We start from the raw sequence: 51,300 nt of genomic DNA, 5'->3' as shown, positions 1-51,300 counted from the left end.
TCAATAACGTGCAAGCCTCCTACGACGCGACTGCTTACCTGATTTCCCAGGGCCATCGTCGTATCGCATGCGTCTCTGGCCCCTTGTGGGATCCACCATGTGGATTGGATCGGATGGGAGGGTACCGCAAGGCGATGAGAGCTCATGGGCTGCCTATTCCGGAAGGGTTTGTGGCGGAAGGGGATTTCACACCCAAAAGCGGCTATGAGGCGGTAAAGCGGATATTTGAGGAAAAGGAGCGTCCGACCGCTATTTTCGTCGCGACTGATTTGATGGCAGTGGGGGTTTTGAACTACTTGCACGACGAGGGAATTCGCGTGCCTGATGATGTTTCCGTCATGGGATTTGACAATTTGGAAATTGCTTCACTAACCAGACCCATGCTCAGTACCGTTCACAACGACCCGTACATGTATGGGCGAGCAGCAGGAGAGCAGCTCCTCAAACAGCTGCGAAATGAGCCGATAGAAAGAATGAGCACAGTCCCGCATGATCTCGTCATTCGGCAGTCCGTAAAGGCAGTACTCTAAAGGGCATCAAGAATCCTGACATAGATAGCGCTCACTTATAAAAGGGGTGAAGAAGTGTGAAACTTGGCGTGTTTACGGTGTTATTCGGGGAAAAGTCATTCGAGGAAATGCTGGATCATGTGCAGGCTGCAGGCTTGGAGGCCGTAGAAATTGGCACAGGAGGTTATCCCGGGAATGCCCATTGCAATCCGGATGAGCTGCTGGCAAACCCAGAAAAACGGCGTGCTTATAAAAAGGCGGTGGACGATCGCGGCTTGGTGATCAGCGCGCTCAGCTGCCATGGGAACCCGTTGACGCCTGACAAAGCATTTGCCCGCGAGTCACATGAGACCTTTCTCAAAACCGTGCAGCTGGCAGAGAAGCTGGAAGTACCCATTGTCAATTGCTTTTCAGGAACGGCAGGAGACCATGAAGGCGCTCTTTTCCCGAACTGGCCGGTGGCCCCTTGGCCCAATGAATACCGGGACGTTCTGACGTGGCAATGGGAGAACAAGCTGATTCCTTACTGGAAGGAGTCCGCAGCCTATGCGGTTTCCCATCACGTGAAAGTGGCGTTGGAATTACATGGAGGCTTTTTGGTTCACACGCCAGGAACATTGCTCAAGCTTCGTGAACAGGTCGGAGAAGGTATCGGCGCCAACTTTGACCCGAGCCATATGTGGTGGCAAGGAATCGATCCGGTAGCTGCGATCAAGATCCTGGGCAAAGAAAAAGCCATCTACCATTTCCATGCGAAGGACACGTACATCGATCAGGATAAGGTCAACATGTACGGACTGACCGATATGAATTCCTACGCCAATCTCAATGAGCGTGCCTGGTATTTCCGCACGGTGGGCTACGGACACGATCAGCAGACGTGGGCGAATATGATGAGTGCCTTGCGCATGAACGGTTATGACTACGTCGTCAGCATTGAACACGAGGATGCCATCATGTCCATTGAAGAAGGATTCCAACGGGCCGTACACAATCTGCAACAGGTCATTTTGCGAGAACCCGTAAATAATCTGTGGTGGGTATAGGAGGGGGAGCATGGCTACCAAACAAAAGTGGAAGATCGGGATCATCGGAGCGGGTGGCATTTCCGAAGCACATCTAGAGGCAATCAAGGACGAACCGCGAGCAGAGGTGGTCGCCATTGCAGACGTAGCGAGGGAAGTAGCATCAAATCGCGCGGCTAGACATACGATTCCACTAGTCTATTCGGACTTCCGAGAGCTGCTAGAGGTTCCAGAGATCGATGCAGTAGTCATATGTGTACCTAATTATTTACATGCAGAGACGGCTATGCAGGCACTCGCAGCAGGTAAGCATACGTTGTGTGAAAAGCCGATGGCTATGAATGTACAGCAGGCTGAAGAAATGATCGAGGCTGCAAAGCAGGCGGACAAAATTCTCATGGTGGCGCAAAATAATCGTTTTCGCAGTGATGCCCAATACGTAAAAAAACTATTGGATGAAGGGAAGCTAGGGCAGATCTACCATGCCAAGACAGGGTGGGTCAGGAGGAACGGCATACCCGGCTGGGGGAGCTGGTTTACGCAAAAGGAACTGGCAGGCGGTGGTCCGCTGATCGACATCGGGGTACATATGCTCGACCTGACGTTGTGGCTGATGGACCATCCGAAGCCCGTGTCTGTTCTGGGACAAACGTACGCGCAATTTGGTCCGCACAAAAAGGGATTGTCTGAGTGGGGACGACGGGATGAAAACGGGCACTTTGATGTGGAAGACATGGCAGTAGCGATGATTACTTTTGAAAACGGCTTGACGCTCACGTTGGATGCAAGTTGGGCTTCTCATATCGAAAAGGAAAACGTTTTCCTAAACTTGTACGGAAAAGAAGGTGGGACATCGCTCAATCTGATGGAAGATCGGCTCACGCTGTATCAGGATTGGAACGGCTCACCTGCCACCACGGAAATTGTACCGAGACGTGACAAAGAAAGAGTACAGCTCTTCCACAATTTCATTGACTCCCTAGAAGGAACGACAGCTCCACTTTGCACGCCGGAACAAGCCCTGTACATCAATCGTCTGATCGAGGCGATCTATGCCTCCGCGCAGGCGGGTGAGGCGGTCAGGTTGTAACGTTGTGAGGGGGATGTCTCCACAAGAGACGGCCACATTCTCAAATCAAAAAAGGGGGTAAATTGAATGAAAGTTTTGAAAGGGCTTACATCAGTTGGACTGACCTTGTCCATGCTACTCTCCTTGGCGGCGTGTTCCAGCGCCCCACAGCAATCGACACCTACACCGGCACCGCAACAGCCTGCAGCTCCAGCTAGCACAGAAGCACCGAAATCAGAACCGACCCCTCCCGCCGCAGAAAAAGTCAAATTGGTATACGCACGTGGGAAGGATTCGACGGATTCGACGAAAAAGCTGGTGGAGGCTTTTACAGCGGCAAATCCAAACATAGAGATTGAAGTACGAGAAATGCCCTCCGACACCGGACAAAGCCATGATCAATACGTGACCATGTTTAGCGCCCAATCTTCTGAAATAGATGTATTCGATCTCGATGTAATCTGGCCAGCCGAATTTGCGCAAGCAGGCTATCTCCTGCCACTGGATCGGTTGATGGAGCAAGACAGTATCGACACTGGCAAGTACATCAAAGGGGCGATGGACGCTGGGAACTTCGGTGGACAGCAATGGACCATGCCGAAATTCATCGACGCAGGGCTTCTCTTTTATCGAAAAGACATGGTAAAAGAAGCGCCGAAAACATGGGATGATCTGATCAGCCAGGCAAAAGCCCTGAACGGCAAAGAAGGCACGAAGTTTGGTTACCTGATGCAAGCCAAGCAGTACGAGGGGCTAGTGTGCAACTTCGTGGAGTTCAGCGCTGCCTATGGAGGAAAAATCCTCGATGAGCAAGGGAACGTAGCAGTTAACAATCCCGGAACCATCAAGGGTTTGAATAAAATGATTGAGATCGTCAAATCTGACTTCGTTCCTAAAAACATCACCACCTTCACCGAGACAGAGTCTCATACTACATTCCTCGAAGGCCAATCCCCTTTTGTTCGTAACTGGCCGTATCAATTCGCCATGGCACAGGATCAGACACAATCCAAAATCGTAGACAAAGTAGCCATCGCTCCACTGCCCGCAGGTGATGCAGGTTCTGCAGCAGCGCTCGGCGGCTGGATGGGTGGAATCAACAAGTTCACCAAGCATCCAAAAGAAGCATGGGAGTTTCTGAAGTTCATGACAGGTCCTGAAGGCCAAAAAATTTCTGCTGTACACGGAGGTTTGGCACCTACTTACCTGCCTGCTTACGATGAGGCTGACGTGCAAAAGGCAAGCCCGCTGTTTGCTAACAAAGACTTTGTCGATGGTGTGAGCGCTGCCGTATCCCGACCTACCACTCCGATCTATCCAAAAATTTCCGAAGTCATCCAGATTGAAGTATCCAAAGCACTGGCGGGTCAGCAAACAGCTGAGCAAGCTGCGAAAAACATGGAGACCCAAATGAATGCGTTGATGAAAAAGTAAGGGGAAGTCAGGTACTAGGATGGGTGGCAAATCCATCCTAGTACAACCCTTCTGGTTACTGAATCATTGACGAGAAGAAGGTTGAAGGTGGTGAATGGATGAAGCGAACGTCTATGTCGGAAAAGCAGATGGGCTATTTGCTGATTTTACCTGCCATTGTCATCATTCTCGTAATTGCCATTTGGCCTGTCATGCGTTCTTTTTGGATCAGTCTGCATGACATTCGTCTCAACGATCCAACGAAAACAGAGGTCCACAACTCCTATGGTCTAGATATGGAAAGGTATGTAAGCACACTCCCCAACCTTCTCCGGTATTTGAAAAAAGAGGCTGACAGTGCCCAAGGGAGCGTAAAGGATCAGCTGCTGACGCTCAGACAGCAGGCGGAACATATGAACGCTATGCTCAGGCAGACCGGCGAAATCGCCTCGAGATATCAAAAGATCGACCAGCTTTTGCTCGAATTCAAGCCCGTTCCAAATGAACTGAAATACGTAGAACTCTCCAATGAACAGATTGATTCCATCCGGTCGACTCTAAATACGATCGGAACGACCCTCAATGATCTGGGAAAGCAAAAACAGCTGAGTAAACCAGAGGGGGCTCTCGGGGTGGTGCAAGGGATAACGGCGTCGGTCATCGAGCCGAACTACGTTGGCTTTGCCTACTATAAGCAATTTCTTACAGACAGTAGAATGTGGGGGGCTCTATACAACACGCTGTTCTTTACTGTGGTCTCGGTAGCGATCGAGCTAGTGCTCGGATTGTGGATCGCTATGTTGATAAATAAGCAGTTTATTGGAAGGGGGCTCGTGCGGGCGACAGTACTGATTCCTTGGGCGATCCCTACGGTCATCTCTGCTATGATGTGGAAATATTTATACGATGGACAAAACGGGATGGTCGCTCACTTGTTTGAAGTGACCGGGCTGGTTTCCGATATGGGGGTTCTCTTGACGACGAAAGCGGGAGCGATGTTTTCCGTCATTTTGGCGGACGTCTGGAAAACGACACCCTTCATGGCCTTGCTGCTGTTTGCTGGTCTCCAGACGATCCCCCACAGCTTGTATGAAGCGGCACAGGTGGATGGAGCGAGCCGGACTCAGCAGTTTTTCCGAATAACCCTGCCCATGCTCAAATCGACTTTGTTGGTTTCCCTTTTGTTTCGTACGCTCGATGCGTTCCGTGTATTCGACCTGATATACGCATTGACCGGAGGGGGGCCAGCGAATTCCACAGAGACTATTTCCATTTTGGCGTACAAGACGATGTTCGCTCAGATGAGCTTTGGTGAAGGCTCTGCACTCGCTGTTATTGTCTTTCTGTGTGTGGCGTTGATCTCGATTGGCTATATCAAAATCTTGGGCGCAGACCTGCTGGGTGAAAGCGGCGGAAGGTAAGGAGGGAGAATGACATGCAGAAAAAGGCTGGACCGTTGTTTTACGTCTTTTTAGTCCTTTTTATCTTTATTGTGATGTTTCCGTTTCTATGGATTCTCATCGCCGCTTTGAAGCCACCCAGTGAACTGTTCGGGGAAAGGGCATTTGATTTTATCATCCAGAACCCCAGCTTCGATAATTTTGTACGAGTATTCACAGAGCGTCCCTTTGCCAGATACTTGTGGAATTCAACGGTTGTGGCAGCGCTAACCACCTTATATTCGATAACAATCGCTTCGTTTGCTGCGTATGCCATCGCGTGGTTATCGTTTCGGGGGAAGGCGATCATTTTGGGAATCGTGCTGGCTGTCTCCATGTTTCCGCAGATTGCCACGATCTCACCCATTTTCATGTTCATGCAGTCCATGGGTCTGACGAACAGCTATCTGGGTCTGATCATTCCGTACACGACCTTTGCATTGCCGCTCGCGATCTGGAATTTGACCATCTTCTTTCGCAAGATTCCCATTGATCTGGGGGAGGCTGCCAAGGTAGACGGCGCAACCATCTGGCAGACGATGACGAGAGTGTTCTTTCCGCTGGCGATGCCTGGTGTATTTACTACGGCGATCCTCGTCTTTATCGCTGCTTGGAACGAGTTTTTGTTCGCCCTCACGCTCAATACACAGGAAACGATGAAGACAGTCCCAGTGGGAATCGTTATGTTTCAGGGCATGTTCACCGTTCCTTGGGGAGAAATATCGGCAGCTTCGATTATCGTCACAGTGCCGTTGGTTATCATGGTGCTCATTTTCCAACGCCGAATTATTTCTGGCCTGACTTCTGGTGCGGTCAAGGAATAAGCCTTACTTCGCTTTGAATCCTTCCAGCATCAAGGTGAGTGAGGAGGTCGCCTCAACAAGAGCTTGCTGCTGGTCTGGCATCTGGCAAACCCAGAGTACGGCCTCGTTCATTGCGCCAGAGAGCAGGTGGGTCAGACTGGTAATAGACACAGGCTTGAGATAGCCATGTTCCTTCATGAGCTGCAGCTGATCGTGCAATAATCGCATGGAATTTTGTTGATCCATTTTGCGCCATGTCTCCCAGCCCAAGACGGAGGGCCCGTCGATGAGCATGATTCGCCTGTTTGGGCTTTCGACGGCAGCGGATACAAAAGCATGGCACCCCAGGAGCAACTGCTCCCACATATCTTCGCTTTTTGCCGCTTCTGTTTCTACGCGCTCTGCGATTTCTGTTTGGACCATTTCCATCACCGCATGGAACAAGCCTTCCTTGCTACCAAAGTGATGGTAGAGTGCTCCCCGCGTCAATCCAGCCTCCTTGACCATATCCTCCATGGAGGCATCGGCATACCCTTGATCGGAAAAATATACTCTTGCTACTTCCGTTAGCTTGCGGATGGTCGCCTTTTTTTGTTCTTCTTTTGATTGTTTCATGTTGATAGCTCCTCTTCTGCTTCATTCGGATAAGTTAATTCTCCACGTATTGGCTACTGAATGCGTCTGATGGTGGAATAACGGTGATAACATCGATTAAGACGCCGTTAGGATCGGATGTGATAAAATGTCTCTGCCCAAAAGCTTCGTCACGGATATCCAGATGCAAGGGGAGCCCTGATTGAACGATGAGTCTGTCGTATTCCTCATCCACATGATCGACCTCAAAATTGAGGATCAGGCCGTGTGTGGCATTTCGGTACCCAGCTGGGATCGTTTCGTGTGACGAGTCTAGGATGGCTAGCTCAAAGGAATGGTTTTTTAAACTTACATACCAGTCAGATTCAAATACGGGCGTAAAGCCAAAGTAATCAACGTAAAATCTGAGGCTGTCAGCAACCTGGTTGGTCAAAATCACCGGATAGAAACTGGACATTTTCATCGTTCAATCACTCCTCATATGGGATGTATTGTTAATTTAACATACATACAGTATGTATGTAAATGTGGTGATTAACATATAGAAGGTTTGTCTTATCAGAGGAAAGAGCACCCAAAAAGAAAAAAGAGTAGAAGCAGCAAGAGCTGGATCCACCCTTTTGCGAGATTACGATTGGTTTACAGACCCAGCCAGCGCGAGATTCCCGACTAGTGCACGTCCCTCGACAATATCCGGATGAAACTGGATGGTAGCCCGTTGCCGTACGGAGCTCACTTGCTGGATGGCATTCTCCAGTAATTCACGATCCGACAACGCACCGCGTGAATAGGACATGGAGAGTCCTGCCACTGTACCTTGGGCCATTGCTACCTTTGCGCTTTCGACTCCTGTGATATTCCCTGCAACAAAAAGACCTGGCAGGGAGGTTTGCATCTGGTCATTATGGATCGGTACGTGACCGCCCAAAGATGGGACGTAGGCAAACGGGCATCCAGCGATGGCAGCTAGTTCTGCCAATGGGCTCAGACCGCCAGCGATACAGACAAAATCGGCTGGGATGATCTGTTCCGTTCCGGCGACTGGTTGGCCATCCGGAGTGATTCGTGCGATTCGGACCCCTTCGACTTGGCTGGTCCCCACAATTTCGAGCGCAGCTGTCCGCAGCTGAATAGGGATATTCCACATGGAAAAGCCTTGAGGGGGATAAAGGCTCACTCCCAGTCGCTGCATCCACGTGCTTTTCATCAGTTGACTGCCCCAGCGAATGATGGGGGAAGGTGCGAGATGAGCCACTCGTAGCAGCGAACGCATGACTTCCTCTGGCACGCCAGCATTTCCTGTCACGGTGGAGACAGGAGGGAGGATCATCCGGTCGATCTTGATGCCAGCTAGCTGAAGCTCACGGGCAATAGCGACGGAGAGAATGTTTACCCCGATGACCACGCCACGTTCTCCTACGCGCACACGCTGCACATTGGTCATGACTTGCGCAGCACCGATGGACATCGTGCCAGGCAGTGTCCAGCCGGGAACGGGAACTGCTGTTTCAGAAGCACCAGTGGCAATCAGCAGCTGTGGAGTCTCGATTTCTCCTGTTGTGGTAGAGACAATCCAACCAGTAGGAGACGGGACCACGTTGTAGACCGAGACTCCGCATTCAATTTCCACGCCAACTGCTCTTGCTTCCCGATCCAGGCGTGTTGCTTCGTCAATCCCATTCCACCAGGTGCCATCGGGTTCCTGATGCAGCTGTCCGAGCAAACGTCCACCTGCGCGGTAAAATTCATCCACGACGCGTACGGATAATCCCTGCTTCGCACAAGCAATCGCTGCAGACAGGCCAGCTGGTCCAGCCCCGATAATCAAAGCATCGATCATTGAGAGTGCCCTCCTTTTTTCAAAGGCGTAGGCAGAACAGTCCCGGCGGTGACTTGCATCCCGTCCTGAACCAAAGTCATGCAGGCACGTACGGTAGGAACCCCATCCACGTTTACACGGCATTCATAGCAATGACCGATATTGCAGTAAATGCCGCGTGGTGTACCTTTTTCCTCGTGCACCCGCAAGGTACGGACACCAGAGGCGAGGAGAGCGGCGGCTATCGTTTCTCCTTCATAGGCGCTGTATGGAGTCCCGTTAAAGGTAAACCTCAATTGGTTGCGAGCAGCCAAAGAGCCGAGTACTGGGTGATCAACAATTCGTTGGCTCATTTATTATCGACCTCCGAGTGTTTGAAACGAAATGGGACGTACAGGTGGCTGGTACCCGAGCGGTATCGTATGAGAAGGCGCATGGCCCGTTACTTGTTCGATTACCTGATCAACCAACATTCGGCAGGTGCGACCCCCACAGCAGCCCATTCCTGCCCGTGTTCTCAGCTTCAATTCCCGAGCACTGCACTGATAAGCCTCGGCTGTTTCCAATAGCTCAGCCAAGGATACTTCTTCACAACGACAGACAATCAGTTGATGTGCGTCCATGATGAAGTCCTCCTTTCGATCTTGTGCGAATGGGAAATGCAAGTGTCATGCCACTACGGAGAAAGTGCTTGCGGGAGGAAAATAAAATTGTAGAGAGAAATGGTAGAAGAATGGGGCAACTGGCATAAAGATTGCTAGATGGAAAGTCTGTTTGAAAAACAGGCGTGAGAGGATGACAGAGATGGAGAAAGTATATAAGCTGCGATGTCAGTTTGCTGCAGCTGGAATTGATGGCATGCTGATAACCAGTGGGCAAAACCGACGTTATTTGACTAATTTTACGGGCACGTATGGCGTTGTTCTCATTTCCCATGATCAGGCGAAGCTGTTGACTGATTTTCGCTATACGGCTCAGGCGGCAGAACAAGCTACTGATTTCGAGATCGTTTTTCTGCCTGTAAAGGAGTCTGTGTATAGCGAAGTAGCCCGTCTAGCTGAAGAAATGGGAATCACAAAGCTGGGCTTTGAAGAGGACAATCTGACCTACGCCTTGCACCGCAAGTATGTAGAGACGGCAAAAACGGAGATGGTCCCTACCACGGGTGTTATCGAAAGCCTGCGGATGATCAAGACAGCAGAGGAGCTGTCCAAGATCCAAACGGCCGCTGATATCGCAGATGCAGCGTTCGCCCACATCACGACCTACCTGCGTCCCGGGATTACCGAGCTGGATGTGTCCAATGAATTGGAAATGTTCATGCGCAAGCAAGGTGCGGCAGGGTCAGCTTTTGACATCATCATTGCTTCTGGTCATCGCTCTGCCTTGCCTCATGGGGTGGCGAGCAACAAGCAGATCGAATCGGGTGACATGGTGACGATGGACTTTGGCGCCATCTATCAAGGGTATCGCTCCGATATTACCCGTACGGTTGCTGTAGGAGAGCCTTCCGCCCAATTAAAAGAGATCTACGACATTGTACTGGAGGCACGCAATCGAGCTGTGGCGGGAATTCGACCTGGTATTACAGGAAAAGTAGCGGATGCTTTCGCGCGTGACTACATCACCGAAAAAGGGTACGGAGAGCGCTTTGGTCATGGTATGGGGCATGGTGTTGGCTTGGACATTCACGAGGAGCCATTCATGTCAACGCGTTGCTCCGCTATCATCCAGCCAGGTATGGTGCTGACGGTTGAGCCTGGGATCTACCTTCCAGACATCGGTGGAGTACGAATCGAAGACGATCTCGTCGTGACGGAAAACGGGAACGATGTGCTTACCCATTCCCCACGAGATTTGATCATTTTGTAACAGAGGGAGAACCCTTGACTGCGAACGGTGCGGTCGAGGGTTTTCTTTTATCCATGTACAAAGTACTGTATAAAATCTTAAACACTAGACACAGATGTGTAAAAGAACTGATACACAAGGCGCCGTAAATGGCTAATCCCCTCCTTTTACCAGACTGGCACACCTCTTGCATTTTCAGTAAATTGCGAAAGTTATAAGCAAATGAGAAAATGAGGGGTTGATCGCTTGAAAAGAAGTATTTTTTCTCTCATCAGCAGTGTAGCCGTTTTAGGAGCAGCACTGGCAGGATGTGGGGGAGGACAACCAGCAGCCAAGCCTGCTGATCCTTCACAGAGTCAAAATCAAACGCAGACACAGCCAGCAACTGCTGAAAAGCCAAAAGCAGAGCAAGTATTGCGCTGGAATCTTCACTCAGAGCCACCAACTGGAGATCCTGGTTTGGCGGAGGATACGACTTCAGCAGCAATTACCAAAGCGCTCTTTGACGGTCTGACGAGAATCGGTCCAGAAGGCAAGCCAGTAGAGGCAGTTGCCGAAAAAATCGACGTTTCTCCTGATTTGAAAACGTACACCTTCACACTGCGTGATTCGAAGTGGAGTAATGGAGAAGCAGTCACTGCTCACGATTTTGAGTACGCATGGAAACGGGCACTGGACCCCAAGACAGCCTCCAATTACGCCTACCAGCTCTATTACATCAAGAATGCGGAGAAGGCAAACAAGGGAGAAGGCAAGCTAGATGACGTCGGAGTGAAAGCAGTCGACAACAAGACGCTCAAAGTGGAGCTAGAGAATCCAACTCCATTCTTTTTGGAGCTCACCGCCTTCCAAACATATTTCCCGGTAAATAAAAAGCTGATCGAGTCCAATCCAAACTGGGCAGGAGATGCAAAAACACACTTGGGCAATGGACCGTTTAAGATGGAAGTGTGGGATCACAAGAGCAAGCTGGTGCTCGTCAAGAACGACCAGTACTGGGACAAGGACAGTGTCAAGCTGGACAAAATCAATTTCTCCATGGTAGAGGATGAAAACACAGAGCTGTCTATGTACGAGAATGGAGAAATTGACTGGGCAGGTTCACCACTAAGCTCCCTCCCTACAGATGCAATGCCAGCTTTGAAAGACAGTGGCAAGCTCCAGGTAAAACCGGTAGGAGCGACTTATTGGTATAAGTTTAATACGGAGAAACCTCCTTTCAATAACGTTAAAATTCGTAAAGCATTTGCCTATTCGATTAATCGTCAAATCTTGATCGACAATGTCCTGCAAGCGAATCAACAGCCTGCTATGGCAGCGGTACCACCAACGATGGCGCTAAATCAGGGCGGTTACTTCAAGGACAATGATCAGGAGACAGCTAAAAAGCTGTTGGACGAAGGTCTCAAAGAGCTGGGAATGTCCAAGCTGCCACCGATCACGCTCGTGTATAACACCTCGGATGGCCACAAGAAAATCGCTGAAGCGATCCAGGATCAGTGGCGCAAAAATCTGGGGGCAGAAGTGAAGCTGGAAAATCAGGAGTGGAAAGTCTACCTCGAGACCATGCACGAAGGAAACTATCAGGTGGGACGTCTTGGTTGGTCTGGCGATTTCAACGATCCGATCAACTTCCTAGAGCTGTTCAAAGATAAAAATGGCGGGAACAATGACACCCGATGGGAGAATCCGAAATTCAAGGAGCTCCTGAACCAATCAGCGACAGAAGGGGATCCGGAAAAGCGTAAGGCGATCCTCGGTGAAGCTGAGAAGATCATGATGGACGAGATGCCGATCATGCCGATTTACTTTTACACGCACACATGGGTGAAAAACGACAAGGTCAAAGGAGTCTTCCAGGATGGTTTGGGCGCAATTGACTGGAAATGGGCGTCCATCGAATAATATTCAATTGGGGGAATGGGTATGAAAAAATGGGGAAGCGTGATAACGGCTGCGCTGTTGACTCTTTCGCTGGTCGTAGCAGGGTGTGCAAATCAAGGGCAGTCATCAGGGGCGAGTGGAGATGAGATAGCGGTAGGGGTACTGTTGCCCGTGACAGGTAACAATGCCACTGACGGAAAAGATATGCAAAATGCAATCGAGATGGCCGTTAAAAAGGTAAATGACGGAGGCGGCGTGCTCGGGAAGAAATTGAAAATCGAAGTGGCAGATGACGGATGTGATCCGCAAATGGCGACGACAGCAGCGAACAAGCTGGTCTCACAAAATGTAGTAGCTGTCGTAGGGGGTTACTGCTCCGGTGCGACACTGCCTTCCTCTGGTGTCTTTAAAAATGCCAATATTCCGATGATTGTTCCTGCTGCCAACTCTGCAAAATTACCTGCCCAAGGCTATGACACCCTGTTTTTGATTAACGGGCTGACTCCTGACCAAGCACAAACGGCAGCGGATTATATGGCTGCCAACCAAGCGAAGAAAGTCGCGCTGATCCATGACAACTCTGCCTATGCAAAAGACCTCGCTGATTTCGCCAAAGCGTCTGTGGAAAAAGCGGGCGGTACCGTAGTGGCGTATGAAGCAATCAACCCCGAGGAAAAAGACTTCAGCGCCTTGGTTACCAAGCTGAAAGGCGTCGCTCCGGATGCTACGTATTTTACAGGCTATTATGCGGCTGGCGGGCTGATGCTCAAGCAGTTCAAGCAAAAAGGTGTCTCTGGACTATTCCTGGTAGGCGATGGTTCGTTTAGTGAAGACATCATCAAGATTGCGGGAGCAGACAATGCAGAAGGACTGCTGATCACCGCTACTCCGACAGCCGAATTTATCGAGGGCGCAGAAGCATTCACGACCGAGTACAAGGCAACGTATAACAATCTGGCTCCCGGTCCATTCTCTGCACTGAGCTACAACGCGGTCAATTTGCTCGCGGATGCTCTAAAACTCGCTAATTCTACTGACCACGATGCGCTCAAAAAGGCGATCAAAGAGACTAAGGATTTCAAAGCGCTTGGACAAACCATTTCCTTTAACGCCCAAAATACCTTGGATACCTCCAACTTTGCGGTCTTGAAAGTGACAGGTGGCAAGTTCACGCTGGCAAAATAAGCGGAGAAGGGAAGTTGAACGAATGGACATCCTGGTTCAGACGCTAGCGGATGGTTTGGTGATTGGGGCTTTCTACAGTCTGATTGCCTTAGGCTATACCATGGTTTTTGGTATCATCAAATTGCTTAACTTTGCGCACGGAGACTTGTACATGCTGGGGGCGTTCGTGGGCTACAGCCTGCTCAGCATGATCAGTGGCTCCGGGGCAGGTCTGATGGGAATCATCGTCGTGCTGCTGCTCACGATGGTGATCGTAGGAGCGATTGGAATGGGGATCGAGCGCGTGGCTTATCGGCCGCTGCTTCTCGCTCCCCGGCTCTCCATCCTGATCACGGCACTCGGTGTCTCGCTCTTTCTGGAGAATGGGTCGATGATTGCGTGGGGCGCGCAGTATCAGGTATATCCCGTGCAGCTCTCCCACGATGGGTGGAATGTGCTCGGTGCGCAGATTACTTACACGCAAATGGGACTGGTCCTCATCTCTGCCCTTTTGATGCTCGGTCTGCATCTTTTCATTAGTCGGACTTTGTACGGAAAAGCAATGCGGGCCATTGCCCACGATCAAACCGCTTGCCATTTGATGGGCATCAATGTTCACAAGGTAATCGGCCTCACCTTTTTCATCGGTGCTTCCTTGGCTGCCGGAGCGGGAACGATGGCAGGAGCCTACTACGGAACGGTCAACTTCATGATGGGCTTTATCATCGGGCTCAAGGCGTTTACGGCAGCCGTATTGGGAGGGATCGGCAGCATTCCGGGAGCGATGCTGGGAGGATTGTTGCTCGGAATGATGGAGACGGCAGGCACATTTGTTTTCGGCGGATCATGGAAGGATGTTGTCGCCTTTTCCTTGCTCATTCTCATCCTGGTGCTGAAACCGACTGGCATCATGGGTGAAAAAGTGACAGAGAGGATGTAGCGGATGAGACCATCGCAAAATAAAATCGGCATCGTCCTGTTGCTCGTCGCCCTCTGCCTGCTTCCCTTTTTGTCGAATAATTATTGGCTGGATGTTGCTACACTGGCGTTATTTTACGTCGTCCTCGCTCAAGGGCTAAATGTCGTGGTAGGCTTCGCAGGTCTTTTAGACCTGGGCTATGCTGCCTTCTTTGCGGTAGGCGCTTATACGACGGGAATCTTGATGACGGTCTTTCACTGGTCATTCTGGCTGACCTTGCCTGTCGCGATGCTATGTGCGGCGATCGTAGGCGTGATTGTCGGGGCACCGACCCTGCGTCTGCGAAGTGATTATTTGGCGATTGTCACGCTCGGTTTTGGGGAAATTATCCGCATTCTAGCGATCAACCTCGAGATCACAGGTTCGGCTTCGGGAATATACGGCATTCCTCGTCCTTCCATCGGTGGCTATGTACTGTCGGGACAGATGGACTTTTATTATTTGATTCTCATCGTGGCGGTGCTGGCGGTACTCGCTGTAAGGCGCTTGGGCACGTCACGGCTGGGAAGGGCGTGGATGTACATTCGCGAGGACGAAGACGCGGCAGAGGCGATGGGGATCAATCGCATCAGGATGAAGCTGCTGGCGTACTCGATTGGTGCTGTGATCGGCAGTATGGCGGGGTCCATTTTTGCCGTCAAGATGAGTGCGATTGCCCCGCTGAGCTTTAGCTTTACGCAGTCGATCATGATTTTGCTCGCGGTCGTTCTCGGTGGTTTGGGCAGTATTCCTGGAGTGGTGCTGGGAGCCGTTCTTGTGATCGCATTGCCCGAATTGCTGCGTTCCGTCGAGGACTGGCGCTATTTGATCTTTGGCGCAGCATTGGTCGTCATGATGCTGTTCCGTCCCCAAGGCTTGTGGCCTGCCCGCTACGAGTCAACCAAAGCCTCCAGAAGCGGCGCTAAAAAAGCACGAAAGGGGGACGATGCGGATGTCAGCCTTGACGTTGAAAAATATAACGCTTAAATTTGGCGGTCTGACAGCAGTCAATGATTTGAGCTTTGACATACCTGCTGGCTCGATCACGAGTATTATCGGACCGAATGGAGCAGGCAAGACCTCTGTTTTCAACATGATCACCGGATTCTATCGACCCTCCTCCGGGCAAATTCTGCTACAAGATGAGAACCTCGTCGGGAAAAAACCGAGTCAGATTACCTGCATGGGGATGGCGAGGACCTTTCAAAATCTACGGCTGTTCCCGAATCTGTCGGTGCTCGACAATGTCAAAGCGGGGATGCACGGCCGAACCAAACAAACGGTATGGGGAGCACTCTGGCAGACGCGTGCTCAGAAGCAAGAAGAACGGCTAATCGAAGAAACTGCTATGGCGTGTCTAAACTTCGTAGGCATCGAGGAATATAGCGAGCGCATCGCTAAAAATCTGCCGTACGGGGCGCAGCGCTATCTGGAAATCGCCAGAGCATTGGCCACCCAGCCTCGCGTTCTTTTGTTAGATGAACCGGCAGCAGGACTGAACTACGAGGAAAAGGAAAACCTCATCGCGCTGATCCGGCGCATCCGCGAAACCTATCAACTGACTGTTGTCATCATCGAGCATGATATGGGACTGATTAAAAAGATATCAGAACGGGTGATTGTGCTCGACTATGGTCAAAAAATTGCAGAAGGCACTCCTGTGGATGTCTTGAATCATCCGCGAGTCGTAGAGGCCTACCTCGGAAAGGAGGAGGAGGCTGTATGAGTGCTCTTTTGACGATTAATGAGGTGCATTCGTATTATGGAAAAATCGAAGCGCTAAAAGGCATCAGCCTCGAGGTGCGACAGGGAGAAATCGTCGCTCTGCTCGGCAGCAACGGAGCAGGGAAAAGCACCACTCTCAAAACCATCTCTGGACTCGTTCGCCCTGGGAGCGGTGACATCCAGCTGGAAGGGAAGAGTCTGGTCGGCTGGGCCCCTCATAAAATTGTAGAGGCCGGTATCATCCATGTACCGGAAGGGCGGCGCATTTTTGCTGGATTGACTGTCCGCGAGAATCTGGAGCTGGGCGGGTTTACACAGAGAAAAGAAAAGACGGTCATTTCGGAGGGGATTGAACAGGCCTTTGCCTTGTTCCCTCGATTGAAAGAACGCAGTGGACAGCTGGGAGGCACGCTGAGCGGCGGAGAGCAGCAAATGCTGGCAATCTGCCGGGGCCTCATGGCGCGTCCCAAACTGCTGATGCTGGATGAACCGTCCATGGGGCTCGCCCCAATCATTGTGCAAGAGATCATGCAAATAATCAGGGAAATTAATCAGCAGGGCACGACCATCCTTTTGATCGAGCAAAATGCCAAAGCAGCGCTGCGTTTGGCGCATCGCGGCTACGTCCTCGAAACGGGACGGATCGTCATGGAGAATACGGCCGAAGTGCTGCGCGGTGACGAATCGATTGTGAAAGCATATCTGGGAGCGTAGCGATTGTATGTTGCTGCACGTCCATCAGACAAAGGAGGAATAACCATGGAATGGGTCCGTATTTTGTCAGAGGTGCTACCACCAAAACGAGGGAGTGACTGTCGCACAGTCTGCCGGCGTCTGCGCTCGTTTTTTTCCCGAAAGTAAAGCGAAAAGCAGCCTGGTTAGGGGCTGCTTTTTTGCTAAGAAAATGAACCTTAGCCGTTTGCGAAATACAGGAAAAAAGACCAGCGAATCATTTTAAATGCTCTGTAAAAGCCCGATAAACGAAACAGCTGTCCAGGAGAAAGGAGAAAAAAGCGAAGGTATTAGGGACACGGCTCAGGCGGAGTGGAAAAAGGGGAACACGCTAGAGCGTCCACCTCTGGGAGACATCCTTGATCCGACCACTTTGGACGCCGTTCCACTTTTGGAATGGAGCCGTACAGGAAAGACCCCCGAGTAAGTGTCCCTACTAACCTGGAGCGTTTTCTCCTTTTTCCGGCCCTCCACAACAGCTACTCGATCAGCAAATCCTTCATTTGTTCAACTTGTTATAAAGAGTAGCACGAGAAATACCTAGCCGCTTGGCTGCCGCCTGCTTATTTCCGTTTTCCAGCTCGATTGCCCGCAGGATCACACGCCGCTCATGAGCTTCCAGTTCTTCCTGCAACGAGATCAGATCATCTGGCAACTCGATGGACGAGGGCTTGGGCTGACTTTGCAGCGAATACGGCAAATCTTCCTCCTTCACCATTCCATCCGTAGCAAAGACAACCAGACGCTCAATCGCATTCCTCAGCTCGCGAATGTTACCTGGCCAATCGTACTGCAACAGGTTTTGCATCACATTTTGTGAGATGGCATGAATGGGACGATTATAGCGTAAAGAAAACTCATAGAGGAAAAAATGCGCCAGTTCGATCGTGTCCTCGATGCGTTCACGCAATGGCGGGATTTTCATGGTGACGACATTCAGGCGGTAGAACAGATCCTCCCGAAATCTCCCTTCCCTTACCAGTTCCTCAAGGTTTTTATTGGTGGCTGCCACAATCCGGAAGTCTGCCTCAATCTGCTTGGTTCCTCCCACTGGGTAGTACTTTTTCTCCTGTAGGACTCGGAGCAGCTTTACTTGCATATCGAGCGGCATTTCTCCGACCTCATCGAGGAACAGAGTGCCACCTCGTGCCAGTTCAATCATCCCTTTTTTCCCTTTTTGATCAGCACCGGAAAAAGCTCCTTTCTCGTAGCCAAACAGCTCACTTTCGAACAATGTAGGGGAAATTGCGCCGCAGTTGATGGCGACAAACGGGGCGTTAGCTCCTTCGCGAACATCGTGCACGGCTTTTGCGAACAGCTCTTTGCCGACACCACTTTCTCCTAGAATCAGGACGGTGGCTTGTGTGGCGCTGAGCTTTTGGATCATTGCTTTGATTTGCCGGATTGCTAGACTACTTCCTTTGATTTGCTGAAAGGGGTCGGAGGATGGACTCATCTTGGCCATTTCTTGCTGTAGATGGTTCACCTTTTTGTTAGCGTTGAGCAACTCCTGATTGAGCCGAACCTGGCTCGTAATATCTGTCTCCGCCGCAACGGCGCCGATGATTTTGTCATGCAGGTAGATCGGATTGGTATTGATCAACACGACGAGATCTTCACGCGGTTGATGCTGGTGGCGATAGAGGGATTGCCCGTTATGGAGAGACTTGAGTGTCTCTAGCATTTCGAGTGGGAAGTAATCGGTGATGGGATGTCCGAGAACTTCTTTGCTTTTTAAGGAAAAAATGCGTTCCGCACCCTCCGTCCAGACCATGATCTTCGCTTCCTCATCGATGACGGAAATAGAAGCGTCCATCGTTTTGATCATCGTCTCAAAGTAAGCTTCGAGTACTTCATAGGATTCAAAGATGGATGGCAAAACCGTGTTCCGTTCCACATAACCAGCTGGCTGGCCTGTCTCATCCAAGATGAGGAGGCGATCATATGACGTCAGGTAACCAATCGTCTTGGCGAGCGTCGTGTCATGTGGAATAGCCAGTGTCGTTGCCCAAGGCAAACGGGAGAGGTCTGTTCGGTTTTCGCTGGTCAAATGGGAGGAATGGGCGACACGCCAGTTTTTTTCTGCTTTTACGAAAACGGTTTTGTTCTGTACAGGATCTATGTTCTCTAGCTCTTCCACTTGGCAAATGAACAGATTCGACTGCATGAGCTCGGTCAATGCGGGTAGCTTGTGTTTCAACCCAATCATCCCTTTTTCGGAGTGTATAAAATAATAAACACTTTCTTAATTATTATACATTTGGTTCTTCGGTTGTAAAAGAATTTAGACAAATTAGATGCAAAATAAGCAAAACTTGGTTGGCATGACCTTTGCAGTTAAATAGAGCTGGAAAGACACACATTCTTTTTGGGGGAGAAATCAGCCATGACGGAACGTACCCAATCCCATGCCGAAATCGCAGTAATCGGAGGAGGCATCATCGGGGGAGCGATCGCCTATTACGCTGCCAAGTCTGGCCTCGATGTAGTGGTTCTGGAACGGGGGGAGCTGGCTTCGGGGACATCCTCCCGCTGCGACGGTAACATTCTAGCGATCGATAAAGATCCTGGTTTTGACAGCCAGATGTCGCTGAAAAGCCAAATGCTCGTCGACCAGCTCAGCCGCGAGCTGGATCACTCGTTCGAGTACCGCGCACCGGGGAGTATTCTCGTCTGCGAGTCGGATGAGGAGATGGAAGCAGCCCAAGAATGGGTGAGACGCCAAAAGGAAGCGGGGCTACCGTTTCGAATGCTGGATCGATCGGATATCAAGCAAGAGTCCCCTTACTTTGCAGACGATCTGTTAGGCGGTCTTGAATGCGCGACTGACTCTACCGTCAATCCGTACATGCTCACGTTTGCTTTGTTTGAAGGGGCCAAAAAACACGGCGCACGGATCAGGCAGCGTACAGAGGTGAAGTCGCTGCGACGTGATGAAGCGACCGGTACCTTTCATCTGGAGACGAGTGCAGGAAGCATGACGGCAAAGCAAGTAGTCAACGCTGCTGGCGTATGGGCACCCGTCGTAGGACAAATGGTCGGGGTGGATATTCCGATTCATCCGCGAAAAGGCCATTTGATCGTCGCTTCCAGACAGATGCCTGTCGGGGTGCGAAAGGTGATGGAATTCGGGTACTTGATTTCCAAATTCGGCGGCAGGCGCCAGGTAGACGAGGAGACGGAAAAGTACGGCGTAGCTCTGGTATTTGAACCGACGGAGAGTCAAAATTTCCTGATCGGCTCGAGTCGTCAGTTCGTAGGCTTTGATACCAAGGTCGATCTGAATGTCGTGCGCTGCATGGCGAGGCGAGCCTTGCGTTTTTACCCGAAGATCGCTGATTTTGCGATCATCCGCACCTACTGTGGGCTGAGACCGTGGACAGAGGATCACCTGCCGATCATTTCCCGCGTAGAGGAAGTCCCAGGCTACTTCATTGCGGCTGGGCATGAAGGGGATGGCATTAGTCTGGCAGCAGTGACAGGGAAAGTCATTTCAGAAATGCTGCGTGGGGAGAGCGACACGATCATCCCGCTCGATCCTTTGCGCCATGACCGATTTTCTAACAAAGGGGTGTTGCATCGATGAAAGCGAGCCGGGTATTTTCTACCGTCGATACACATACCGGCGGAAATCCGACGAGAACCGTCATCAGCGGCCTGCCCAAGCTCGAAGGCCAAACGATGGCAGAAAAAATGCTGCACATGAAAGAAGAGTACGACTGGATTCGCACCCTGCTGATGTATGAGCCGCGCGGACATGACGTGATGTCAGGTGCCTTGATCGTCGAGCCCTGCCACCCTGACGCAGACGTGGGTGTCATCTACATCGAGACTGGCGGGTACTTGCCGATGTGCGGACACGATACGATTGGCTTGTGTACGACGCTTGTCGAGAACGGGTTGATTCCCGTAACCGAGCCGATTACCAAGGTCAAGCTGGATACACCTGCCGGACTCGTAGAAGTAGAGATCCAGGTCGAGGCTGGCAAGGCTCGTGAAGTGTCCTTCCGCAACATTCCCGCGTTTCTCTACCAAACAGATGTGACGGTAGAGGTTGAGGGCTTGGGACAGGTCACGTGCGATATTGCGTACGGCGGCAATTTTTACGCCATCACGGATGCGCGTAAGCTCGGCTTGGAGCTCGTCCCTGCGCATGCGTCTGCCATCGTCGATACCGCTGTGCGCATTCGCAAAGCTATCAATCATTCGCTTGAGGTCGTTCACCCGGATAAGCCGTTCATTCGTGGTTTGACCCATGTGGAATTTTATACGGCCCCCAGTCATCCGGATGCTGACGTGAAAAACACGGTAGTTGTACCACCAGGAGGGATTGACCGCTCTCCCTGCGGAACAGGGACGTCAGCAAAGTTGGCAACCTTGTTTGCCAAAGGAGAAATTGGTCTCGGCGATCCGTTTGTGCATGAAAGCATCGTCGGTTCTCTGTTTACGGGCAAAGTGCTCGAGGTGACAGAAGAGGGTGGTCTGCCTGCAGTGGTGACACAGATCGCAGGATCCGCCTGGTTGATGGGCAAGCATACGATTTTTTACAACCCGGAAGACGAGCTGGCGACAGGATTTCTACTTATCCCGCCGTCTACCGATCATTAATTTTTAAAAAACGAACCAGTCAATCTGGAGAGGAGAATGAACAATGACAAGATTTGCAGGAGTTTACGTGGCGATCGTCACACCTTTTACGAGCGATTATGAGGTAGATTACAAACGTCTCACCGAGCTGTGCGACTGGCTAATTCAAGAAGGGGTAGATGGACTCGTACCGTCAGGCTCTCTCGGAGAATACGCCACGATGACAGCTGAAGAGCGGGCAAAAGTAATCAACACAGTCATTGCTGCAGCAAAAGGGCGTGTACCAGTCGTCGTCGGCTCGGCAGCTCCATCCACGCGTCAAGCCGTAGAGTGGGTGCAGTTCTCCAAGGACGCAGGCGCTGCAGGTGTAATGGCTTTGCCGCCGATCAACTACAAGCCGCTCTTGCCTGAGGTGTTTGCCCACTATGAAGCGCTCAATACAGTAGGCTTGCCGATCATTGCCTACAACAACCCGCACGATTACAAGATCGACCTGACGCCAGACATCTTGGCCGAGCTGTCCAAGCTGGAAAACGTGGTCGCAGTCAAGGAGTTCTCCGGAGACGTGCGCCGCATGCAGGATATCCTCGCACAGACGGACCTAGAAGTCATGATCGGTGTGGATGACTTGGTCATGGAAGGTGCACTGATCGGCGCGACTGGCTGGATCGCAGGTGTACCGAATGCCTTGCCGAAAGAAGGAGTCGAAATCTTCCGTCTGGCACGCGCTGGCAAGCTGGAAGAAGCGCAAGCTCTCTACCGTCGTCTTCTGCCACTGTTCCACTTCGACGCGAGCCCACAATTGGTTCAGTCGATTAAGTACATGATGGAGCTGGCAGACTTCCCGGTCGGACCTACTCGCCCACCACGTCTCCCATTGCCAGAAGACTACTATGCTGGCATCAAAAAAGCGTTTGACTACGCAGTCGGCACAGCAGCTGGGAAATAAGGAGGGGCATCGATGCAGAGCAAAAACTGGATTGGCGGCGAGTGGATCACACCTGCTGGCAGTGAAGTGACAGTGGTGAATCCGTCGCGTACGACAGAACAAGTCGGGGTGGTGCATTTTTCTGATCGTTCCCACGTCTTTGCTGCAGAACAAGCGGCTCGTGAGGCACAGAAAAAGTGGGCAAACATGACAGGCGCCGCTCGCGGAGAGATGTTATATCAAATGGCTGCCGTTCTCGAAGCGCATGCAGATGAGCTTGCACGATTGGCGAGTCAGGAGATGGGCAAGCAGATCGGCGAAATGCGGGGAGAGGTGGCACGAGGTGTCAGCCTGCTACGTTATTACGCAGGAGAAGGCATGCGCTCAAATGGCAATGTCATTCCCTCCGCTGATACCAACGTCTTGCAGTACACTCGCCGTGTGCCACTTGGTGTCGTAGCTGTTATTACACCTTGGAATTTTCCAGTGGCGATTCCGATCTGGAAAATCGCTCCGGCGCTGATTTGCGGCAATGCGGTGATCTGGAAGCCAGCAGAAAATGGCTCCTTGACGGCTACAAGGCTGGTGGAGTTGTTCGCCGAAACGAAGCTTCCCGCTGGCGTGTTGAATCTGGTGATTGGACGTGGCCGAGAAGTCGGTACGGCGCTTACAGAGGAAGCCGCTGTTGATGCGGTCAGCTTTACTGGCTCATCCGCTACCGGCAGACAGATCGCCATCGCTTGCGCTGGTCGCAATATCAAATATCAGACGGAAATGGGCGGTAAAAATGCAGCGATCGTTCTGGCTGATGCTGACCTAGATAAAACAGTGCCGATCCTCTTGAGCGGTGCGTTTAAGTCAGCTGGGCAAAAATGTACAGCCACCAGTCGGATCATTGTAGAGAAAGGCATCTATCAACAACTTGCAGAGCGCCTGCAAAGCGCGATGTCCGCGTGCATGGTAGGTGATGCTCTCGATCCTTCAGCATATCTGGGTCCTGTCGCCTCGGTGGAGCAATACGAAAAGGTGAGCAAGTACGTGGGGATGGCAAGTGAGCAGGCTGCCTTGGTAGCGCAAAGTCCTGCTCTGGCGATTGCAGAACAAGGCTACTTTATCCGCCCGATGATTGTCGAGGGAGTCGGAGCCTCACATGCTCTGGTGCAGGAGGAGGTCTTCGGTCCATTAGCTGTCATGCTCGCAGCAGAAGACTTTGCAGAGGCAGTTGAACTGTGCAATCAGACGGTGTACGGATTGAGTGCGTCGTTGTTCACCCGTGATCTGGCGAGCGCCCACCGCTTTCTGGACGTGTCGCAGGCGGGAATGGTCAGGGTCAATCAGGAGACGGCAGGCGTCGAGTACCAGGCGCCGTTTGGCGGTATGAAGTTGTCCAGCTCCCACACCCGAGAGCAGGGACAGGCGGCTTTGGACTTTTACAGCGAGGTCAAGACGTGCGCGATCAAATACGCTTGGTAGTGTTTGCCTAGTAGGTCGATGGGGAGGATACCATGAAGATCAATCAGTTGTTTACCACGATCGACGCCCACACCGGAGGAGAGCCGCTGCGCATCATCACGGGCGGCATTCCTCCGATCAAAGGCGAGACAATTCTAGAGAAAAGACGGTACTTTCGCGAAGAACTGGATGACATCCGCCGCGTGCTTATGTACGAGCCGAGGGGCCATCACGGTATGTACGGCTGCGTAATGACCGATCCTGTAAGCCCAGATGCTGCATTTGGAGTACTGTTCATGCATAACGAAGGGTACAGCACCATGTGCGGACACGGGATCATCGCGGTAGTGACCGCTGCTTACGAAACGGGATTGTTAAAGGCGGATACCGTCAATCAGGACATCGTCATCGACAGCCCAGCCGGACGCATTTTGGCACGTGCCAACGTAGAAGGCGAGCAAGTGAAATCCGTTTCGTTTGAAAATGTTGCTTCCTTTGTTTATGCGCAGGACATCTCTATTGAATGGGAAGGGCGTACCTTCCATGTCGATATCGCATTTGGCGGCGCGTTCTACGCAGTCGTGCAAGCGAAGGATCTGGACGTACAGGTCGAAATCGAGCAGTTGCCGTTGCTTCAGGAGTGGGGCGCACGCATCAAAGAACAGATCGAATCCAAGATGCAGGTGGTTCATCCGCATGAATCCGAATTGACTGGCATTTATGGTGTCATCATTTCCGATGAACCGAAAAAGTCGGATTCTCATCTGCGCAACGTCACGATTTTTGCTGACAAACAGGTAGACCGCTCTCCATGCGGAACAGGGACGGCAGCGCGAGTGGCGACCTTATTCGCAAGAGGGCAACTGGCAGTCGGTGAGCCATTTGTTCATGAGGGAATCGTAGACAGCCAGTTTATCGGGAAAGTAGTAGGGACGACGCAGGTAGGCGAGTACGCGGCGGTCATTTCTACAATTGAAGGAAAGGCATTCATCACGGGGCTGCACCAGTTTGTTGTAGATCCTACTGATCCGTTGAAGGATGGGTTTCTGCTGAGATAAGCTTAATCTAGAGATGAAAATGGCTGCGCGTCGTGTGCAGCCATTTTTTGTTGGAAGAAAAATCCAGACGAGCAAAAACAGCTGTCCAGGAAAAAGGGGAAAAAAGCGAAGGTATTTGGGACACAGCCTAGGCGAAGTGGAAAAAGCGGAACACTTCTGAGCGTCCACCTCTGAGATACATCCTCGAGGAGGCTACTTTTGGACGCCGTTTCGCTTTTGGAATGGAGCTGAACAGGGATGACCCCTGAGCGGTGTCCCTACTAACCTGGAGCGTTTTCCCCTTTTTCCGCCCAAACACAAATGTACGAGCAGGCCGAGACAGAACTGCGATGCGATATCTCGCTCATGCTTTTTATCACGTAGTTGCCCGCATGGCATAGACGATCACGACACTTCTGTCACAATAATGCCACGTGTTCGAGCGTCTGCATTTTACCGACACTTCTGTTATAATGTCGAGGACAGGGAATAAATTAGGATCAAGGAGTTGATTTTCACATGTATAATGCGTTAAAAGAAGCGCATGTAGGTGGTTGGGAGGTTGCATTTGTCCTCTTGATCATCGGTTACATCCTGTATCGTGTAGGAAAGACAAAAGTAGCAAAAGTTCTGCATATGTTGCTCAGATTAATGATCGTCATTATCCTGGTTTCCGGTGCTTGGCTGCTGTTCCAATTCCACACGAGCGATGTCTACTACTATGTAAAAGGCGTGCTCGCGATTATCACGTTCGGACTCATGGAGATGTCACTGGGACGAGCTCGCAAGCAAGAGGGCAGTATTGGTTTCTTCATCGGGGCACTGGTTGTCATGGTAGTCGTCATCATGCTCGGCTATCGCGTATTTGCATAATCGTCGTTTCCTACGAAAGCTTTCATTCGCAGAGGATTTTCCTTGCGAGTGAAAGCTTTTTTCTATTCTTTTCATCAATATTGAAGAAAATATCCACTTTATATATAATGTGTGGCGGATTACTCCTTTTTTACGTATAATGGCGGAAGAACAGGCGAGAAGCTTTTAGACCAGAAGGAGAGATCTCCATGTCCGGACGACAGGAAGACGGGATAGAGGCATTATCTGCAGGAACTGTCAAAACAAATACCTTGCTGCAGATTCAGAGTTTGCAGCCTTCCTTTACAAAGTCAGAGCAAAAGGTAGCGCAGATCGTACTGACTCAGACGGAGGGTGTCATTTACTCCTCTGTCATCGATTTGGCAGAAAAGGCAGAAGTGGGCGAGACGACGGTCTTGCGGTTTTGCCGGAAAATCGGCTTTCGCGGCTATCAGGAATTCAAGCTGGCTCTGGCACAGGAACTCGTGAATCCCGTGAAAAACTTGCACGGAGAGGTAGGCGAGGACGATTCGTTGGGCATCATTATGCAAAAGGTTACGGCGACGAACCGCCAGGCCATTGAAGATACAAGTGCTTTGTTTGAAATGGAACAGTTGGAGCGTTGCGTAGAGCTGCTGCGTACGGCAGGCACGATTCATTTTTACGGAGTAGGCACTTCTGCAGTCACAGCTCAGGATGCCAAGTATACGTGCTTGCGAATTGGCCTTCGGGTGGATGCCTTTACCGAGTCTCACCTGCAGGCAATGGCAGCGGCTACGCTCGGCCCTGGTGACGTGGCGGTGGGCTTGTCCGTTTCAGGGAGCACCAAGGACACCATCGACTCGTTAAAGGTGGCAAAAGAGGCGGGTGCAACCGTCATTTGCATTACGCATTACCGCAGATCGCCGATTACGAACGTCGCGGACATTACGCTCTTGACAGCTGCCCAGGAAGGACCTTTGCAGGGAGGATCACTGGCAGCCAAAATGGCTCAGCTGCATGTACTCGATGTCGTCTGCACGGCCTTGACGATGCAAAACAAAGAGAAAGCTTTAATGTACAAGGAACGGACGGCCAAAGCTGTCCTTGAGCGAAAATATTAACAGGAGTGAAACGATTTATGAAGCTTGTCATCGCAAAAGATTATGAAGACCTAAGTAAACAGGCTGCACGGTTGATCGCTGAAGAGGTAACACGCCATCCATCTACGATATTGGGATTAGCTACAGGGGGAACTCCGGTTGGGATGTATCAGGAGCTGATTGCGCTTCACAAGGAGGAGGGCATCGATTTTTCTCAGGCGACCAGCTTTAATCTGGATGAGTATGTTGGTTTGCCAGGCCATCATCCGCAAAGCTACCGTACGTACATGGAAGACAACTTGTTCACTCACATCAATCTTCCAACTGACAAAACCAATATTCCTCGTGGGGACGCAGCCGATCTGGGCGCAGAATGCAAGCGCTACGAGCAGGCAATCGCCGCTTCTGGAGGCATTGACATTCAGGTTCTGGGGATCGGAAACAACGGACATATCGGCTTCAATGAGCCAGGCTCAACGAAAGAGACGACTACGCGTGTCGTCCAGCTGACTGAGAGCACCATCCAAGCCAACGCACGCTATTTCCACAAGATCGAAGAAGTACCTACTCAGGCGGTCTCCATGGGAATCCAGACGATCCTCGGGGCGAAGAAGATTATTTTGCTTGCCAGCGGGAAAGCCAAGGCAGAGGCAGTGCACAGCATGCTCGAAGGGGAAATGACCCCGGACGTACCGGCATCCTTGCTACAGCAGCACCCGAACGTGACTGTGATCGTAGACGAAGAGGCTGCCTCTGCCCTGTCTGCGAAAACACGAAACTGACTCGTCAGGAAAAGAACGCTTGTTCACCAATCTGTTCCGAATATCAGCCAGTCCCTTATGCTATACTGGGAATGTTGCAGTCGGGATAACCAGATATTTCAAAGGAGCTGATTTTGGGTGAGCGCAAACGAAGCGTTGCTTACATTGGAAGGTTGGTATACGTATCATAATTTCCGCACGATCAACTGGGAAAAATGGAGAGCAGCATCCGAACAAGAGCGTCAAGCTGCGTTGGACGAGCTGAATGCTCTGATTCGTACGTGGGAAGCAAACGAAGCGGAACAGCAAGGCAGCACAGCCGTGTATTCCATCCTGGGCCACAAGGCTGACCTGGTGTTCATGTTCCTGCGTCCAACCATGCAAGAGCTGGATGAGATCAAAACGGCGTTCAACAAGACCCGTTTTGCTACATATACAGAAGCGCCGTATTCCTATGTGTCTGTCGTAGAGCTGAGCAACTACGTCAACAACCCAGGTGAAGATCCAAAGGCGAATCCGCATGTACGTGATCGTCTGTATCCAATCTTGCCGAAATGGGAGCACATCTGCTTCTATCCAATGAACAAAAAACGTGATCTGCAAGACAACTGGTACATGCTGACCATGCAAGAGCGTCAAGAAATGATGCGCTCCCACGGAATGATCGGCCGTAAATATGCAGGGAAAGTGAAGCAAATTATCGGCGGCTCCGTCGGTTTCGACGATTGGGAGTGGGGCGTTACCCTGTTCGCCAATGATCCTCTGGAATTCAAACACATCGTGTATGAAATGCGCTTTGACGAAGTAAGTGCGCGCTTCGGTGAATTCGGCAACTTCCTCGTGGGGAACGTGCTGAATGTCGAGTCGTTTGGAAAAATGCTCGAAGTGTAATTCATAGAGTGGTAAAAAGGATCTGCCTGCGAAAAATCGCTAGGGCAGGTCTTTTTTGTCTATTTTTTTCCAAATGAATGGTAAAATGGGTGAGGTGTCCAAGTGGAGGGGAGGAGTCCCTTGCATGAATAGAAAACAAAAATTCAAAAAAACGGCAATAAACCTTTCCGCTGTAATCCTGATGTCATCGGCTCTTGTTCTACAGAGCAGTAGTGGTGAAACCCCAAGACGGGCGAAGCTGAATACCTGGGCAGCTATGGGAATAGTAAACAACTTCGCGTAAATCAGTCTGGAGTAGGGATCATTGATCCCGCAGTAGCTAGGAAAGTGGAACAAGAAAAGAAGCGGTTGCTGCTTACCTATTATGATCCCATATTTGGCCTGGAGAACGATCAGGTTTTGCTCGTAAATCGCTACATTGGTGACCAAGGAGGCGCAAAATGAAAGTCAACCGAATCGTCACCAACATCGATACCCAGAATATCGCGGCAGCGAAAAGCTTTTATCAGGACGTGCTCGGCCTGGATGTCGTCATGGATCATGGCTGGATCGCCACGTACGGGTCAAACGAAGAGATGAGCGTTCAAATCAGCTTTGCTTCACAGGGAGGATCCGACTCTCCTACACCTGATCTATCGGTCGAAGTGGATGATATAGATACGGCGCTAGAACGCGTGAAGCAAGCAGGTTTCCCCATCGAATATGGGCCAGTAGATGAACCTTGGGGCGTACGACGTTTCTATGTTCGTGACCCATTTGGAAAGCTTGTAAACATACTTGCTCACTAATGAATCATAATTAGGTCTACGATGATGTACAAAGAAAAGGAATGAAGAAAAGAATGATCACAACTTGGGGAAATCTACTTAAATGGAAAAGCGTTAGCAAACAATCACTTTCCCTTTTCTTTTCAAGCTTGTTCTTATTGGTCTCCTTGCATGCTTTACCATTTCCTGTCTCGCTCGCGCAATCGCCTCCATACAAACAACAAATTGCGATCCTAACCTATCACCACCTTCTGCCTGAATCTTTGAATCTATCTTATAAAACGGACGAAGCCGTTCTTTCCGTCGAAATGTTTGAGAAACAAATGAAATACTTGCACGATAACGACTACCATGTTCTCTCTTTAGATGAGCTGCAAGCTTTTATCAAGGGACAAAAGAAGGTTCCTCCAAGAAGCGTCGTCATCACATTTGACGATGGGTACAAAAGCAATTTGATCTATGCCTATCCAATCTTACAAAAATACGGCTACGAGGCAACGATGTTCGTGATTACACACATGCTCCCTACATCTCCTCAGCCTTTCAACGCAAACAAGCTTACGATGGTGAGCTTCGCAGAGATGCAACAAGTACGAGATGTGTTCTCTTTTCAAAGTCACACCGACAACATGCACAAAAAGAAAGACGCGGCTCCCTATTTGATCGCCATGCCCGAACAAGATGTGAAAAACGACCTCCTTCGTTCCAAGCAAATGGTACACGCTCGTTTCTTTGCGTATCCTTACGGCATGTATAATTCGAGAGTGGTTCGTCTATTGCGAGAAACGGGGTACGAAATGGCATTTACAACCAACCGAGCCTATGCTCGACAGACGCTTGACGTGTATCGAATCCCTCGTTTTTCCATTTACCGGTCAACCACCATGAAAGCATTCACGGAAATTGTAACGGGACAGTACAAATAAAAAGTAACATCCTCCCGATTTTACTTGGAAATGAGCTAGACGATTTGAGACTTTCCCACTTTTCAGATAGTATGGGGAAGGGGAGGTGTTATTTTGAAAAGCATAAAACCAGGTCGTGGACCATCCGCCATGGGCGCTGCAGGGAGTCTAGCAATCTCTGTGTTCGGCATCTTCTGGACGATTATGGCGTTCACGATTACGCGAGACGCTCCATTCCCGATCGGATTGTTCTTCCCGGCCTTTGGGATCCTCTTTGTCGCGATTGGAATCTTTCAAGCTATCTACCATTACAAGAACGCGACGTCCAAACAGAGAATGTCCTTGTTTGATATAACCGATTCGCGAGAGGAAAGCGATCCTCTCAATCTACGATTTGGTCAAGAAGCGATGAGAGCCGTGGAAAGTCAGGAGGATTCGTCTCCAAAAGCGTTTTGTCCGTATTGTGGGGAAGGGGTAAAATCGGGCTTTCAATATTGTCCGAAGTGTGGCAAAAAGCTGTAAGTGATTGAGTCCAAAGAAAAAAGCGGTTGCCTCTTGGGGAGGACCGCTTTTTTCTTTGTGTAACAAAGTCTTTACTTTGGTTCCTTAGTACTTTTTGGTACAGTGAAAGGGAGAACAGAGTGGAAAACATACTTTACTAGCATGGAGGGGAGCAGGACTGAGATTTCTATCATTAAAAATCGGATACCGCACGCTGAAAACGGCCATTGGAACAGCTGTATCCATCTTGCTCGCTCAGCAATTTGATCTGATGTTTCCAGCTTCTGCAGGGATCATCACGATCTTGTGTATTCAGGTGACGGTCAAGCAGTCGTTTCGCACTGTTGGCAACCGAATTCTGGCCAGCCTGCTGGGACTTGGGATCGGAATGGCGTTGTTCGCGTTGCTCGGTTATTCACCGCTTGCGATTATGCTTGCCATTCTTATTTTTTTACCGTTAGCGGTGCGCTTTGGCATTCAGGAAGGCTTTATCAGCAGCATGGTCGTCATGATGCACCTCTACTCGTCACAGCGAATGGATGCGGCGCTGATTGCCAATGAGTTGGCATTGCTCTTGATCGGTGTAGGGGTAGCGTTGATCGTCAACCTGTACATGCCGAGTCTGGATAAAGAACTGAAAACCATGCAAGGTCAGGTAGAAAAGAACTTTGTTAGAATCCTCAAAGAGTTTTCGTACTATTTGCGACATGGAGAGAGTGAATGGGACGGTCGGGAAATGATTGAGACTCCCGGGCTGCTCGACAAAGCGGTCCAGCTCGCGTCACGTTCCGTGGACAATCGGTTGGGCAAACGGGATGAAGATCCGTACCACCAGTATTTTGTTATGCGTGACAAGCAGTTTGAATTGCTGGAGCGAATGATGCCGATCGTATCTACCTTGGACACACAAGTACCTCAAGGCCACCAGATAGCCGACTTTTTGGAACGGCTCAGTGACTCGGTGCATCCGGGGAACACGGCCTACCGTTTTTTGGACCAGCTGCGGGTGATGCGCCATGAGATCAAAGAGACCGGCTTGCCGACTTCGCGGGAGGAATTCGAGACACGTGCTTCTTTGTTCATCCTGCTACGTGAGATCGAGCGGTACTTGTTCATCAAACACGAGCTGGGCAAAAACAGTGACGAGAAAACAGGACAAGCCCTCGCGGAATGAGGAAAATGGAGCGGTACATATTCGATGAAGAAAAAGCGGTTGCCTAGTGGAGGCAGCCGCTTTTTTGCTTGCGCGCAACAGAGCACATGCTAACCATCATTCATCTTTTTGTTATCCATTTTCGAAAATCACTTGTATAGGCGATACGTCTGTGTTTCTGAGACAGCAGTTTTGAACGAGTCGTTTTCCAAGTATGACTATGTCGATTCTCCCGACGAACGTAACAGTAGTGATAACGGCTTCCCGAATAAACGCGTATCCCCTTTTTTTTGCATCTCCAAATGAAGCCGCCATCTTCGCCCAGGGAGCGATGAGGAAACTTGACCTTCTTGAATACACTTTTACGAAAACAGAGGGTACCTCCGGGAAAGATGCGCGCTGTTTTGTTGTCTCGATGGGGATGGCGAAGGATCAGCAGACGTAATCCTTGAAAGTACATGAAAAACGTACTTTTTCCCACGACAGGTGCTTTGGATTTGGCCAACGTGCGTAAAGCATCTCTTGCATAGAGAGGGGAGTAGTAGTCGTCGTCATCAAATTTCGCGATGACTGAATGGCGGGCTTTTTTAACGGCAAAGTTCAAACAAGCCCCCAAAGATGTGCGCGCGGGAAGTTGATAGACTCGAACATTTGGATAATGCTTGGCGTACTTTTTGTAATGCTTTTTGCTCATAGAGTCATTATTTAGAACGAGTATTAGTTCCTTTTTGACCCCTGTTTGTCTTTTGTAATTGCGAAAGATATTGTGTATAAAGCTCGGACGATTGGTGCACGTAATGATCGAAAATCCTGATGTAGGCATTCTGACCCTCCTCGACCCCGTGTCCTTCATCGTATGCAAACGCACGAGAGAGAGAGTTACACAAAAGCGGAATGGAGGAATACAACAACGTACCAAGCACATCTCACCGTCGAAAAGGAAATGCGCTTATTTCGTATGGGAAAATTCGAAGTAAAATAGCTATAGACTAGGTTTTTATCCAGTATCAACCTACTTTCCCAATTCAGACACGCGTAAATAGTTTGACTATTCAAAAGTAGGCAGGTATAATTTGGATAACTTTGTTAGTAAACTTAACTAACTGCATGGTGGTGAGTGACGAGGCGTGCGTGTTCCAAAAAAAACGGGCAACAGCAAACGGGTAAAAAACCTGAACAAAGAAGAAGTTTTGCAGCAGGTCATCCTACACGGTCAGATTTCCCGCGCCGACATCTCCAAGCAAACACAGCTCAGTCGTCCATGCGTTTCCTCGCTTGTCGACGAAATGATCCAGGAAGGGTTGCTGTACGAAGTAGGGATGGGGGACTCCAAAGGTGGGCGAAAACCAATCTTGCTGGAGTACAATTACCAGGCCTACGCGATCGCTGGGGCAATCTTTGATGGCTCCACGCTGGAAATGGCGATTGCTGATCTGAAGGGTGAGTTTCTAGCACGCTACAGCAAGCGATTGGCTCAGCCGGAAAATGGAGAGACCGTCATCGAGGATTTGGCTGCGGGTCTGGAGCGGCTGCTTTTCCAGAGTGGTATATCGCGTGACAGATTGCTAGGCATGGGTGTAGGCGTGCAGGGTGTGACCCAGCGCAATAGCGGGACCGTCAGTTTTTCGCCCAGTACAGGGTGGATGGGTTCGCCGATTCAGCATACGATCCAAGCGCGTCTGGGGTTGCCCGTCATCATCGACAATGACGTGAATATGATGACACTGGGCGAATACGTACGTGGAGTAGGCGTCGGACATAGCAATGTCGTCTACATGTACGTGGGAACTGGGATTGGATCCGGCATCATTTTGGATGGTCAATTTTACCGGGGGAGCAGAGAAGCGGCTGGTGAGATCGGCTTTATGATGATCGGACCCGTACATAACCGCACGAAACGAGCAGCAGGAGTATTTGAGACCCATTATTCCGTCCCGGGAATTGTCCAACATGCAAAGGGATTACTCTCTGACCTTCAGGAGGGGTCGAGTGTCATAAAAGAGCTCATCCGCCACGCGCGGCTGCAGAACGCCGATGCACAGCAATTGCTAGAAGAGGTGTACCGGCACTGGGCGTACGGAATGGCAAACATCATCAGCGTATTGAACCCGGAGCTTTTGATCCTGAGTGGGGAGATGGTCCATGTCGACGAAGAAGGGGTGAAGCGGATTCACGATTGGCTGACCGAGTGGGTGCCTGAGGTTCCTTGTCTCGAAAAGGCGAGCCTTGGTGAACAGGCGGGGTTAATCGGCGCTGTGCACAGCGTTCTGGAAGCGTTTCCGTCCACAAAACTGCTGGACAAAGAGTAAGAAAAAAAGAGGGGGAGTAATTTTGAGAAAGTCCAACAGCAAGCTGAAAAAATGGATGCAGGGAATGTTCGCTGGTTCCTTGGCACTGACCGTAGCGGCATGCTCCGGCGGAGGTCAGGAAGCAAAGCCTGCGGATAACAACAATGCAGGGGGTCAAGGCTCGGCACAACCATCGACACAACCAGCAGCGACACCGGCTGCATCAGGTGATCCGCAAAAATTGGTCATCTACACAGGGCGTGACAAAAACATTTTTGAAGTCGTACTGCCGAAATTTAAAGAAAAGTATCCCAATATCGAAGTGGAAACACTGGAGATGGGTGCCCAACAAATTTTGGAGCGTGTACGTGCTGAGAAAGCCAACCCACAAGCTGACTTCTGGTGGGGCGGTACACAATCCGCTCTGAGTACTGCTGCTGACGAAGGTCTTCTGGAGCCGTACAAGCCGACGTTTGCTGACAAGGTCCCAGATCTTTACAAAGATCCACAAGATCGTTGGTACGGTGAAATGCTGTTGCCAGAGGTCATCATGTATAACTCTCAAGCGCTGAAACCAGAAGAAGTACCACAAGATTGGGACGAATTGCTGGATCCCAAGTACAAGGACAAAATCGTAATCCGTAACGTTCTGCCTTCTGGAACGATGCGTACCATTTATTCTGCTATGATCTACCGCCAAGGTGCGGACACACCGGAAAAAGGCTATGACTGGCTCACGAAGCTGGATGCCAACACCAAGGAATACACGCAAGACCCGACCAATCTCTACCTCAAGCTGGACCGTCAGGAAGGCGTCATCTCCTTGTGGAACCTGCAAGACGTCCTGCTTCAAGGCAAAAAGAACAACCATCCGTATGATTTCGTTTATCCAAAGAGCGGGGCACCAATCCTCGTCGACGGTGTCGCTGTCGTAAAAGGTGCGAAAAACATGGATGCTGCGAAAAACTTCATGGAATTCCTGATGAGCCCAGAAATTGCGTCTCAATTGGCTAAGGAACGCTTCCAATTCCCAGCGCGCACCGACATCAGCAAGGACGACTTGCCAGATTTCATGAAAAATCTGGAGCTGAAGCCACTTGATCTCGACTGGGGAGTCATGGCTGCGAAGGAAAAAGAATGGATGCAGCATTGGGATGAAAACATCAAGGGCAAAGGCAAGAAGTAATGATCTAGCTAGACGGGAAGGAGTGTTCCTTTCCGTCTAGTCACTTATACCTCGCCTGCCACGACTCGCCACGAAGGAGGACACAAAATCGGATGAGCAGCGTAACACTGGAGCACGTTCATAAACGCTTTGGCAATGCAAAAGGGGTCGAAGATGTTCACATCCATATCGAGTCGGGTGAGTTCTTCACCTTTCTTGGGCCCAGCGGTTGTGGGAAAACAACGACCCTGCGGATGATCGCGGGATTCTACTATCCGTCAGCTGGACAGATTCGTTTTGGTAGTCATGAGGTTACTTCGGTGCCACCGCATAAACGAAATACCGGGATGGTTTTTCAAAACTACGCGTTGTTTCCGCACATGACTGTTTTTGAAAACATCGCCTTTGGACTGCAGGTACGCAAAATTTCCAAGGCAGACACCAAGGAACGCGTGGAGCGCATGATGAAGCTGGTCAGACTGGAAGGGTATGGCGATCGTAGAATCGATCAACTCTCAGGTGGGCAACAGCAACGGGTGGCGTTGGCGCGGGCGCTGGTCATCGAGCCGCAGATTCTGCTGTTGGATGAGCCGCTGTCCAATCTGGACGCAAAGTTGCGGGAAGAGACTCGTTTTGAAATCAAGAGACTCCAATTGGAGCTGGGGATTACCACTATCTACGTCACGCATGATCAGGCAGAAGCCATGTCAATGTCAGACCGGATCATGGTCATGCAGAGCGGTGAAGTACAGCAGATTGGCACACCACACGAAATCTATCATCGCCCCGTCAACCGTTTTGTCGCCTCCTTTATCGGCGAGACCAACCTGTGGGAAGGTACGGTGGTTGGCATCGAAGGGGACGAGGTACAAGTAAAGGTCGCATCGGGACACGTATTGAGTGGTCTCAAACAAAATGCATCGCCACAAGCAAAACTGGGGACAGGGGAAAAGGTGACGCTGTCCATCCGACCAGAATCGGTGCAAGAGAGTACAGGAGCAGGTGGGGCGAATATCGTCACAGGCTCTGTCGTGCTTGCTGAATTTACGGGAGCGTGCGTTAACTACGTGACCCAAGTAGGCGATGAGCAGCTGCGCAGCATGTCCATCAATTTGGGAAGACAAGTCAAGCAGCGCGGAGATACGATCGGGCTGTACATACCGAAAGAGAGCATTTACTTTGCTGGATAAGGAGGGAGAAGCGATTGAAAGCAGATTTACAACAAGTGCCAGTAGCGACCAGACGCAAGTCCATCATGGCTTCACCTTCCTTCGTCTACGTACTTATTTCGCCACTCTTTTTGATTTTGCTGGCCTATGTCATCTATCCGCTGTTTGAAACATTCGTTGCTAGTATCAAAGTCGATGAAGTCATTACGTGGAAGAACTACGCGCGCTTCTTTAGTCTGGAGCATACGGCCAATCTAGAGGCGCTATGGACGAGTATTTACATCTCCGTCTTGAGTGTCATCTCATGCGGCATCGTAGGGGTGACGATGGCGTTTTTGCTGGAGCGCTATGAATTCCCGGGCAGAAAGATCTTGTCTGTTCTCGCCCTAGTGCCGATGGCATTGCCACCATTGATCGGTGTGCTGTCCTTTACCTTCTTGTATGGGGAAAGCGGAATTTTCCCACGTGCGATCAAGGAACTCTTGGGGCTGGCGACCGTGCCGTTTCCGTTAAAAGGATTTTGGGGTGTCGTAGTCGTTCATACGTTTACGATGTACACCTACTTTTTTATGACAGCGACTGCTGCTATCAAAGGACTTGATCCATCTCTGGAAGAAGCGGCAGCAAGTCTCGGAGCGAATCGCTTTACCATCTGGCGACGTATTATTTTGCCGATGCTGACGCCAGCGATGGTCGCGTCCTCTCTCTTAGTCTTCATGGTCTCTATGGCATCTTACACAGCACCGCTCATCTTTGGTATCGACCGAACGATGACGATGCAGATCTACCTTTCTCGAACCAATGGGGATTTGGACATGGCGGCGACGCAGTCCACGATCCTGTCGATTGTCTCGGTACTCTTTCTCCTGATCATGCGTTGGTACCAAGGCGTGCGCAACTATCAGAACCTGAGCAAAGGGGTTAGCGTGCACCGTACGGAGATCAAGAGCAAAGCGGTCCGTTACATAGCGATGGTGCTGTCTTTTATCGGTACTATCATCCTGATGCTGCCAATTCTCGTGTTGGTACTGATTTCTTTCTCGGTAGACGGTACCTGGACGGTGCAAATATTGCCTCCTCAATACACGTTCGATCATTATCTCGATCTGTTTACAGATAGCAAGACCTGGCGACCGATTGTGAACAGCTTGCAGCTTTCTGCTATCGCTTGCGTCGGTATCGTCCTGTTCGGTATCGCGGCTGCCTATTCTATGGTTCGCTTGAAGTTTCGTGGCAAGACGCTGTTGGACGTACTGATCATGCTGCCATGGGCATTGCCAGGTACTGTCGTTGCGGTCAACCTGATTGCGGCTTTCAGCCAACCAACTGCCTTCAGCTTTGGACAGGTACTGATCGGGACGTTCTGGATCATCCCGTTGGCTTACTTCGTCCGACATCTGCCGCTTGTGTTCCGTTCCACCTCGGCGACGCTGATGCAAATGGACCCGTCAGTTGAGGAAGCAGCGCGCAACTTGGGAGCTTCTTGGTGGTACAGCTTCCGGAGAGTGGTCTTCCCGATGGCTTTAGGAGGTATCTTGGCGGGGACGCTGCTGGCTTTTGTCCAGTGTATTGGTGAGTTCGTCGCATCGATCCTGATCTTTACACCTCGGACGACTCCTTTGTCTGTAGCTGTGTTCCAAAGGATGTACAATTTTGAGTTCGGAACTGCGTGTGCTTACGGTGTGTTGCAGATTATTGTCATCATCATTGTGCTGTTCATTTCCAGAAAGCTGGGTGGCGACAAGGCTGGAGCCACAATGTAGCCATGGGCTATGGCCATCGTTCGCTCAACGAAGAGCAAACCTCGATAGGGGTTTTCTTACTCCGCTAATCTTCCGTGGGTCAATCCATGGCGGCACCAGGAGATACTACTAGGAGATGCCGTGATTGATATAGACATCAATCTGAGTAGGGAATGGAGGAACGTTCATTGAGAAAGGGGAAACTTGCCAAGCTGTACACTCTCACGACAGCGGCGGCGCTCGTAGGTAGTCTGATCTTGCCTGTAGCGCCCCAGACTGCCCATGCTGACCGGGGCGTAGTCGATCTGTGGAAAGCGATCAAACCGCTGACTACCATCGCCAGTGCCATGAATACCGGTGCCCATCCAGATGACGAGCACAGCTCGACGCTCGCTTATCTGTCGTTGGGAAGAGGTGTGGACACGTCCAGTATCATTGCCAATCGTGGCGAAGGTGGCCAAAACGAGATCGGCAGCGAGCTGGGCAACGCGTTGGGCATCATCCGCACACGCGAATTGCAGGAGGCTTCCAAAATCACGAACATTCATCTGGAGAATCTCAGCGAGAAGATCAACGACCCAATCTTCGACTTCGGTTTTTCCAAGAGCCCAGATGAGACTCTGGAAAAATGGGGCGAGGAAGTCGCGTACGAGCGGTTGATACGCAAAATCCGCACCCTGCGGCCAGATGTGGTGATTCCCGCATTTCTGAATGAGCCGTCTACACATGGCCATCACCGAGCGATCAATGTCATCACGGTTCGGGCTTACAAAGATGCTGCTGACCCGACAGTCTTCCCTGAGCAATTAAAGGAAGGCTTGACGCCATGGCAGGTGAAGAAGCTGTATCTGCCTGCCAAAGAAAATGATTATACAGTGAGCGTTCCCGTCGGAGCCTACGATGAAGTCTATGGCGCATCGTATGTGCAGCTAGGTGAGGAATCCCGGTTTATGCACAAGAGCCAAGGGATGGGACGTCTCTACGACGAAGGGCCGAGCTTTAGTTACTACAAGCTCGATCAGTCTGTCGTGAAGGGCAAAAGCAAGGAAACGGACTTTTTTGATGGCGTCGCTTATACGTTTACCGATCTCGCCAAGGATGTAGCAAGTCAGTCCGGTGGGGACAAAGTCGCCAGTGACCTGCAAAAGCTACAAAAGGATGCCGATGAAGTCATCGCGGCATATCCGCGCTTTGGCACCGTGGCAAAAGAAGTACACGACATGATCGCGGACGTCGAAAAAGCGACTGCGGATGTGCAGGCTTCCAAGCTGTCGGCGGATACCAAAACAGACCTGCTTCATCGTCTGGGTGTCAAAGCGGCACAGCTGAACAAAGCGAGTACAGAATCGCTGTCGCTCGTGACGAAAGTAAAGCCGGAGACAGGCGAGTTAGTCGCTGGGCAGACCACAAAGGTGACGGTCACGGCTTACAACGGTGGTCAGGTCAAGCTAGGGAAAGTGGACCTGAAGCTGAACGTGCCAAAAGGCTGGAAGGCGACGCCACAAGGGACGACTAGCTTTAACCAGTTGAGCTACAATCAGACCGTAAAAACGACCTACAACGTATCGGTACCAGCAGATGCTGCTCTATTCCAACCGTATGCAGCGCCTTCGCTCACCGCGGATGTCTCCTACAGCTTCTCGGGGGCAACAGCTACCAGCCATGCTGTACCGACTGATGCCATCGCGGTACTGCCAGCATTTGCGTTGACACTCAGCCCGAATGCTACCGTGCTGAACACCCTGAAGCCACAAGAGCCAATCCCGGTCAAGGTTACTGTGAAAAACTACAACCCCGGTGCTACACAGGCGAATATTTCCCTCGACGTGCCGAAAGGGTGGACTGTGGAGCCGAAAGCAACGCCGCTTGATTTCGCTGCAAAAGGGGAAACCAAATCGGTTGCTTTCACAGTAAAAGCTGCATCTTCAGTCAAACCGGATTCGTACAAGGTAACAGCCGTCGCATCCAGCGGTGGAACAGAAAGCAAACACGGAGCGCAGGTCATCCGTTACGCACACATTGGCACTACTTATTTCGTTCAACCAGCAGAATTGTCGATTCAGGCATTTGACCTGCAAGTACCAGAAGGTCTAAAGGTCGGTTACGTTTCTAGTGGCTTTGATAACATTGATCAATACTTGCAGCAGTTGGGCGTACAAGTAACGAATCTGACGGCAAAAGATATTGAGTCAGGCGATCTTAGCCAATACAACACAATTGTACTCGGTATTCGCGCATACGGATTCCGTCCAGAGCTGATCCCGAGCAACGCACGCTTACTGAAATACGTGGAAAATGGCGGCAATCTGGTGGTGCAATACCATAAGCCAGAAGACAAGTGGAAGCCTGAGCTGGCTCCGTATCCGATCAAGATCGGGGAACCATTGATCCAGTGGCGCGTAACCGATGAGAATTCCAAGGTGACGATGCTTACTCCTGATCATCCGCTGTTCAACTCACCAAACAAGATTACCGATCAAGACTGGAACAACTGGATTCAAGACCGTTCTGCTTACAACCCAGCACAGTGGGGCAAGGAGTACACCGAGCTGATTTCCAATGGCGACGCAGGCGAGAAAGAGTTTACCGGTACATTCCTTTCGGCCAAGTACGGCAAAGGAACGTACACCTACAGCTCCCTTGTCTGGTACCGTGAGATTCCTGCTCTGGTTCCAGGAGCAATTCGATTGTTTGTCAACATGGTCAGTCTCCACCAGTAAGGGTATTCCTTCCACGGGGGAGAGAGGTAGCAATGACACCTCTTTCCCTTCGTGGGCTTGGCAATCAGAGAAATAGCAAACGAATGGGTAGAAAAGGAGATGCAAGTCGATGGAATACAGAGAGCGCATTTTTCAGCAGGAGGGAGAACGCTTCCCGGGAAAAACCTATGTGGAAGCAGTCCTTGAGCCTGCTTTTAACGAAGCAAAAAATCATCTCCTAGGGCCGATGATGGCCATCAACAAGGCGCACTTGATCATGCTGCGTGAACAGGAGTTACTTACAGAAGAAGAAACGAAGGCGATCGCTCGCTCCCTCGTCGGAATTGAAATGGAAGAGCTGCGCCGCTCCGCTTATACCGGGCAGTTTGAAGATTTGTTCTTTCAGGTAGAGAGCCGTTTGTTGGAGTTGGCCCCGGACGTGGCGGGCAATCTGCATCTGGCACGTAGCCGCAATGACATGGGGATCGCTATTTACCGCATGGTGCTGCGAGACAAACTGCTGGTGGCTCTGGGATCTGCCCTCTATCTGAAAGAGCATTTGCTCCTCTTTGCACAAGAACATGCGGAGACCGTGATGATTGGTTATACCCATACGCAGCAGGCTCAGCCGACAACGATGGCTCATTACATCATGGCAGCGGTGGACCTGCTCAGTCGTGACATCCAGCGACTGAAGAATGCTTACCAGACGTGCAATCGCAGTCCAATGGGGGCAGCAGCTTTGACGACGTCCGGCTTTGCCATTAGCCGCGAGAGAATGAAAGAATTGCTCGGTTTTGATGAATTGGTGGAAAATTCCTATGATGCGGTATGCGGCGCAGATTACTTGGGCGAAGCAGCAACGGCGGTACAGCTAGCTGCCATTAACCTAGGGCGGACCGTTCAGGATATGCTCTTGTGGTGCACACAGGAATTTGCTGTCCTGAAAGTAGCAAGCCCCTATGTTCAAATCAGCTCGATCATGCCGCAAAAACGTAATCCCGTTTCATTCGAGCATATGCGCTCCCTTCTGTCTAGCAGTGCGGGGAATGCGGCAGCGGTGTTAACCATGATGCACAACACTCCGTTTGGCGACATCGTAGACACCGAGGATGACATGCAGCCGTATGTGTGGAAGAGCATGTCCGTACTCGAACAGATGTATCGTTTGATGGCTTGCGTCGTGGGAACGATGGAAGTGAACAAGGAGGGGCTGTTGGAGCGGGCAAAGGGAAGCTTTGCTACGGTGACAGAGCTCGCGGATACCATCGTACGTACGGATCATCTCTCGTTCCGCAATTCTCATCACATCGTAAGTCGGGTCGTAAAAGAAGCGATGGCAGCGGGAATGCGGGCAGATGAAATCAGTTTGGAGCTCGTAAATCGTGCTGCCCGTGAAGTCATCGGAAAAGATTTGGTGATGACAGCGGAAGAGCTGCGCCTTGCACTGGATCCGGTTCATTTTGTGAAAATTCGCAAGCTGCCGGGGGGTCCAAACGCTGACGAGATCAAACGCATGATTGCGCAACGTACCACTACTTTGCAAGCAGATGCGGCATGGCTGGCGCAGGAGAAACAAGGCCGTGAGCAAATGTGGAAAGAGTTGGATCAGAGAATAGCCGATTGGAGTGTGGGGTAATGGCAGCTGTGCGGATTCCTCTCCTCGCAGTAGACGGAGGGGGCACCAAGTGCTTGGCAGTACTGGTGGACCGATCCAGACAGGAAGTCGGCACAGGACGTTCCGGCTCGTGCAATTATCAAGGCATCGGGGAGGAAGCAGCTTCCCGCGAGCTGATGCAAGCCATTTTGCAATCGTTGGAGGATGCCCTCTCTCGAAATGGGCTGACGTTGCTACTCGGTCATGAGGGGAAGGAACCGGTCGAGTGGGAAGTGGACTGTGCGGTTTTTGGACTCGCTGGCCTGGATACGGAGCATGATCGCGAAGTCATCACGAAAATAGTCCATCGCGTTTTGCAACAGTTAAACATTCGCGTCCGTCATTTAATCATTGAGAACGATGGCTTTGCTGCCTTGCTTGGTGCCACTGGAGGCAAGCCAGGCATACTGGTTATCGCTGGTACGGGTTCTATTGCATTCGGGGTGAATGAAGCGCAAGAGACTGCGCGCGCAGGTGGCTGGGGCCATCGGGTAGGAGACGAAGGTAGCGGCTACTGGATCGGAAAGAAAGCGATCATTGCTGTTCTAAAAGCAGAGGATGGAAGAGGCGAGGCTACCGTTCTGAAAGAGTTGCTTCTTCCTTTCATCGGGTTGGCGCGTGTAGATGAGCTTTTTAATTGGACGTACGGCCCGCTTTATTCAGTAGACAAAGTAGGCGAGCTGTCGGTTCTCGTTAGCCAAGCAGCAGATCAAGGAGATCCTGTGGCGTTGCAAATCTTGCAGGTCGCAGGGGAAGAGCTGTTCCATGCAGCTCGTGCTGTGATAGAGAGTCTGCAAATGAAAAACAAGCCGTTCCAGATGATTTTGCAGGGAGGCGTTCTGCAAAATGACGACCGGGTGAGGAAAATTGTGGTCGAGCACATTAACCGCTATGCCTCGCAGGTGGTCATCGAAAATGCTCAGAACGATCCGATCTACGGAGTCATCGCAAAAGGATTGGCGTATCTGGACAGCCAATCCGGACAGTAAAAGAGGTGCCGATATGAAAAAAGTAATGGTAGTGTTTCCCCACCCTGACGATGAATCATTTGCTTGCGGCGGCACATTGGCGAAGTGCAGTGATGCTAGCCAGATGACGTGCCTGATCTGTGTGACGTCTGGTTGCAGTGGACGCACCGGACCGTTTGAGATCGATTGCCGTGAAAAGCTGGCGCGCCATCGGGAACAGGAGCTGGGCAAAGCTGCCGAGGTTTTGGGAATCAGCCGGTTGGATCTATTTCGCTACCCGGACGGTTCACTGGTGAAGACCGACTTTGATGAATTGGTGGGGCGGATTTACGAGGCGATCGTGGATTGGAAGCCGGACGTGGTCGTGACCTTTCCACCGGATGGAGTGACTGGACATCCCGATCATATCGTGACCTGCCGGGCGACGACACAGGCAGTAGAGCAGGCAGAGCAAGTATTGTCCGCAGACGAATATCCGGACCTGTACTACGTCTCCATCCCACACTACTACGATCACTGTCCCGACAAAGGACCAAAGCCAGCTGTACCGATTACGGGAAAGGTGGACATAACTCGATTCCGATTGCAAAAGGGAGAAGCATTGCGGGCACATCAGAGCCAGGTCTATTCAGTGAATCGAGCATACCCCGGTGTGATCGAGGGCGATTTTGGCGTCATTGGCTGCTATGAATACTACACGTTAGTTCGTTCAGGAGGTAAGCCGATTGAGCCAGAGCCCGAATCAAACGGGATTCCGGTAATTGAGTTGTAAGAAAGAAAATAGGCAGCAGGTATCGAAGGGTTGGTCAGCGTATTAACGAGTCAATAAAGAGTAACGAAAAGAGAGACGCTTGCATGCCGCAGGCTAACGCGATCAAGATCGCACGTAAATATACCGGACGCAAGGCGATCATTTCCTTTGAGCGCGGATTCCATGGACGCACGCTCCTCGGGATGTCATTGACCAGCAAGGTGAAACCGTACAAATACGGTTTTGGTCCATTTGCACCGGATGTATACAAAATGCAGTATCCTTACTATTACCGTGCGCCACAAGGCATGACGCCAGAAGAATTGGATCAGGAAATCTTGAAAAAGCTGGAGGAATTTTTCCTCGTGGAGGTAGCGGCGGAAGAAGTAGCAGCAATCATCATGGAGCCAGTGCAAGGCGAAGGGGGATTCGTCGTTCCGTCCAAGACGTTTGTGCAGGGCGTGAAGGTCATTTGCGAAAAGCATGGCATCCTGTTCATCGCTGACGAAATCCAGACCGGCTTTGGGCGTACGGGGAAGCTGTTCGCGATGGAGCACTTTGATGTCGTCCCTGATCTGATGACCATGTCCAAGTCGATCGCAGCAGGCTTGCCGATCAGTGCCGTCACTGGACGGGCTGAGATCATGGAGGCACCTGAGCCAGGTCAAATCGGTGGAACCTATGGAGGAAGCCCGCTCGGATGTGTAGCTGCGTTGAAAGTGATTGAAATGATAGAAGAGGAAAACCTTCTGGAAAAGGCTAACCGGATCGGTGAGACGGTCGTTTCACGATTTACGACGATGCAAGCAAAACAGGCTGTCATTGGTGATGTGCGCGGGTTGGGAGCGATGGTGGCCATCGAACTCGTACAGGATCGGGTGAGCAAGACACCCGCTGACGAGCTGACCGCCAAAATCGTGGCAGAATGCAATCGTCGTGGTGTCGTTACACTCAGTGCCGGCATCTTCAAAAACGTGATCCGTATTCTCTCTCCGCTTGTCATCACAGATGAGCAGCTGGCAGAAGCGCTGGATATCATCGAAGAGGTGTTCACAGAATTCGCATAACTGGAACTGGATAGCAGAATAGTCAGGAGCTGTTGCTAGTAGGCAGCTCCTGATTATTGTTTTCTTGTACTTTCAGAAAGTTGACCTTCGCTGAAGCGATAAAAGATGAAAGTATAAGTGCAACTAAGGCTCCGCCAAAAGGCTTGGCGTAGGCGAGTTTTCTAATTATGCAAAAAAGAATAGATGATGAAAAAATGCATAGGAAAGTACACTCCACGAACCAGGAATCTTCTGTATTCGATATTGGCATAACTTTTGCAATAATGAATAAACGAAGGCGAAACGCCTGCCAGTAGGAAGGGGCAAGGAGTGGGTAACATGCAAAACAAGCTGTTTTTAATCGCCGTCCTGCTCTCCATGATCCTGGTGCCAATGGAGCGCCCATTCGGCGTGAGGGCACTCTCTTTGCAAGCTTTGAGCTTGGGACGAGACACCAAATATGAAAAAACAAGGTGATCATATTGAAAAAAAAGAGTTTGTTTATCAACGGTGAATGGGTAAAAGCAAGCCAATATGTCACACTGACCTCTCCTTATAGCGGGGAGGCAATTGCAGAAATACCCGTGGCAACGGCTGAGGAAGTAGATGCCGCCATCGAAGCAGCCGAACAGGCTAGAGACAAGATGAGATCGCTCCCGGCACATGCGCGTGCGGCGATTTTGGAAAAGCTCGCAGCGCTGATGGAGGCGCGTGCGGAGGAAGCCGCTCAGATCATCGCGCTGGAGGCCGCCAAACCGATTGCAACGGCAAAGGGAGAGGTAGCTCGGACGATTCAGACCTACAAATTCGCAGCTGAGGAAGCAAAGCGGATTCACGGGGAGACCTTGCCGCTCGATGCAGCCCCAGGAGGGGAAAATCGCGTGGCATACACGGTAAGGGAACCGCTTGGTGTCATAGGAGCGATCACGCCATTCAACTTCCCGATGAATCTAGTAGCGCACAAGGTAGGACCCGCGATTGCGGCCGGAAATACAGTCGTATTGAAGCCTGCCGCTCAGACTCCTCTTTCCGCCTACTTTTTGGCGGAGCTGTTAGAGGAAGCTGGCCTGCCATCAGGTGCTTTGAACGTCGTCACCGGAAGCGGTCGCGTGGTGGGCGATCAGATCGTCACAGATGAACGGGTCCAGATGGTGACGTTTACCGGAAGTCCTGCGGTAGGGATCGGCATCCGCAACAAGGCTGGCCTGAAGCGGGTCACACTGGAGCTAGGCTCCAACGCCGCTGTCATCATCGACAAGGGAGTCGATATTCAGAAGATCATCTCCCGCTGTGTGCAAGGCGCGTTTGCCTTCCAGGGACAGGTATGCATTTCCTTACAGCGTGTCTACGTGCATGAGGATGTGTATGAGGAATTTGCCAAGGCATTCATGGGAGCAACCAATCGATTGGTCGTAGGTGATCCACTCGATCCGAAGACAGATGTGTCCGCGCTGATTTCCCCGGCGGATGTGGACCGCACCTTGGCATGGATCGAGGAGGCAAAACAGAATGGAGCTAGAGTCATCACTGGAGGCAAGGCGGAAGGCCGTGTTCTTTTGCCAACCGTTTTGCTTGGTGTAGACCCTGCTCTCAAAGTTTCCTGCCAGGAGGTGTTTGCGCCGATCGTCTTGATCAACAAGATCGCCTCTGTCGAGGAAGGCATAGCATTGGTCAACGATTCTCGCTACGGTCTGCAGGCAGGTATATACACAGACAATATCCACACGGCGCTCATGGCAGCAGAAAAGCTGCATGTTGGAGGCGTCATGATTAACGATATCCCGACCTTCCGGGTGGATCACATGCCGTATGGTGGCGTGAAGGAAAGCGGGACAGGGCGGGAAGGGCTGAAATACGCGGTTGAGGAAATGACCGAGATGAAATTGGTGGTGTTCAACCGCAATTAATCAAGAATCGGAGGCATTCCAACCCATGCAATATCCACTGACACCAGATGTGAAGCCAGAATTTTGTACGACAGGCACGTTCATGCGTCTGCCTTCCCATAGAGATCATGCCAAAGTGGCCATCCTGGGACAGCCGTTTGATACGGCGGCTTCTTTTCGTGTAGGGGCCAGGTTTGCGCCGCAAGCGATCCGCCAAGCATCTATGACGCTATTCCCTTATCATCCGACACACAAGGTATATCCATTTGAAGATACTCATGCGTTTGATATCGGGGATGTTCCCGTGATTCCGCACAATATTCATCGGAGCTACGAATTGATGGAAGCGGCCATGCTCGATTTGATGAAAAAAGGCATCGTTCCCATCGGGTTGGGAGGGGACCATTCGATCACGCTGGCTGCTCTGCGTGCCGCCAAAAAAGTCTACGGTCAAGTGGCCTTGATCCAGTTTGATTCGCACACGGATACGTGGGATACCTACTACGATGAGAAATACTGGCATGGCTCGGCGTTTATCCGGGCTTACGAAGAAGGGCTGCTACTGCCGGACAAGGTGTTTCAGGTCGGCATCCGCGGCACACTGAACCATCCTGGCGATCTGGAAGCCAGTTACGAGCTCGGTTATAACGTGATTACCACGGATGAGCTACGCAGCCGGGGCTTCGAAGACGTCGTGAAGCAAATGAAAGCGACGATCGGAGACACGCCTTGCTTTTTGACCTTCGACATTGACTTTGTCGATCCCGCCTTCGCTCCTGGGACGGGCACACTCGAAGTGGGTGGCTTCACCAGCCACGAGGCACTGCAACTGGTTCGCTCACTCACTGATATGAACTACATCGGCTTTGACCTGGTGGAGGTGCTTCCTCCGTACGATCCGACGCAAATCACTTCATTGCTCGCCGCGACGCTGATCCATGACTTTGCAGCATTGGTTGCATTGAAGTTGAAAAGCTAAAAAGAAGAGTTCTTAACGTGGCTTGGGTGGAGGAAGCGCATTTTCATCCTCCGCTCCAGGCTACGCCTGCATGGAAGTCGTGACTGTCCTCTCCGCAACGATCCCGGGGGAAACGCTAAACGGCGCGCAGCTTCGCAGAGTATTCATAGATATCGTTTCTGATCCCCGGTCTTCTTTGATCCGCTGGGCAGGACTCCACAGTCGCTCGGCTGAAAACGCGCTTCCTGGTCGTTACAGGGATAGGGAAAAGATATTCAACAGAGTATAAAAATTAAGGGTTTTGAGGTTCATCTGTAAGAAGTAAAAATGAAATTGAGCCAAACAGAATAGTGGGTAGCTCTCTTGCTTAGCGTCTCTTCGCTTCGCTGGAGAGCTATCTTTGTTTTGGAGATTGAGCTGTCTAACCGTTCATGTTTTGTGGTAGTTGACGCTTCCAATTATTCATTCTACCGTGCAATATCAACCATGCATTTTACAAGCAACTGCCACGCAGAGAAGCACGTTTCCAGGCGGAGCGACTGTGGAGTCCTATCCCAGCGGAGCGACGAATCCCCGGGCAACAGAAGCGGTATCTATGAGTAACCTTCGTCAGCGGCGCGCCGTTTACCGCTTCCCGGGGGGCGTTGCGGAGCGGACAGTATAAGCACCCTTGCAGACGTAGCCTGGAGCAGAGCATGGAAACGGGCTTCTCCCCCTGCAGTCACATTCTAACAATGATGACTTATGCATTTTTGCATAATCTATGATTTTTTGCATAATGCATTCATGAATTCACCAGCAAAAATAGCCAGCAATTGAGCCTTTTCATGTTGGCACGGGATTTGCTCATATAGATTATCGAGTACGGAAAAGCGGAAGGGAGAGGATTCATTGCATGATGAACCTGAAGATGTACATCAACGGGGAATGGGTCGACGCGCAAAGCAAAAAGACCCGTGAGATTGTGAATCCCGCAAATGGAGAAAGAATCGCGCTTGCAGCGGAAGGAGACGTGGTAGATGCCCGTCATGCCATCCAGACTGCCCGGGACGCATTCGACAGTGGTGTGTGGTCCGACTTGCCAGCAGCGGAGAGAGCGAGGTATCTGTTTGCGATTGCCGACAAGCTGGAGCAGCGAGCAGAGGAAATAGGGCGTCTGGAAACACAGGATAACGGAAAACCACTTCGGGAAACGGCCTTTGATGTGGCAGATGCCGCCGCATGCTTCCGCTATTATGCAGGTATGGTCACCAAGCCGGACGGCCAAACCTACCACGTCGCCGACCCCGTCCAAGCGATGGTTGTACGTGAACCGGTCGGCGTATGTGGATTAATCGTGCCATGGAACTATCCGCTCTTGATGGGTGTATGGAAGATCGCTCCCGCTCTGGCAGCGGGCAATACGATTGTATTCAAACCGTCGGAAGTGACCCCGGTCACCGCCATTAAACTGTTCGAAATCATCGAGGAAGTGGGCATTCCCAAAGGCGTGGCCAACATGGTGCTAGGAGCAGGGGCTACTGTGGGCAACGAACTGGCCGAAAGCCACCTCGTGGACAAAATCTCGTTTACAGGCGGTACCGCAACCGGACGCAGCATCATGAAAGCAGCTACGGGCAACATCAAGAAGATCTCGTTGGAGCTGGGAGGCAAATCGCCTAATATCGTCTTTGCGGATGCGGATTTTGAGACAGCGGTGGACTATGCGCTCTTTGGCATTTTCGCCAACCAGGGGCAGGTTTGCTCCGCAGGCTCCCGACTTCTTTTGGAAGACAGCATCCATGATCGTTTCGTGGAGCGGCTGGTGGAGCGTGCGAAAAAAATCCGTGTCGGTGCAGGAGACGATCCAGCCACAGAAATGGGGCCGCTTGTCAGTCAGACCCATATGGAGAAGGTGCTGCATTATATCGAGTTGGGCAAATCAGAGGGGGCACGGCTGGTGTGCGGCGGAAATCGCATCACGTCCAATGGACACGCGAACGGCTACTTCGTCGAACCAACTATTTTCACGGATACGACGCCATCCATGAGGATCGTTCAGGAAGAAATTTTTGGACCGGTGCTGGCTATCCAGCGCTTCCAGGACGAGGCGGACGCGATCCGTATTGCTAATGATACGGTGTACGGTCTGGCAGGCGGTGTATTCACTCAGGATGGAGCCAAGGCCATGCGCGTCATCAAGAAGCTGCGCGCAGGCATCACCTGGATCAACTGTTACCATCCGACCTACAACGAAGCGCCATGGGGCGGCTACAAACAGAGCGGAATCGGACGCGGACTCGGCACGTTCGGCTTTGACGAATACACCGAAGTGAAGCAAATCAACATCAATATGGCCGTTCAGCCAACAGGATGGTTCGAGAACGAATAAAGCAAACCAATCAGGAGGACAACAAGATGAGTGAAGCAGTAGCGAATGCAAAAGTGAAAGAACAATACGCAGATGTATATGCCTATACCCAGCAGGTACTCGACCTGATCGCCAAAGATGAGATTACCAAGGATGAAGCCGCGTGGGTCACACGCCAAACCGTAGAGAATTTCCGTGATCACGTCAATCCAGGCTTCCTCGGCTACCGCAAATCGGTGACCAAAGACGGCCAATTTGCTGCAGTGGAGTGGAAAGACGCTGGCCCCAATTCGTTCATGGACGTGAATGGCAAAGTATATATTGATTGTCTGGGTGGATTCGGGATCTACAACGTGGGCCACCGACATCCGAAAGTGGTGGAGGCGGTCATCAACCAGCTCAACCGACAACCGCTGCACAGCCAGGATTTGCTCGATCCTCTGCGAGCCATGCTGGCCAAAATCTTGGCTGACGTGACTCCCGGCGACTTGAAATACGCCTACTTTGCCAATAGCGGGACAGAGACCGTGGAAGCGGCGATCAAACTGGCCAAAATGCACACCGGACGCACCACCTTTATCGCGACGACCAAAGCGTTTCATGGGAAGAGCTTGGGGGCTTTGTCAGCCACGGCAAAAGGGGTATTCCGCAAACCGTTCCTGCCCATGATTCCTGGATTCCGTCACGTCCATTTCGGTGACATCGATATGCTGCGCAAGA

47 protein-coding genes and 1 pseudogene (2 of these 48 running past the window's edge) are annotated in these 51,300 nt (G+C 51.0%); 41 read left to right on the top strand and 7 right to left on the bottom strand.

The features are described 5' to 3' along the window. From AN963_RS12445 to AN963_RS12420, 6 genes are all read left to right on the top strand, one after another. Window positions 1–530, top strand: partial view of a LacI family DNA-binding transcriptional regulator gene (locus AN963_RS12445; RefSeq protein ID WP_330218846.1) — the 3' portion only. The gene continues 478 nt to the left of window position 1, outside the view; only the last 530 of its 1,008 coding nucleotides appear in the window; the start codon falls outside the window, past its left edge; it ends in the stop codon at window positions 528–530. Between the two features lie 56 nt (window positions 531–586). Then, window positions 587–1,555, top strand: coding sequence for a sugar phosphate isomerase/epimerase family protein (locus AN963_RS12440; protein WP_055744914.1), 969 nt, complete (start codon window positions 587–589; stop codon window positions 1,553–1,555). 10 nt (window positions 1,556–1,565) lie between these two features. Further along, window positions 1,566–2,624, top strand: a complete 1,059-nt coding sequence (locus tag AN963_RS12435) for a Gfo/Idh/MocA family protein (protein WP_055744913.1) — start codon at window positions 1,566–1,568, stop codon at window positions 2,622–2,624. A gap of 66 nt (window positions 2,625–2,690) precedes the next feature. Then, on the top strand, window positions 2,691–4,037 hold the full coding sequence (locus AN963_RS12430; protein WP_055744912.1) for an ABC transporter substrate-binding protein: 1,347 nt from the start codon (window positions 2,691–2,693) through the stop codon (window positions 4,035–4,037). 98 nt (window positions 4,038–4,135) lie between these two features. Beyond that, a complete protein-coding gene (locus AN963_RS12425) occupies window positions 4,136–5,437 on the top strand; it encodes a carbohydrate ABC transporter permease (RefSeq protein WP_055744911.1) in 1,302 nt (433 codons plus the stop codon). 14 nt (window positions 5,438–5,451) lie between these two features. Further along, the gene (locus AN963_RS12420) at window positions 5,452–6,279 is read left to right on the top strand and encodes a carbohydrate ABC transporter permease (RefSeq protein ID WP_055744910.1); all 828 of its coding nucleotides are present in this window, start codon (window positions 5,452–5,454) and stop codon (window positions 6,277–6,279) included. A gap of 3 nt (window positions 6,280–6,282) precedes the next feature. Here AN963_RS12420 and AN963_RS12415 read toward each other — a convergent pair whose 3' ends face one another. The 5 genes from AN963_RS12415 to AN963_RS12395 all read right to left on the bottom strand — a co-directional run bounded on the left by AN963_RS12415 (window position 6,283) and on the right by AN963_RS12395 (window position 9,294). Then, on the bottom strand, window positions 6,283–6,873 hold the full coding sequence (locus tag AN963_RS12415) for a TetR/AcrR family transcriptional regulator (protein ID WP_055744909.1): 591 nt from the start codon (window positions 6,871–6,873) through the stop codon (window positions 6,283–6,285). Window positions 6,874–6,907: 34 nt separating this feature from the next. Further along, window positions 6,908–7,315: a VOC family protein gene (locus AN963_RS12410; protein WP_055744908.1), complete on the bottom strand. Its 408-nt coding sequence runs from the start codon at window positions 7,313–7,315 to the stop codon at window positions 6,908–6,910. A 165-nt stretch (window positions 7,316–7,480) separates the two neighbouring features. Beyond that, a complete protein-coding gene (locus tag AN963_RS12405) occupies window positions 7,481–8,692 on the bottom strand; it encodes an NAD(P)/FAD-dependent oxidoreductase (RefSeq protein WP_055744907.1) in 1,212 nt (403 codons plus the stop codon). Continuing rightward, window positions 8,689–9,024 carry a (2Fe-2S)-binding protein gene (locus tag AN963_RS12400; RefSeq protein WP_055744906.1) on the bottom strand — a complete coding sequence of 112 codons (336 nt, stop codon included), beginning with the start codon at window positions 9,022–9,024 and terminating at the stop codon, window positions 8,689–8,691. Before AN963_RS12400 ends, AN963_RS12405 begins: the two co-directional genes overlap by 4 nt. Before the next feature lie 3 nt (window positions 9,025–9,027). Then, on the bottom strand, window positions 9,028–9,294 hold the full coding sequence (locus tag AN963_RS12395) for a (2Fe-2S)-binding protein (RefSeq protein ID WP_055744905.1): 267 nt from the start codon (window positions 9,292–9,294) through the stop codon (window positions 9,028–9,030). A gap of 181 nt (window positions 9,295–9,475) precedes the next feature. Here AN963_RS12395 and AN963_RS12390 point away from each other — a divergent pair, with 181 nt between their 5' ends. The 7 genes from AN963_RS12390 to AN963_RS12360 all read left to right on the top strand — a co-directional run bounded on the left by AN963_RS12390 (window position 9,476) and on the right by AN963_RS12360 (window position 16,967). Then, entirely contained in the window at window positions 9,476–10,543 is a 1,068-nt protein-coding gene (locus AN963_RS12390; protein WP_055744904.1) for a M24 family metallopeptidase, read from the top strand. 225 nt (window positions 10,544–10,768) lie between these two features. Then, window positions 10,769–12,427, top strand: coding sequence for a peptide ABC transporter substrate-binding protein (locus tag AN963_RS12385; RefSeq protein WP_055744903.1), 1,659 nt, complete (start codon window positions 10,769–10,771; stop codon window positions 12,425–12,427). 21 nt (window positions 12,428–12,448) lie between these two features. Continuing rightward, entirely contained in the window at window positions 12,449–13,591 is a 1,143-nt protein-coding gene (locus AN963_RS12380) for a branched-chain amino acid ABC transporter substrate-binding protein (RefSeq protein WP_055744902.1), read from the top strand. A 22-nt stretch (window positions 13,592–13,613) separates the two neighbouring features. Beyond that, window positions 13,614–14,510, top strand: a complete 897-nt coding sequence (locus AN963_RS12375; protein ID WP_055744901.1) for a branched-chain amino acid ABC transporter permease — start codon at window positions 13,614–13,616, stop codon at window positions 14,508–14,510. A 3-nt stretch (window positions 14,511–14,513) separates the two neighbouring features. Beyond that, on the top strand, window positions 14,514–15,515 hold the full coding sequence (locus AN963_RS12370; protein WP_055744900.1) for a branched-chain amino acid ABC transporter permease: 1,002 nt from the start codon (window positions 14,514–14,516) through the stop codon (window positions 15,513–15,515). After that, on the top strand, window positions 15,481–16,254 hold the full coding sequence (locus AN963_RS12365; RefSeq protein ID WP_055744899.1) for an ABC transporter ATP-binding protein: 774 nt from the start codon (window positions 15,481–15,483) through the stop codon (window positions 16,252–16,254). The genes AN963_RS12370 and AN963_RS12365 overlap by 35 nt, the downstream gene beginning before the upstream one ends. Next, window positions 16,251–16,967 (top strand): ABC transporter ATP-binding protein, encoded by a 717-nt coding sequence (locus tag AN963_RS12360; RefSeq protein ID WP_055744898.1) that lies wholly within the window; start codon window positions 16,251–16,253, stop codon window positions 16,965–16,967. The genes AN963_RS12365 and AN963_RS12360 overlap by 4 nt, the downstream gene beginning before the upstream one ends. Window positions 16,968–17,484: 517 nt before the next feature. Here AN963_RS12360 and AN963_RS12350 read toward each other — a convergent pair. Beyond that, window positions 17,485–19,194, bottom strand: a complete 1,710-nt coding sequence (locus tag AN963_RS12350) for a sigma-54 interaction domain-containing protein (RefSeq protein ID WP_407922545.1) — start codon at window positions 19,192–19,194, stop codon at window positions 17,485–17,487. A 177-nt stretch (window positions 19,195–19,371) separates the two neighbouring features. Between AN963_RS12350 and AN963_RS12345 the strand changes: the two genes are divergently transcribed. The 14 genes from AN963_RS12345 to AN963_RS12285 all read left to right on the top strand — a co-directional run bounded on the left by AN963_RS12345 (window position 19,372) and on the right by AN963_RS12285 (window position 31,922). Next, window positions 19,372–20,571 carry an NAD(P)/FAD-dependent oxidoreductase gene (locus AN963_RS12345; protein ID WP_055744895.1) on the top strand — a complete coding sequence of 400 codons (1,200 nt, stop codon included), beginning with the start codon at window positions 19,372–19,374 and terminating at the stop codon, window positions 20,569–20,571. Further along, window positions 20,568–21,593, top strand: a complete 1,026-nt coding sequence (locus AN963_RS12340) for a 4-hydroxyproline epimerase (protein WP_055744894.1) — start codon at window positions 20,568–20,570, stop codon at window positions 21,591–21,593. The genes AN963_RS12345 and AN963_RS12340 overlap by 4 nt, the downstream gene beginning before the upstream one ends. Before the next feature lie 43 nt (window positions 21,594–21,636). After that, entirely contained in the window at window positions 21,637–22,521 is an 885-nt protein-coding gene (locus tag AN963_RS12335; protein ID WP_055744893.1) for a dihydrodipicolinate synthase family protein, read from the top strand. A 12-nt stretch (window positions 22,522–22,533) separates the two neighbouring features. Continuing rightward, window positions 22,534–23,973, top strand: coding sequence for an aldehyde dehydrogenase family protein (locus AN963_RS12330; RefSeq protein WP_055744892.1), 1,440 nt, complete (start codon window positions 22,534–22,536; stop codon window positions 23,971–23,973). Between the two features lie 32 nt (window positions 23,974–24,005). Further along, complete coding sequence (locus AN963_RS12325; RefSeq protein ID WP_055744891.1) at window positions 24,006–25,010, top strand: proline racemase family protein; 1,005 nt, start codon at window positions 24,006–24,008, stop codon at window positions 25,008–25,010. 498 nt (window positions 25,011–25,508) lie between these two features. Beyond that, the gene (locus tag AN963_RS12320; protein WP_055744890.1) at window positions 25,509–25,862 is read left to right on the top strand and encodes a YisL family protein; all 354 of its coding nucleotides are present in this window, start codon (window positions 25,509–25,511) and stop codon (window positions 25,860–25,862) included. Between the two features lie 188 nt (window positions 25,863–26,050). Beyond that, window positions 26,051–26,944: a MurR/RpiR family transcriptional regulator gene (locus tag AN963_RS12315; protein ID WP_055744889.1), complete on the top strand. Its 894-nt coding sequence runs from the start codon at window positions 26,051–26,053 to the stop codon at window positions 26,942–26,944. 17 nt (window positions 26,945–26,961) lie between these two features. Further along, complete coding sequence (gene nagB / locus AN963_RS12310; protein ID WP_055744888.1) at window positions 26,962–27,705, top strand: glucosamine-6-phosphate deaminase; 744 nt, start codon at window positions 26,962–26,964, stop codon at window positions 27,703–27,705. A 117-nt stretch (window positions 27,706–27,822) separates the two neighbouring features. Next, the gene (hemQ, locus tag AN963_RS12305) at window positions 27,823–28,575 is read left to right on the top strand and encodes a hydrogen peroxide-dependent heme synthase (RefSeq protein ID WP_055744887.1); all 753 of its coding nucleotides are present in this window, start codon (window positions 27,823–27,825) and stop codon (window positions 28,573–28,575) included. 124 nt (window positions 28,576–28,699) lie between these two features. After that, the gene (locus AN963_RS31170) at window positions 28,700–28,858 is read left to right on the top strand and encodes a hypothetical protein (protein ID WP_161827278.1); all 159 of its coding nucleotides are present in this window, start codon (window positions 28,700–28,702) and stop codon (window positions 28,856–28,858) included. A gap of 157 nt (window positions 28,859–29,015) precedes the next feature. Then, window positions 29,016–29,363, top strand: coding sequence for a VOC family protein (locus AN963_RS12300; protein WP_055744886.1), 348 nt, complete (start codon window positions 29,016–29,018; stop codon window positions 29,361–29,363). A gap of 53 nt (window positions 29,364–29,416) precedes the next feature. After that, complete coding sequence (locus AN963_RS12295) at window positions 29,417–30,268, top strand: polysaccharide deacetylase family protein (protein WP_055744885.1); 852 nt, start codon at window positions 29,417–29,419, stop codon at window positions 30,266–30,268. A 93-nt stretch (window positions 30,269–30,361) separates the two neighbouring features. Beyond that, window positions 30,362–30,769: a zinc ribbon domain-containing protein gene (locus AN963_RS12290; RefSeq protein ID WP_201783750.1), complete on the top strand. Its 408-nt coding sequence runs from the start codon at window positions 30,362–30,364 to the stop codon at window positions 30,767–30,769. Window positions 30,770–30,926: 157 nt separating this feature from the next. Then, on the top strand, window positions 30,927–31,922 hold the full coding sequence (locus AN963_RS12285; RefSeq protein ID WP_083496920.1) for an aromatic acid exporter family protein: 996 nt from the start codon (window positions 30,927–30,929) through the stop codon (window positions 31,920–31,922). A 100-nt stretch (window positions 31,923–32,022) separates the two neighbouring features. Here the strand turns inward: AN963_RS12285 and AN963_RS12280 are convergent, their stop codons facing one another. Then, the gene (locus AN963_RS12280; protein ID WP_055744884.1) at window positions 32,023–32,724 is read right to left on the bottom strand and encodes a glycosyltransferase; all 702 of its coding nucleotides are present in this window, start codon (window positions 32,722–32,724) and stop codon (window positions 32,023–32,025) included. A 304-nt stretch (window positions 32,725–33,028) separates the two neighbouring features. Between AN963_RS12280 and AN963_RS12275 the strand changes: the two genes are divergently transcribed. From AN963_RS12275 to AN963_RS12215, 14 genes and pseudogenes are all read left to right on the top strand, one after another. Then, on the top strand, window positions 33,029–34,210 hold the full coding sequence (locus AN963_RS12275) for an ROK family protein (protein WP_055744883.1): 1,182 nt from the start codon (window positions 33,029–33,031) through the stop codon (window positions 34,208–34,210). Window positions 34,211–34,232: 22 nt separating this feature from the next. Next, window positions 34,233–35,375 (top strand): extracellular solute-binding protein, encoded by a 1,143-nt coding sequence (locus AN963_RS12270; protein ID WP_055744882.1) that lies wholly within the window; start codon window positions 34,233–34,235, stop codon window positions 35,373–35,375. A 92-nt stretch (window positions 35,376–35,467) separates the two neighbouring features. Further along, complete coding sequence (locus tag AN963_RS12265) at window positions 35,468–36,544, top strand: ABC transporter ATP-binding protein (protein WP_055744881.1); 1,077 nt, start codon at window positions 35,468–35,470, stop codon at window positions 36,542–36,544. Between the two features lie 65 nt (window positions 36,545–36,609). Continuing rightward, window positions 36,610–38,286 (top strand): ABC transporter permease, encoded by a 1,677-nt coding sequence (locus AN963_RS12260; protein ID WP_407922554.1) that lies wholly within the window; start codon window positions 36,610–36,612, stop codon window positions 38,284–38,286. 167 nt (window positions 38,287–38,453) lie between these two features. Continuing rightward, on the top strand, window positions 38,454–40,985 hold the full coding sequence (locus AN963_RS12255) for a PIG-L family deacetylase (protein WP_055744879.1): 2,532 nt from the start codon (window positions 38,454–38,456) through the stop codon (window positions 40,983–40,985). A 109-nt stretch (window positions 40,986–41,094) separates the two neighbouring features. After that, a complete protein-coding gene (argH, locus tag AN963_RS12250) occupies window positions 41,095–42,603 on the top strand; it encodes an argininosuccinate lyase (RefSeq protein ID WP_055744878.1) in 1,509 nt (502 codons plus the stop codon). Further along, the gene (locus tag AN963_RS12245) at window positions 42,603–43,610 is read left to right on the top strand and encodes an N-acetylglucosamine kinase (protein WP_055744877.1); all 1,008 of its coding nucleotides are present in this window, start codon (window positions 42,603–42,605) and stop codon (window positions 43,608–43,610) included. Before argH ends, AN963_RS12245 begins: the two co-directional genes overlap by 1 nt. A gap of 13 nt (window positions 43,611–43,623) precedes the next feature. Further along, entirely contained in the window at window positions 43,624–44,361 is a 738-nt protein-coding gene (locus AN963_RS12240; protein ID WP_055744876.1) for a PIG-L deacetylase family protein, read from the top strand. Between the two features lie 95 nt (window positions 44,362–44,456). Beyond that, window positions 44,457–45,407 (top strand): annotated as a pseudogene (locus tag AN963_RS12235) (aspartate aminotransferase family protein); the annotation flags it as partial. A 318-nt stretch (window positions 45,408–45,725) separates the two neighbouring features. After that, window positions 45,726–45,863 (top strand): hypothetical protein, encoded by a 138-nt coding sequence (locus AN963_RS31165; protein WP_161827277.1) that lies wholly within the window; start codon window positions 45,726–45,728, stop codon window positions 45,861–45,863. Next, window positions 45,863–47,293, top strand: coding sequence for an aldehyde dehydrogenase family protein (locus AN963_RS12230; protein WP_407922553.1), 1,431 nt, complete (start codon window positions 45,863–45,865; stop codon window positions 47,291–47,293). Before AN963_RS31165 ends, AN963_RS12230 begins: the two co-directional genes overlap by 1 nt. Before the next feature lie 25 nt (window positions 47,294–47,318). Next, window positions 47,319–48,251, top strand: coding sequence for an agmatinase (gene speB / locus AN963_RS12225; protein ID WP_055744875.1), 933 nt, complete (start codon window positions 47,319–47,321; stop codon window positions 48,249–48,251). A gap of 874 nt (window positions 48,252–49,125) precedes the next feature. After that, a complete protein-coding gene (locus AN963_RS12220) occupies window positions 49,126–50,601 on the top strand; it encodes an aldehyde dehydrogenase family protein (RefSeq protein WP_055744874.1) in 1,476 nt (491 codons plus the stop codon). Window positions 50,602–50,627: 26 nt separating this feature from the next. After that, window positions 50,628–51,300, top strand: partial view of a putrescine aminotransferase gene (locus tag AN963_RS12215; RefSeq protein WP_055744873.1) — the 5' end (the start) only. The gene runs 704 nt beyond the window's last position; only the first 673 of its 1,377 coding nucleotides appear in the window; the start codon lies at window positions 50,628–50,630; its stop codon lies off the right edge, out of view.

This window comes from Brevibacillus choshinensis (assembly GCF_001420695.1).
Taxonomy (GTDB): domain Bacteria; phylum Bacillota; class Bacilli; order Brevibacillales; family Brevibacillaceae; genus Brevibacillus; species Brevibacillus choshinensis.
The sequence above is the reverse complement of the archived record's forward strand: the minus strand, read 5'-3'. Positions and strand labels throughout refer to the sequence as shown.

Coding starts and splice junctions, on each gene's coding strand:
- AN963_RS12435 (WP_055744913.1), top strand. CDS start 1,566: ATGGCTACCAAACAAAAGTGGAAGATCGGGATCATCGGAGCGGGTGGC.
- AN963_RS12430 (WP_055744912.1), top strand. CDS start 2,691: ATGAAAGTTTTGAAAGGGCTTACATCAGTTGGACTGACCTTGTCCATG.
- AN963_RS12425 (WP_055744911.1), top strand. CDS start 4,136: ATGAAGCGAACGTCTATGTCGGAAAAGCAGATGGGCTATTTGCTGATT.
- AN963_RS12420 (WP_055744910.1), top strand. CDS start 5,452: ATGCAGAAAAAGGCTGGACCGTTGTTTTACGTCTTTTTAGTCCTTTTT.
- AN963_RS12415 (WP_055744909.1), bottom strand. CDS start 6,873: ATGAAACAATCAAAAGAAGAACAAAAAAAGGCGACCATCCGCAAGCTA.
- AN963_RS12410 (WP_055744908.1), bottom strand. CDS start 7,315: ATGAAAATGTCCAGTTTCTATCCGGTGATTTTGACCAACCAGGTTGCT.
- AN963_RS12405 (WP_055744907.1), bottom strand. CDS start 8,692: ATGATCGATGCTTTGATTATCGGGGCTGGACCAGCTGGCCTGTCTGCA.
- AN963_RS12400 (WP_055744906.1), bottom strand. CDS start 9,024: ATGAGCCAACGAATTGTTGATCACCCAGTACTCGGCTCTTTGGCTGCT.
- AN963_RS12395 (WP_055744905.1), bottom strand. CDS start 9,294: ATGGACGCACATCAACTGATTGTCTGTCGTTGTGAAGAAGTATCCTTG.
- AN963_RS12390 (WP_055744904.1), top strand. CDS start 9,476: ATGGAGAAAGTATATAAGCTGCGATGTCAGTTTGCTGCAGCTGGAATT.
- AN963_RS12380 (WP_055744902.1), top strand. CDS start 12,449: ATGAAAAAATGGGGAAGCGTGATAACGGCTGCGCTGTTGACTCTTTCG.
- AN963_RS12375 (WP_055744901.1), top strand. CDS start 13,614: ATGGACATCCTGGTTCAGACGCTAGCGGATGGTTTGGTGATTGGGGCT.
- AN963_RS12370 (WP_055744900.1), top strand. CDS start 14,514: ATGAGACCATCGCAAAATAAAATCGGCATCGTCCTGTTGCTCGTCGCC.
- AN963_RS12365 (WP_055744899.1), top strand. CDS start 15,481: ATGTCAGCCTTGACGTTGAAAAATATAACGCTTAAATTTGGCGGTCTG.
- AN963_RS12360 (WP_055744898.1), top strand. CDS start 16,251: ATGAGTGCTCTTTTGACGATTAATGAGGTGCATTCGTATTATGGAAAA.
- AN963_RS12350 (WP_407922545.1), bottom strand. CDS start 19,194: ATGATTGGGTTGAAACACAAGCTACCCGCATTGACCGAGCTCATGCAG.
- AN963_RS12345 (WP_055744895.1), top strand. CDS start 19,372: ATGACGGAACGTACCCAATCCCATGCCGAAATCGCAGTAATCGGAGGA.
- AN963_RS12340 (WP_055744894.1), top strand. CDS start 20,568: ATGAAAGCGAGCCGGGTATTTTCTACCGTCGATACACATACCGGCGGA.
- AN963_RS12335 (WP_055744893.1), top strand. CDS start 21,637: ATGACAAGATTTGCAGGAGTTTACGTGGCGATCGTCACACCTTTTACG.
- AN963_RS12330 (WP_055744892.1), top strand. CDS start 22,534: ATGCAGAGCAAAAACTGGATTGGCGGCGAGTGGATCACACCTGCTGGC.
- AN963_RS12325 (WP_055744891.1), top strand. CDS start 24,006: ATGAAGATCAATCAGTTGTTTACCACGATCGACGCCCACACCGGAGGA.
- AN963_RS12320 (WP_055744890.1), top strand. CDS start 25,509: ATGTATAATGCGTTAAAAGAAGCGCATGTAGGTGGTTGGGAGGTTGCA.
- AN963_RS12315 (WP_055744889.1), top strand. CDS start 26,051: ATGTCCGGACGACAGGAAGACGGGATAGAGGCATTATCTGCAGGAACT.
- nagB (WP_055744888.1), top strand. CDS start 26,962: ATGAAGCTTGTCATCGCAAAAGATTATGAAGACCTAAGTAAACAGGCT.
- AN963_RS31170 (WP_161827278.1), top strand. CDS start 28,700: ATGAATAGAAAACAAAAATTCAAAAAAACGGCAATAAACCTTTCCGCT.
- AN963_RS12300 (WP_055744886.1), top strand. CDS start 29,016: ATGAAAGTCAACCGAATCGTCACCAACATCGATACCCAGAATATCGCG.
- AN963_RS12295 (WP_055744885.1), top strand. CDS start 29,417: ATGATCACAACTTGGGGAAATCTACTTAAATGGAAAAGCGTTAGCAAA.
- AN963_RS12280 (WP_055744884.1), bottom strand. CDS start 32,724: ATGCCTACATCAGGATTTTCGATCATTACGTGCACCAATCGTCCGAGC.
- AN963_RS12265 (WP_055744881.1), top strand. CDS start 35,468: ATGAGCAGCGTAACACTGGAGCACGTTCATAAACGCTTTGGCAATGCA.
- AN963_RS12260 (WP_407922554.1), top strand. CDS start 36,610: ATGGCTTCACCTTCCTTCGTCTACGTACTTATTTCGCCACTCTTTTTG.
- argH (WP_055744878.1), top strand. CDS start 41,095: ATGGAATACAGAGAGCGCATTTTTCAGCAGGAGGGAGAACGCTTCCCG.
- AN963_RS12245 (WP_055744877.1), top strand. CDS start 42,603: ATGGCAGCTGTGCGGATTCCTCTCCTCGCAGTAGACGGAGGGGGCACC.
- AN963_RS12240 (WP_055744876.1), top strand. CDS start 43,624: ATGAAAAAAGTAATGGTAGTGTTTCCCCACCCTGACGATGAATCATTT.
- AN963_RS31165 (WP_161827277.1), top strand. CDS start 45,726: ATGCAAAACAAGCTGTTTTTAATCGCCGTCCTGCTCTCCATGATCCTG.
- speB (WP_055744875.1), top strand. CDS start 47,319: ATGCAATATCCACTGACACCAGATGTGAAGCCAGAATTTTGTACGACA.
- AN963_RS12220 (WP_055744874.1), top strand. CDS start 49,126: ATGATGAACCTGAAGATGTACATCAACGGGGAATGGGTCGACGCGCAA.